Genomic DNA, 55,420 nt, shown 5'->3' with positions numbered 1-55,420 from the left:
CACAACCTGCACCGGCGTGTGGCAAAACCGGGCGATGTCCGCCAAAAGACGTGCCACGAGCGCCCCCTGTCCGTGGCTCACAATCGAGACGGCGATACGCGGCGCGCCCTCCCTCACGGAACACCCCTGCCCGCGCGCCCGGCGTCCGCCATATCCGCCACCGCCTGCGCCAGGGAGTGGCGCGGGGCCATGCCCAGCGCCCCCCACACGCCGTCATCGCTACTCACACACGACTCGAGCAGGGGCGCAAGCGCGTGTGTGTCCCAGGGGCACGAGCGCCCCGTCCAGCGCGTCACGGCATCCCCGAACCGCGCGAGCGCCGTCACGACGCCTGCGGGCAGCGCCAAGCGTGCCGGGGGCCGTCGGAGCCCGACCCGCATCGCATCGTAGATCTCGCGCGCGGTATAGGGCGTCCCATCGGTCACGGTGTAGGTGGCGGTGGACGCTTGTCGCGGCACGAGTGCGACCAACACGCGCACGAGATCGTCGCGGTGCACGAGACTGCGTCGCGCAAGCCCGCGGGGGATCGGCACGGGCCACGGGTGATCCGCAAGACGCAGCAGGCGGTCCAGGTTGCCGCGCATACCCGGGCCATACACGAGCGCTGGGCGCACGATCGCGCAGGACGGCAATCCCGCGGCGCGCACCAGCTCCTCGGCGGCGCGTCGGCTATCGCCATACTCATCCTGCGCACACTCGGCCTTGATGCTGCTCACGAACACAAACCGCGCGACACCCGCGGCGCGGGCCTCGGCCAACAAGGCACGGGTACCCTCGACGGTGACTGCCCAGTGGTCCGCACCCGATGCGCGGGTATGGGCGACGCCCGCTAGGTGGATGACGGCATCGCAATCGGCGCAGACGCCGGCCAGCGACGTAGGTCGCGTCAGATCGGCCTGCCGCCAGTCGGTCAAGGGCCCGGGGCCGCGCCCCAGGCCGCACACCCCGTATCCGGCGGCCTCAAGGGCCGGCACAAGAGCCGCCCCGATGAAGCCCAAGGCCCCGGTCACGAGGACGCGCACCAAGCCTCCCTCACGCGGACTTGGCGGCGAGCGGCCCCCGCGCCCGGAAAAAATCATAGCGACGCGACAGTTCCGTGAACGTCCCGCGCGCCGTGATACGTCCGGCCTCAAGCAGTACGACCTCGTCGCAGCAGGCTACGGTACTCAGTCGATGGGCAATGACGATCATGGTCTTGGCGCCGGCCAGCGCATGGATGGCATCCGTCAGATCCGCCTCGGTGGGACCGTCAAGGGCGGCCGTGGCCTCGTCGAGCACCAGGATCGCGGGATCGTGGTACAAGGCGCGCGCGATCCCGAGGCGCTGGCGCTGCCCACCGGAAAGACGCACACCGCGGTCGCCGACCTCGGTATCGATCCCTTCGGGGAGCTCGTCTATGAAGTCTGCCATCTGCGCGATCCTGAGTGCACGCATCACGGCCTTGCGATCGATCTCCTCGCACGCCACGCCGAAGGCGACGTTCGCGGCGATGGTATCGTCAGCGAGATAGATCTGCTGGGGGACATAGCCGATCTGCCGCCGCCACGCCTTCAAAGCCCCTGGGCTCAAAGGGCTGCCATCCACAAGCACATCGCCGCGCCCCTGCAAGAGACCGAGCAGGACGTCGGCGAGCGTGGTCTTGCCGGCCCCCGAGGGACCCACAAACGCCACCGATGACCCCTTCATGATCGTCAAGTCCACGGCATCCAAGGCCTGCTGCACGCAGCCTGGGTAGGCGTAACTGAAGCCGCGCAAAGTGATCTCGTGGTCGAATATCAAGGGCGTATGCGTCTCGTCGCCCACTGACGCCCCGATCTCCTCGAGCGCGCCTGCGACGATGTCGATGGTCGCCCGATTGAAGCGTATCGACATCGCCGCGTTCAGCATCTTCGTGAGCGAGGGCATGAGCCGGAACACAGCCATCGCATACATCGCCATGAGCGGGATCGCCGCCTGCGGCTCGCGCAGGATCCACTCCGCGTACAGAAGGATGCTGATCAAACCGCCAAAGGCCAGCCCTTCGATGGCAAGCCGCGGCATGTGGGCGGTCACCATCTGCGCCGCGCTCGCCTCGCTGTAGCGGCGCGTAGCGTCCTCGTGCTGTAAGAGGAGCGGCCCTTGTCGGTCCAGCACGGTAAGATCCTTGATGGCCGAAAGCCCGGTCGCAGCATGACGAAACATGGCGGTCAGCGCCTCCTGTCGCACCCGTCCGAGACGCTCGTTGCGGGCGCGCGTGGCCCGGAATATCACCAGGAACGCGACCCCGAGCGCCCCGCCCACGCCGAGCGTAAGCCCAGGGCTCACCACGAGCAGTAGGCTGAATACGGCAAGCGACACCACCGACTCGCTCACGATCTGCAGACCCGGAAGCAGCACCCCCTCGGTCAAGACCGGGATCTCGCCCCGCACGTTTTTCAAAAGGTCGGTGCTATTGCGCGTCAAGTGGAAGACATAGGGCGCCGCCACGTAGCCCGCCAACAGACGATCGGCAAGATCCTTTTGTAGTCCATAGAGAAAACCGAACTGGCGGCGATAGCCGCGAGACACGACCAAAGCCTTGGTGCCTACGATCAGCAAGAGAAAAAAGGCGAGCGCCACCGCAAAGCCGCGTCCCGACGATATCCCGAGGAATCGATCGACCGCTTGCGCGGTGGGCATGGCCATCACCCGCTCCGGATGCACAAGAAACATGGCCACCGGCAATACGACCCCAACACCCAGCATCTCGAAGCCTGACGTGATCACCATCCAACCGAAAATCCGGGCCGCCTCGCGCCGCTCGCGCGGACGCAACAGACGCCAAAGTCTCGTTATCATCGCCTCCCCTCCGCCGACGCGATCCCTGCCATGGCCTCTTTGCTGGGATAAGGGCTCCGCCCTATCCGCCCACCGACGGCTCTATGCGCCGATAGATGTCCTCAAAACGAGTGATGTTGTCCTCCCCGAGATAACTCTCGGACTGCACCTCGATCATCTCAAGCGGTATCAGGCCCGGGTTCTCCAATCGGTGACGCACGTCCACTGGGATAGAGGTCGATTGGTTCTCGGTGACCAAGAACTCCTCGAAATCCCGCACCACCCGCGCCGTACCCTTGACCACAACCCAGTGCTCAGCGCGGTGGTAATGCATCTGCAGCGACAGCGCGGCGCCCGGCCTCACCATGATGCGTTTGACCTGAAAGCGTGTGCCGCTTATCCAAGCTTTCATAAAAACCCCAGGGGCGCCATACGCGACTTGGCGTGATACATTCGCTGCGCGCCATCGCTCTCAAGCCCCGAAGCCGGCTCCTTCGCCTCTCGCGCATCTGTTCGGCGATCAAAAAGCGGTATTCGCTGTTGCTCACGACCACAGGCGCGCCGAGATTGGAAAGCCCCTCCAGGCGCAGCACCGTCTCTTGCAGGAGGCTGCGCGTTCCGAAAAGTGGCAGCAGTTGCTTGGGATGATGATCGCGCGAGAGGGGCCAGAGCCTGCTCCCGCTTCCGCCACAAAGAATGACCGGATGAAGCTTCATGGTGGCGGTCTCCCTCACGACGACGAGCTTGCGGCCAAAAGCCGCTCCACATAGCGTCCCACGCCCTGCTCGACGTCATACGCGGGCGTGGCGTAGCCTGCGCCGCGCAAAGCGCCGACATCCGCCTGCGTGAAACTCTGATACTTGCCGGCCAAGGCCTCCGGAAACGGGATATAGGTAATGATCTCCCTTTTCACGAGATCATCGGTCGCAAGCGGCTCTTCGCCGTCGTGGCGCCTCAATGCGTTCACGGTCGCTGCGGCCACCTCGTTGAAGGTCTGCGCGCGTCCCGTGCCGACATTATAGATGCCACTCACATCCTTGTTGTCGAAGAAATGGAGGTTGATCTTCACCACATCCTCCACCGACACAAAGTCGCGGCGCTGCTCGCCGGGCGCATAGCCACCACTGGCACCGAACAAGCGCACCTGGCCCGTCCGCCGGTACTGATGGAAGAAATGGTAAGCGACTGACGCCATGCGGCCTTTGTGTTGCTCGCGCGACCCATACACGTTGAAGTACCGGAACCCGACTACCTGACAGGCAAGGCGCGCCTGTTGTCTCACATACTGATCGAACAAAAACTTCGAGTAACCATAGACGTTCAATGGGGACTCGACATCGCGTACCTCGCGGAACACGCGACCCGCGCCATAGACAGAGGCCGACGAGGCGTACAGAAACTGTGCCCCCTCGCGCTCACAAAAGGTAAGCAAGGCCTTCGAATACTCAAAATTATTGCGCATCATGTAGAGCCCGTCGTGGTTCATAGTGTCTGAACACGCACCCTCATGAAATATCGCCTCGACGCGGCCAGCGTAGGCACCTTTCTCGATATCCGACAGGAAATCCCGCTTGTCTCGATAATCGGCAATCTCGCAATCGGTAAGATTCAGGAACTTGTCGCCGTGCTCCAGATTGTCGACGACGATGATGTCGTGCCGACCGCGCTCATTCAATCCCTTGACGATGTTGGAGCCTATGAAACCAGCCCCGCCCGTGACTACGATCATGCCCCATCCTCCAAAGCCAAGGCTCGCGAGAGTTCCTCGCGCGGCACAGCCACTGCCCCCAAATGCCCAACTACGATACCGGCCGCGGCGTTTGCGACGTGTATGGCCTGCAGCAGGCTTGCCTGCGCCGCCAGCGCCGCGCCTACCATCGCAATCACCGTGTCGCCCGCCCCGGTCACGTCGTAAACCTCATGGGCCTTTGCCGGCACATGAGTACGCGGCCCGTTGCGCTCGAATAATGTCATGCCCTCCTCGCTGCGCGTGACGAGCAAGGCCTCCAGCGCCAGTTCTTCGATCAGGCCACGCGCCTTGCGTTCGAGGCCATCCTCGTCCTGGAAGCGCCCCGCCACCTGCTCGAACTCCTTGCGGTTGGGTGTGATGAGGGTTGCGCCGCGATAGGGACTGTAGTCGTCGCCCTTGGGATCGACCACCACCGGCAGGCCCGCCTTGCGGCCGAAAGCGACGATATCGCGCACATGATTCAGTCCACCCTTTCCATAGTCGGACACGATCACAGCCCCGGCATCGCTCAAGCCTTCCTTGTAAGCGGCGACGAGATCGCGGCAACCGTCGGGGGTGGCCTGGGTCTCGAAATCGATGCGAATCAGCTGCTGGTTGCGCGACACGACGCGCAGCTTCACGGTGGTGTTGACCAGGGGGTCGCGGACCAGGCGGTGCGCGACCCCGCAGGCGCCGAGCAAAGTCGCAAGCGAATCCGCCGCGGCGTCGTCACCGCAGAGCCCAATGAGGGTGCAGTGAGCGCCCAGCCCCGCGATATTCTGTGCCACATTGGCGGCCCCGCCCGGGCGCTCCTCGGCGCGCCCCACCGCCACCACGGGCACCGGGGCCTCGGGCGAGATGCGCTCCACGCCCCCGTACCAATAGCGGTCCAGCATCACATCCCCGACCACCGTCACCCGCGCGCGGGTCATGCGGTCCAAGACCGCCGAAAGGGAATTCGTCACGACGGCTCCTGGTTTTTCGATGCCTTGCGGGCGCCGGCCGCACGCACCTCACCGAGATACGCAGCGAGGGCCGCCGCCGGGTCCGGCGCCTCCGTCACGGGCCGGCCGATGACCAGATAGTCGGCGCCCGAGGCCAGCGCCTCGCTGATCGTCTGCGTACGCCTCTGATCGTCGGCCGCAGCGCCCTGGGGGCGGATACCCGGGGTGACCAGCACGAAACCGCCCGTGCGCAGATCCTGCAGATCGGACGCCTCGCGGCCCGAACACACGACCCCGTCGAGCCCCGCCTCGCGACAGGAGCGCGCCAGACTTCGCACCCGTTCCGCACTTGCCCCCAACCCCAAGGCCGCCACCTCCTCCGGGCTGTGGCTTGTAAGGATCGTGACGCCCACGAGCCGCGGCCCGCCTGTGGGAATCGCCCGGCGCGCCGCCTCAAGCATGCGCGGGCCCCCGAGGGCATGCACATTCACCATCCACACCCCAAGCTCCGCGGCGCGGGCACAGGCGCGGGCGACGGTATGGGGGATATCATGGAACTTGAGGTCCAGGAACACCTCGAAACCGAGGCCCTGCAGGGCCTGGACCACAGGGGGTCCCTCGGCGCAGAAAAGCTCGAGGCCCACCTTGACGCGGCACTGCGCGGGATCGAGGCTGCGCGCCGCACCAAGCGCGCCGCGCGCATCCGCAAAATCCAAGGCCACGATGATGACCGGGTCTTCAAACGACATCGTCCTCTCCCGATGGCGTGACGGTGTTCCAGCGGTGACAGCCCGGACACTGCCAGTGCAAGGACTGGCCCGAGAAACCGCACTGGTGACACAAATAGCGCCTGCGGCCCTCCACAATCTTTTCGATGATCCCCTTCAAGATCGCGAGATCCTCGCGCGACTCACCCGCGGCCTGCTCGACATGCAGCCCGATGAGGCGGTTTAGGCCGCGCACCGAGGGCTGCCTGCGCAGCCACGAGACGATAAAGGCCTCTGCGGCACGCAAACCCTCGCGACGCTCGATTACGTCCGCCAAGGCGAGTATGAGCGCGATGTCGCGATGTCGCCCCAGGGCCTCCTGGAAAAACCGATACAGCCCCTCTTCGTCGCCCACCGCCTGGTAGCTCTTGGCCAGCGCCTGCGCGACCTCACCCAGATACAGGGGATTTTGGATCTCGACGCGCCGCCAAGCCTTGATAGCGTCTTTATGGCGACCGAGATCGGCCTCGATATTACCAAGAACCATACTCGCCCGCACACACGCCTTGTCGCTCTGGAGCGCCCGTCTGGCCTGTTCGCGCGCCACGTCATGCTCGTTGCGCTTATAGGCCTCCTCGGCCAATTCGCAATAATACTGGGCGATCACGTCATTCAATCCGGGGCCCCCGGCCCGCCCGAGCCTACGGCATACGCTGATGGCCTTTTCCCAGTCCCGCTCCTGCTGGTAGATATGCATGAGGAGCCGCAAGGCCTCCTCATTGTGCAATCGGATCTCAGCGAGTTCCAAAAACAGGTTCTCAGCGCGATCCAAAAGACCCGCCTTCAGGTAATCCTGTCCGAGCTCGAGCAGTGCGCGCGCCCGCTGGTCGCGGTCGAGCGCGGGGCGGGCGATGATGTTCTGGTGGACGCGTATCGCGCGCTCGACCTCTCCGCGCCGGCGGAACAGACTTCCGAGAGCGAGATGGGTCTCGACCGTCTCGGAGTTGACCTCCAGGACCTTAATGAAGATCTCGATGGCCTTGTCGGCCTGTTCGTTCAGGAGGAAGTTCAGGCCTTTGAAGTAGGCGGTCGGCAGATCCTTGCGCGCCCGGTGGCGCCTCTGATCATAGCGCGCCGCCACCCACCCGGAACCGGCCGCCACCGGCAGCAGCAGCCAGATCAGTACCGAGGCGTGCTCAAAGAACATCTTTTATGGGCAAAGCGCGCAGGTTCGCGACCTCCTGTTCCATCTGGCGCACCTGCTTGCGAGCCACGCCGAGCTGGCGGCGCAGACGCACCAAACGATTCAGGCTCGCCATGAAACCCACAATGATGCCCATCACAAGGACCACGACCAGGACGAGGGCCAGCGGCGCCTGCCACGCGAGCCCCCCGTAGTAACGCACCGTCACATCGGCGGCATTCTTATACGCGAATCCCAGGGCAATAAAAACCACCAGAATCGCGATCGAGCCATACAGGACCCGCTTCATGGTGAAGGCTACCCCCTTGCAAAAAAAACGGCACGGGCGCCCCGCCCATGCCGCTCTTCTTTCTTTATTCGCGCCACACGCGATGGGCTTACTGATCAACCCGCTCGCGCAACTCCTTGCCCGGCTTGAAGTGCGGGACGCGACGATCCGGAACGTGCACGCTCACCCCAGTCTTCGGGTTGCGCCCGAGCCGCGCCGGACGGTGGTGCAGGGAGAAACTCCCGAACCCCCGCACCTCGATGCGCTCACCGGCCTGCAGCGCACTCGACATGCGCTCCAAAAGGCCCTTTACCGCAAGCTCGACGTCCCGCTGATCCAACTGCGGCTGAGTCGCCGCCAGGCTCTGAATGAGTTCGGACTTCGTCATCGCGCTAAAGCCCCATCACTCCTTTTGCCCGAGCTTCTCTTTCAGTTTATCACCAAGAGACGAGGTTGCCACAGGCGCCTTGCGGGTGTATTCCTGAACGGCCTCATTCTCACGTTCCATGTCCTTGGCGCGCACAGACAGCGTAATCTTGCGGTTCTTGCGGTCTATGGTCATGACCTTGGCCTCGACCGTATCCCCGTCCTTCAGGACCGCACGCGCATCCTCGATACGCTCGCGCGAGGCCTCGGCGGCGCGCAGATAACCCTCGACGTCATCAGAAAGCTTGATGGTCGCACCCTTGGCATCCACCGCTGTCACGACCCCCGTCACCACGGCACCCTTGCCGTTTTCGGCGCAGTAATTATTGAAGGGGTCGCCCTCCATCTGCTTCACGCCGAGCGAGATCCGCTCGCGTTCGGGGTCGACCGCCAATACCACCGCCTCCAGCTCGTCGCCCTTCTTCAGGTCGCGCACCGCCTCTTCGCCGGCGCGGCTCCATGACAGATCGGTGAGGTGGATCAGGCCGTCGATGCCGCCTTCAAGGCCGACAAAAACGCCAAAGTCAGTGATCGACTTGATCTGACCCTTCACGAGATCGCCCTTGTTATGCGAAGTGGCGAACTCTTCCCAGGGATTCGGCTGGCACTGCTTGATGCCAAGCGATATGCGGCGGCGCTCCTCGTCGATATCGAGGATCATCGCCTCGACCTCATCGCCAAGCTGCACGATCTTGGTCGGATGCACATTCTTGTTGGTCCAATCCATCTCCGAGACATGGACCAAGCCCTCGACCCCTTCCTCGATTTCGACGAAAGCGCCGTAATCGGTGATGTTGGTGACCTTACCGAAGATGCGGGTACCGATCGGGTAACGGCGGGCGAGATCCACCCACGGATCGTCGCCGAGCTGCTTCAGGCCCAGAGAGACGCGGTTACGCTCGCGGTCGAAGCGCAAGACCTTGGCCTCCACCTCATCGCCGATATTGAGCATCTCCGAGGGGTGCTTGACGCGCTTCCAGGCGAGGTCGGTGATATGCAGGAGGCCGTCCACACCGCCCAGATCAACGAACGCGCCGTAATCGGTGAGGTTCTTGACGATACCCTTGACGACCTGGCCTTCCTCGAGATTGGCGAGCAGCTGATCGCGCTCGGCCGATATCTCGTTTTCCACGACCGCGCGCCGTGATACCACCACGTTATTACGCTTGCGGTCGAGCTTGATGACCTTGAACTCGAGTTCCTTGCCTTCGAGGTAGGACGGGTCGCGCACCGGACGCACATCGACCAGGGAGCCCGGCAGGAAGGCCCGGATGGTGTCGATAGCGATGGTGAAGCCGCCCTTGACCTTGCCGGTCATGATACCAGTCACGACGCTCTGCTTCTCGAAGGCCTCTTCCAACACATCCCAAGCCTTCACGCGACAGGCCTTCTCGCGCGACAGGCGGGTCTGGCCGAAGCCGTCCTCCATGTATTCGATGACCACCTCGATCCGGTCACCGACCTTGGCGCCGATCTCGCCCGTGGCGTTGCGGAACTGTTCTGTCGGGATCACGCCTTCCGACTTCAGGCCGGCGTTGACCACCACGACCTCGTCGTCGACATACACGACCTCGCCCACGACGAGGCTGCCGGGACGCATCTGACAGGACTGCATGCTCTCTTCAAACAATTCGGCAAAGCTTTGGCTCATGAATCTCTCTGGCGTCTAGGCCCCAAAAAGCAGGGCGGGTTGGCCGGCAACGATAACCGGACGATTGATCTTCGATTCGGCGGAGGGATAAAAGTCACTGCCGGCTTTTCGCCATGGCGAGCACCCGGTCAACCACTTCCTGCAGCCCGAGGGCCGACGAGTCGAGCACGACGGCATCCCCTGCGGGCTTGAGCGGTGCGACGGCGCGGCTGGCATCCCGCTCGTCCCGCTCCCGAATCTCCTGTATAAGCTGCGAGAGCGTAACACCGAAGCCCTTCGCCTTCAACTGATCATAGCGCCGCTGGGCTCGGACCTCGGCGCTCGCCGTGAGGAACACCTTCAAAAAGGCGTCCGGAAACACATGACTGCCCATGTCGCGACCGTCGGCCACGAGCCCCGGCGGCCTGCGCGCCACGCGCTGACGATCCAGCAGGGCTTCGCGCACGGACCCCAGGGCGGCGAGCCGGGATGCGGCATTGGCGGCCTCAGGGCTGCGCAGCAAGGCACCACATTCGCGTCCGTTGGCGAACACCGCGGGCTCGTCACCGGCGGCCGCGACAAAACGCAGGTCGAGCGTAGCCGCGAGATCGCGCAGGCGCGCCTCGTTATCGCACGCGATACCCCCCCACGCAGCGGCAAGCCCCAAGGCCCGGTAGACCGCCCCGCTATCGAGGTAGTGCCAGCCGAGCCGTGCGGCTACCGCCATGCCGACCGCGCCCTTGCCGGAGCCCGAGGGGCCGTCGATGGCCAGCACCGGTATCATGACGCGCTCGTCTCGAGATCGAATCCGACCGCCCGCGCGCAGGCCACGAAACCCGGAAACGAGGTCGCCACATTACGGCAGTCGCGCACACGAACCGGTGCTGTGGCACGCAGGCCCGCGACCGCGAAGGCCATGGCGACACGGTGGTCGCCCCCGGAGTCGATCACGCCACCGGAGAGCCCGCCGCCTCGGATTGTAAGGCCGTCCGGACGCTCCTCCACGGCGACGCCAAGCGCCTTCAGACCGCGCGCCATGACCGCCAGGCGGTCACTCTCCTTGACCCGCAACTCCTCGGCGCCGCGCAAAGTCGTGACGCCCTCGGCGCAGGCGGCGGCCACGAACAGGGCCGGGAATTCGTCTATGGCCAGAGGGACAAGTTCCGGCGGTATGGCGATACCATGTAGGGGCTGCGCGTGCACGACGAGATCGGCGACCGGCTCACCGCTGTCCACGACCTCGTTTTCCTGCTCGATGCGCGCCCCCATGGCCCGCAGGATGTCGATGACGCCGCGGCGCGTGGGATTGATCCCGACCCGCTTGAGTCGCACGCAGGACCCCGGGACTATGCTGGCTGCGACCAAGAAGAAGGCCGCCGACGACAGGTCCGCCGGCACATCGAGACGGACCGCATGCAGCGGGCCTCGCCCTCCCTCAAGCGACACTGTGGCGCCATCGCACGTCACGGGATAACCAAAGCCCGCGAGCATGCGTTCGCTATGGTCGCGGCTCGGCGCGGGCTCAATCACAGTCGTGCGCCCCTGGGCATAGAGGCCCGCCAAAAGGATGGCAGACTTCACTTGGGCGCTCGCCACCGGCAAACGGTATTCGATGCCCGACAGCGGGCGGCCGCCCACGATATGGAGGGGCGGGCGCCCGCCCTCCCCGGTCTCGATCACAGCCCCCATCATCCGCAGCGGGGCCGCCACCCGTTCCATGGGGCGGCGCATGAGTGATTCGTCGCCCACAAGACGCGTACCGAAAGGCTGCGCCGCCAAGAGGCCCGCCAAAAGTCGCATACTGGTGCCCGAATTGCCAAGATCCAAGGGTCCGAGCGGGGCCTGCAGGCCATACAGACCCACGCCCTCCACCACCAGACGGCCCTCATGCGGGCCTTCGATAGAGACCCCGAGCGCCCGAAAGGCGGCAACCGTCCCCAAGACGTCCTCACCCTCCAAGAGACCCGTGATCTCGCTGCGCCCCTGGGCCAGGGCACCCAGGATCACAGCACGGTGCGAGATCGACTTGTCGCCAGCCACGGTGATCGTCCCGGACAGCGGCCCCTTCGCCTTCACCGTGTAATCAATGCTCGCCATCGGCGACCTCCTTCATCAAACCGGCACGAAACGCGCGGGCGTTCGCGAAATGCGCCATGAGACCCTCGAAATCGCCGCTTGTAAGCGCGTCGCTCAAGCACGCCAGGCGCTCGGCGAAGGCCGCGAGCGCGGGCCCGAGGAACGTAGCATTGGCCGCGCAGACGTCCCGCCACATCAGGGGGTCGCTGCCTGCGATGCGCAAAAAGTCCTTGAGTCCGCTGCCTACGAAGGGCGCGAGCGCCACGGCCGATTCCTCAGCCGCAAGGAGTTCCCCGCAGGCGAAGGCGAGGAGGTGCGGGAGATGGCTCGTGTAGGCCACGAGCCTGTCATGGGTCGTGGGGTCGGCGAGGACCACGCGGGCGCGCGCCGCCTCCCACATGGCCCGCACAGAGTCCATGGCGTCCTCCGCCGTGATCTCGGTCGGGGTCAAGATGACACTGCGTCCGGCGAAGAGGTCAGCGCGCGCGGATGCGGGCCCCGAGCACTCGCTGCCGGCCATGGGATGGCCGGGCACATAGCGCGCCAGACCCCTGTCCCGTCCGATGGCCGCCAAGGAACCCTTGGCACTGCCCATATCCGTGATGATCACCTGCGGACCTGCATTGCGCGCCGCGCGCACCAAAAGATCCGGCAGAGTGCCAAGCGGCGTCGCGAGCACCACAATATCGGCGTCGCCCACTGCCGCCTCCAGACCCTGGGCGTCATCGATCAGGCCGCGCGAGCGCGCCTCTTCCAGCGCCGCGGGATCGGCATCCACCCCTACGATCCGCTCGGCGAAGTGCGCCTCCCGCAAGGCCGCCGCAAGCGACCCGCCCATGAGGCCCACGCCGACGATCACAAGCCGTCTCTGGACGCGCATGGGCGGCCGCGCATCCCGACTCACCGAGCCCCCACCACTTCGGCCAGGGCGCGTAAAAGGCGCGTGTTTTCCTCGGGACGGCCGACCGTGATCCGCAAATGCCGCGGCATGCCATAGGGCTTGAGCGGCCGCACAATGACCCCCTGGCGCAGCAAGGCATCATAAATGGGCGCGGCATCCCCCACCTCGGCACACACGAAGTTGCCGGCCGACGGCAGGACCGCAAGACCCATCCCTCCGAGCGCGCGCACAAGCGCTGCCCGCTCGGTGGTGTTCGCCACCCGCATCCGCTCCACATAGTCGTCATCATCGAGGGCCGCTACGGCCGCCGCCTGGGCGACAAGATTCACATTGAAGGGCTGGCGCAGCCGATTCATGAGCTCCGCGATCGCGGCATCCGACACGGCGTAACCGACTCGCAGACCCGCAAGCCCATGGATCTTGGAGAAGGTTCGCACGACAACTAGGTTCGGGTAGCGCGCAAGGAAGGCGCAGCCGTCGGGATGATCCAGGTCATCGACATATTCCCGATAGGCCTCGTCCAGCACTACGATGGTGGACTTCGGCACGACCGCAAGAAAGGCCGCGAGCGCCTCCCGGTCGAACCACGTCCCGGTCGGGTTATTGGGGTTGGCGAGGAATACCATGCGCACGCTCGGACTCAAGGCCGCGGCCATCGCCGCCAGGTCGTGGGCATAGTCGCGCGATGGCACCTGGATCATCTGCGCCCCGAGCCCCCGCACGCTGATCGGATAGGCGGCGAAAGCGTACTGATCGCAGATGGCGGTCTCTCCCGGGGACAGGAAGGTGCGCGCGATAAGCTCCAGGACGTCGTTGGATCCGTTGCCGAGGGTAATCTGCCGCTCCGAGACCCCAAGGCGCCCTGCCAAGGCCCGTTTCAGAGTGAAGCCGCCGCCGTCGGGGTAGCGCTCCATCTGCGCGAGCGCCGCGCTGGCGGCGGCGCGCGCCTTGGGGCCCGCGCCATAGGGATTCTCGTTCGAGGCAAGCTTGATGGCCCCCGTCACACCGAACTCGCGTTCGAGCTCTTCTATGGGTTTGCCCGGCTGATACGGCACAAGGCCACGGACGCCGGGGACCGCCAAGATCAGGGGATCACACGCCATTTACAATCGCTCTCTCATTATGATTGAGATCGGCTTGGTGCCGTCCTAGACGGCCTGAGGATAAGACCCGAGACGCCGCACGACGCTGCCGTCACGCTCGAGCTCGGCCAGCGCCTCTTGGATCGCCGGGTCCTTCTCGTGGCCCGCAACATCCACGAAAAACACATACTCCCAAAGAGCGCGGCGGGCCGGCCGCGACTCTATGCGTAGCAGGCTGATGCCGCGACGGGCGAACGGCTCAAGCAGCGCATGCAGAGAACCCGAGGTGTGCGGGGCTGTGAGCAAGAGGCTGGTCTTGTCCAGCCCGCTCGCGCCCACAGGACTGCGCCCGATCACGAAAAACCGTGTGGCATTGTCGGGGGTGTCTTCGATGTTCGACGCCAGGATAGGCACGCCCCAGTGGGCGGCCGCCTCGCGCGAAGCAATGGCCGCGAGCTTGGGCTCATCGACCGCGCGGCGCGCAGCCTCGGCGTTGTTGGACACCGCCACTTGCTCGCAATGGCGCAGATGGCGCTCTATCCATTCCCGGCATTGGGCAAGCGCCTGGGGATGGGCGGCCACCCGCTCGATCTCGTCGAGCGCGCCCGCGCGAGAGAGGAGCTGATGATGGACCCGCAGCACCACCTCGCCTACGATCACAAGCGGCGAACGCATGAGCAAGTCATGCGTGTGACTCACAATCCCTTCCGCCGAGTTCTCGACCGGCACGACCCCGAAATCCGCGGTCTTGGCCTCGATGGCGCGGAACACCTCAGCAATCGTAGCCAAAGGCACCGCCGCGACCGCGCCCCCGAAGTGCTTGCGCAGGGCCGCCTCCGTAAAGCTCCCCTCGGGCCCGAAATACGCCACGGTCAGGGTGTGCTCGAGGGCCAGACAGGCCCCCATGATCTCCCGGAAGATACGCAGGACATCAGCTTCCGGCAGCGGCCCCTGATGGCGCGCGCGGACCTTCGCCAACACCTGACGTTCGCGCTCCGGCCGATAGAACACAGGCTCGCCGTCGGCAGATTCTTTGATTTTCGCGATCGCCTGGGCGGCGTGTGCGCGCTCGGCGAGCAACTCCTGGAGCTTTTCATCGATGGCGTCTATCCGCGCACGATGCTCATCAAGTCGCCACTGCGGATCGTCGGCGCGCTCGGACACGGCTTCAGGCCGAAATCTTGCGGGCCGACATCACGCCCGGAATGGCTGCGATCTCGCCATACACCGCGTCGGGCAGCACGCTGTCGAGATCGACCAGCGTATAGGCCAGATCACCCCGCGACTTATTGACGAGATTATGGATATTGAGTCCGGCGCGCGCCATGGCCGTCGAGATCTGGCCCACCATGTTCGGCACATTGGCATTGGCCACCACGAGCCGGCATGCCCCTTCCCGCGCCACCACGACTTCGGGGAAGTTCACCGAATTCCGGACGTTCCCGTGCTCGAGAAAGTCCTGCAGCTCCTCGGCCACCATGATCGCGCAATTATCCTCGGCCTCCTGGGTCGAGGCGCCCAAGTGGGGCAAGACCACGACCTTGGGATGGTTCTTCAAGCGGTTCGTCGGAAAATCGCACAGGTAGGCGTGCAGGTGCCCGGCGTCGAGCGCGGCCACCACCGCGTCATCGTCCACGACCCCCTCGCGCGCGAAATTGAGGACGGTCGCGGTGGGCTTTAGTAGTCCTACGGTCTTCCCATCGATCATGTGGCGCGTGGCATCGACCAGCGGCACATGAAAGCTCACGAAATCCGCGCGGCGCAACAGATCCGCAACGCTCGCCGCCTTCTGGACCTCCGCTGAGAGCTGCCAGGCCCCCTCCACAGTGAGTTCTGGGTCGAAGCCTACGACCTTCATGCCGAGCAAGAGGCCCGCATGGGCGACCATACGCCCGATCGCGCCCAGTCCCACGACGCCCAAGACCTTGCCCGGCAGCTCGCTGCCTGCATAGGCCTTCTTGCCCGCCTCGACCGCGCGACTGATTTGCGCATCCGTGCCCTCAAGACCCGAGGCGAATTCCCAAGCCCCGCGCAGATTGCGCGCGGCGATGAGAAGTCCCGCCACCACCAGTTCCTTGACGGCGTTGGCATTGGCCCCCGGGGCATTGAACACCGGGATCCCGCGTTGGCTCAAGGCCGCGACCGGGATGTTGTTCACCCCCGCCCCCGCGCGCCCCACAGCCTTGAGCCGCGGCGGCACAGGCATGTCGTGCATATTGAACGAACGAAGCATAAGGGCATCGGGGTCATCCAGGTCGGCGCCCACCTGAAAGCGCTGCGCATCGAAACGCTCCAGGCCACGCGGCGAAATCTGGTTGAGCGTCCGGACCTTGAACATCAGCCGCGTCTCCGCGCGAAGTCCCGTATAAAATCGACAAGCGCCGTCACACCCTCCTCGGGCATGGCATTATAGATGCTTGCGCGCATACCCCCCACCGATCGATGCCCCTTCAGCTGCAAAAGACCCGCCTGCCGCGACTCCTTGAGAAAGGCCTCGTCGAGACCCGGGTCTTGCAGGGTGAAAGGGACGTTCATCCACGAGCGACAATCCTTGGCTACCGGGCAGACATAAAAGCCGCCCGAGCCGTCTATGGCGTCATACAAAAGCCGGGCCTTGCGCTCATTGATGCGCGCCATGCCGGCAAGCCCGCCTTGGTCTTGCAGCCAGTCGAAGACCAGCCCGGCCATATAGATCGGGAAGGTCGGCGGGGTGTTGTACATAGAATCGTTCTCGACATGGATCTGATAATCGAGCATGGTCGGCATCCCGGGAAGCGCCTGCCCCACGAGGTCCTCGCGCACGATCACGACCGTAAGACCCGACGGCCCGATATTCTTCTGCGCCCCGGCATAGATCAATCCGAAGCGACTTACATCGATGGGCCGCGACAGTATGGTCGAAGACATGTCGGCCACGAGCGGCACCGCACCCGCGTCGGGGATGAAGGGAAACTCCACCCCACCTATGGTCTCGTTGGGGGTGTAATGCAGATAGGCGGCCTTCGGATCCAGGCGCCAGTCGGCGACCGCAGGGACGTCCGTGAAACCGTGCGCCTCGCCGCTTGCCGCGACGTTCACTTCGCAAAAGCGCTGCGCCTGGGCGATCGCCTTCTTGGACCATTCGCCGGTATGGATATAGTCGGCGCGCTGTTTGCCGCGCAGCAGGTTTATGGGCACCATGGCAAATTGCAGCGAGGCACCGCCCTGCAGGAACAGGACCTTATAGGAATCCGGTATCCCCATGAGGGCGCGCAGCGTGGACTCCGCGCGCGCGGCGATATCCAGAAACTCCTTGCCCCTATGGCTCATCTCCATGACCGACATGCCACTGCCATGCCAGTCGACGAGCTCCTCTTGCGCCTTACGCAAAACCGCCTGCGGCATGACCGCCGGGCCCGCCCCGAAATTAAATATCCGCGCCATCGTCGTCACCTGAGTCCGTCGCCTGTGTTTCGGCCTCGGCGTCTCCGTTACCAAGCGCCGCGGCCTCCTCGATCTTCTCCACGCCCACCAGACGCTCGTTGGCGTCCAGCCCCATCAAACGCACGCCTTGCGTGTTACGGCTTTGCAGGGATATCTCGCGGGCGCGCATACGGATCAGGCTCCCCGCGTCGGTGATCATCATGGCCTCGTCCTCGTCCCCCGCAAGGACCGCGCCCACGATCGCGCCATTGCGCTCGGTCACCTGCATGGAGATGACCCCTTGGCCGCCGCGGTTGTGGCACGGAAACTCCGAAAAGAGCGTGCGCTTGCCATAGCCCTTCTCACTCGCGATCAACACCGCCTGATCCCCCGTCCCGGGATCCACGATCATCAAGGACACCACCCGCTGGCCTTCGCGCAGGCTCAAGCCGCGCACCCCGCGGGCGTTACGGCCCATGGATCGCACGTCCGTTTCCTGGAACCGCACCGCCTTGCCGCCATTGCTGAAAAGAAGGATATCATTATTGCCCTGGGCGATGCCCGCACCCACCAGGACATCGTCCCCCACCAGATCTATGGCCACGATCCCGCTCGTGCGCGGGCGCGAGAAATCGGCCAGGGGGGTCTTTTTCACGGTCCCGTCCGAGGTCGCCATGAACACCGACTTCCCTTCCTTGAAGTCCGCAAGCGGCAGGATCGCTGTGAGCTTCTCCCCCTCGCCAAGCGGCAGATAGTTCACGATCGGGCGCCCTTGAGCGCCGTGGCCGGTCTGCGGCAGGTCATAGACCTTGAGCCAATAGGCCTTGCCGCGGTTCGAGAAGCAAAGCACGGTGTCATGCGTGTTCGCGACCACCAGGCGATCCACGAAGTCTTCCTCGCGCATGCGCCCGAAACTGCGTCCCTTGCCGCCGCGCCGCTGGGCCCGGTAATCGGCGAGCGGCTGGCATTTCACGTAACCTGCGTGCGATAAGGTGACGACGACCACCTCCTGCGCGATCAGATCCTCGCGACTCAAATCCAGGCGCCCGGCGAGGATCTCGGTGCGACGCCCGTCCCCATATTGGGTCTTGATCGCCGCGAGTTCCTCAGCCACGACCTCCAAAAGCCGCGTGTCGCTGCGCAGGATCTCGGACAGACCCTCGATCTTGCGCAAGATCTCCTGATACTCCTCATGGATCTTTTCGCGCTCCAGCCCCGTTAGGCGATGGAGTCGCAGATCCAGAATGGCCTGCGCCTGCGTCTCGGTCAGTACATAGCGGTCATCGAGCAGGCCCACGTCCAAGGGCAATCCCTCGAGGCGCGAGTGCGGACCCGCGTGACGCAAGAGTTCCGCCACGAAGCGCGCGGACCAGGCGCGCGCAAGCAAGGCCTGTCGGGCGCCCGCCGGGTCCGGCGCGGCCTTGATCAGATCGATCATAGCGTCGATATTCTCGAGCGCGACGGCGAGGCCCTCGAGGATATGGGCCCGCTCCCGCGATTTGCGCAACTCATAGAGCGTACGCCTCGTGACCACCTCACGCCGGTGACTGAGAAAGGCCTTCAATATCTGCGGCAGGTTCAAAAGCCGCGGTTGTCCCTCCTCGAGGGCCACCATATTGATGCCGAACACGGTCTGTAGTGCGGTCTGCTGATAGAGGTTATTCAGAATGACTTCGGCGTTCTCGCCACGCTTCAACTCGATGACCATGCGCATGCCCGACTTATCAGACTCGTCACGCAGCTCGGCGATGCCATCGAGGCGGCCTTCCTTGACTAGCTCGGCGATCTTTTCGAGCAGTCTGGCCTTGTTAACCTGATAGGGAAGTTCGGTGACGATCAAGGCCTGACGGTGCCCGGGGCGCTCTTCCTCGATCTCCACGCGCGAGCGCACATAGATCTTGCCGCGCCCGGTGGCGTAGGCCTCGCGGATCCCGGCGCTGCCGTTGATGATGGCGGCGGTCGGAAAATCAGGGCCTGGGATATAAGCCATCAAGGCTTCGACCGAGAGATCCGGGTCGGCGATCAGTGCCAGCAGCGCATTCACCACCTCGGTGAGGTTGTGCGGCGGGATATTGGTCGCCATGCCCACCGCAATCCCCGAGGAGCCGTTCACGAGGAGATTCGGCAAGGCCGTTGGCAGCACCGACGGCTCGTGCTCCGATCCGTCGTAATTCGGCGTGAAGTCGACTGTCTCCTTGTCGAGGTCGGCCAGGAGATCGTGGGCGATACGCGCCATGCGGATCTCGGTGTAACGCATGGCGGCGGGCGCATCCCCGTCCACGGACCCGAAGTTTCCCTGGCCATCGACCAGGGGATAACGCATGGAGAAGGTCTGGGCCATGCGCACGATGGTGTCGTAGACCGCGGTGTCACCGTGCGGGTGATACTTACCGATGACATCGCCCACCACGCGCGCCGACTTCTTGTAAGGACGGTTCCAGTCGTTGCTCAGTTCGCGCATGGCGAATAGTACGCGTCGATGGACGGGCTTCAGGCCGTCCCGCACATCCGGGAGGGCGCGTCCTACGATCACGCTCATGGCGTAATCGAGATAGGACTGACGCATCTCCTCTTCGAGATTGACGGGGATAGTTTCTTTGGCGAATTGATCCATTGGATTTGGGCCGCGACGCGACCTTAAGGACCTCTTTATGGGGCGTTCGAAACAGTCGCGCAGGATACCATAAAGGGCCCCCACGCCAAAGGTGAGGTCCGCGCCGCCGGCAAATGCCACCCCCGACCCCAGCCCCGTCCGGCTCCCAAAAAGCCAACATCCCATCGGCCGCACCGCCCGCCGCACCCCTTGCCGCCCCCCATCACCGGGAAGACTACCGGCCCAAGCCCGCCACAACCGACTGCGGTCCCCGGGCCCTAACGCGAAACGGTCCGACGATGATCTTCGTGTTGCAGGCGGGGGACGTCATCTCGGCGATTTTGCGCGGTTCCGATGCGAGACCATCAGCCACTCGGGCCTACGGGGCCCGTCAGTCGCACCAGGCGGCCCGATAAAAGTCCGATCTCCAGGGCCGCGGGCCCCGCGGCCCTGGGGGCCCGAGATAGACGGGAAGAAAGGCCGCGCCTGCCCGGCACGCGCTTGCCTCCGGGCTTGCCGCAATGCGCTTATGCCCGTACCAGAGATCTGACACAGAAACACCGCCGCGTCTCGCATAGGCTTGGCCTGAGAGACCGCCCCAACTCAACTGCAACAGAAAAGCGCCCAAAAAAAAGGGGGGGCGCAACGCCCCCCCTTTTTTTCAATAGCTACAAGTCAAAAGACTCACATCACCTTTTATCTGCCCTTCGCAAAAGCTCCGTTCGAGCCAGAAATTACCACCTCGACTCGCCGATTTTCCTGCCGACCAGCCGCAGTTTTGTTAGATGCCACGGGATATTCAGAGCGGTATCCCTTTGTTATCATACGCTGTGGCGAGATTCCCTCGTGAACTAAAGCATCTCGAACCGCATCAGCCCTTCGTCTTGAAAGCTTCTCGTTAACAATCGATGCAACCGGAAATGTGGCAAGAATCGCGCCCACGCCAGAGCCTGCGGCCGCGGCCCGCTCTGCAAAACCCCACTGATCGGGAAACCGCGAAACCACCAGGCCTACGAGTCCGACATAGATGATGCCGCTACCCAGGCCTTCGAGGACGCCGTAGTTTGCGTAGAGGAGACCCAGACTATCGGCGCGCACCGCCAACGCCCAGCTTGCCATCATCAGGCTTGCATCCACCGACAGCAGCGGGCGAGAACCCACACGGTCAACCAAGAATCCTTGCAGCGGCGACAGAAACGTCTGGAGGGCCACAAACAACGAGAACGCGGCCTGGACTGCGGCCAGGCTCGCGCCCAGCACATGCTGGAGCGGGCTTACAAAGAATGTCCCGGTGTATTGCGCGCTCGATATGGACATCATGGCGAGTACGCCCGAAGAAGAGCTATCCGTAAGCTTCAGCGGTCTTGCTGGGCGTTTTTATAGGCGAAGTGGGGCGAGCCATGCGGCACCTCGGGGTTCAGCCGATGCGACGGTCTGTCGCCTTGCACAAAGCAAGCGACATGCCAAAACCTTCGAGGCTCGTAACCGCGCGAGGGTGCTTTTTTTGCGCCGTTCCGAGGGCGCGGACTGCACACGTTAGGGGAACCGTGCCCAGAGTCGGGCCACGGCGAACGCCGACACCATTGCCGATTGCATCAGCGTAGGCCGGGGGATTTCCGCCAGCGTCTCAGGGTGGCGAGTCGCCAGTGCATATAAAAACGCACCAAGGGCGAGGCCTTGCGTGTCTCGAGGAGTTGTCGGACGCGCGAGCGCATCTCGGCAAGCCCCATCTCCTTCACAAAGGACTCACCGTCATGGCAATAGCTGCAATAAGGGCTGCCCGGCCGATGCTTCTTGTCGTAGATGACCGGCATCCCGCAACTCTGGCAGCGTGTACGCTCCGCGATCCATTGCTTTCTCAATGCCGCCAACAAAACCTTGAATCTCATCCCCATTTCCCAATCAAACCGCACGCCGTTTTTTAAGAATAACAGCCCCCACCGCATGGGGCTAGCGTCGCGCGCTCGGGTTTCGCAAGGTCCGCAGGAGGCGTACGTCGTAACGGAGACCCCGACGGCTCCGCGCGGCCATCGGGCCCGCCCGGGCCCGCATACCGCCTCTACGAGTTTTGATAGACTGCCCGCGGACGCGCCTGCGCGCGGACACCACTAGGGGGAGTGAAGTGGCCGATCCTGGCAACAAAAACGAGACCACGAGCACGACGCAGCCCGTACAGATCAGGGAGGCCCCGAGCGCGCACGCGCGCCCCGACCGCCTCGCGCGGCAGGCGGTGCGGGCGGCGAGCCTTGGAATGTTTCTCGACGGTTTCGATCTGAGCATCATGGCGATCGCCTTACTGCCCCTGCGGGCCGACTGGCATCTCAACGCCGGGGCGATCGGGAACCTCATGGCCGCGGCCCTCATCGGATCGCTTGTGGGTGGCCTTGTGGGCGGCCGTATGGTCGACCGTTTTGGACGCCGCGCCTTGCTCCTCCCCAATGTGGCCTTGTACGCGCTCGGGGCGCTGGCAAGCGCCGCCAGTATGGGCCTCACCAGCCTCTGGTTCGGCCGCTTCGTAGTCGGGCTCGCCATCGGCATGGACTACCCGCTGGTGGCCACGGTCGTCGCCGAATATAGCGCCCAAGGCGCGCGCGGACGGGGGTTTGCAGGCATCAATGTCGCATGGTACCTCGGGGCCCTGGCCTCGACCGTCTTAGGGCTCGCACTGCTCGCTATTGGACCCGACTCCTGGCGATTCATGCTAGGCGCGGCCTTGCTGCCGGCGCTGGTATTACTGTGGTTGCGCCGCCGCATCCCGGAATCGCCACGCTGGCTCGTCCGTTATGGCCGACGCGCGCAAGCCGACGAGGCCCTGCGGCGGCTGCACCCCGACTGGAGTGACCTACAAATCGATCAGGCGCTCACGGGCTTCGAAGGGACGCGGCGGCCACTGCGTGACCTACTGCGCGCCCCTTGGCGCGCGCGGCTTGCCTTGAGTCTCATTCCCTGGGCCTGTCTCGATATCGTGGGCCTTGGTATCGGTCTCTACTTTCCGCTCGTTCTGCGCATGCAAGGGCTGGCCGGCAACAACACCGCCGCCTCCGCGATCAATGCCGCCTTCCTGTTGGTATCGACACTCGGCATCCTGTTCATCTACAAGCGCTTGGACCGCTGGGGTCGCATCCCTTTGCAGTTTGCCGGATTCACACTCATGAGTGCAGGGCTGATCTTGTTCGCGTTCGGTATCGCCTTCCATGAGGCGTTGAACGTCTACGCAGGCTCCGCTGTCTATTCCCTGGGAACAGGCATCGGTCCGGGGGTGACTGCCATGGCGCTGGCCGTAGAGATATTCCCGACCGAATTACGCGCAAGCGCAGGCGGCCTCGCTACGGCCGTCTCACGCCTGGGCGCAGCGATATCGGCCATCCTCTTCCCGCGGCTCGAGAACGCCTTGGGGCTCGCGAATGTCTTGATCCTCATGGCCGGGGTCGCTCTGGTAGGTGCCTGGGTGACGCGCCTTTACCCAGTGGAGCCCGCAGGCCGAACCCTGGAGGCCCTGGAGGGGCGCGGTGAGTGACGGCCCATCATGCGTTGATTTGAGCCCAGGAGGCACCCCGCACCGAGATGGTCAGAGGGTGCCTGGTGCCAAGAGGCAGGCGGCGCGCGCGGCACGGTATGGCGCGCGCCGCCACGCTCTGGCACCTGCCATCGCCGTGACCATCCTTTTGCTCGGCGCCTGCGCGCGCCCCTCAGTACGGGCCCTGCCTGCGCACGGGCTTGCCTCAGGTCCACCCCTGGGCGTGCTGCGCGAGGGCTGGCATACAGGTCTCGTGGTCCCCGAAACCCGGCTTTCGGGCGCGCTACGCCCCCTGCGTGTGGACCTCGCGGGGGATCCTTTCGCGGTCATCGGCTGGGGCGAGCGACGCTATTACATGGCCCGCCACCCGGGTCCGCTGACCGGCCTCGCCGCCCTTTTTCCGTCGCGGAGCGTGGTCTACGTCAAGGGCTGGCGGCCACGTCCTGCCGATACGCAACACGTGATATGGCTGCGTCTCACACCACGCGATTGGCGGGGTCTGCGGGGTTTCCTCGGCCGCACCCTGGCGCATACGGCGCATGGCGGACTCGAGGCCCTCGGGGCCCATGGCCATCGGGGGCTGTTCTTTGCCTCCACCGACACCTACGATGCCTTCCATACGTGCAATACCTGGACTATGCAGGCTATGCGCGCCGCCCATCTGCCGGCGACGAGCGCCGGCATCCTGTTCGCGGGCCAAGTGAGTGCTGCCTTGCATGCCCGCCCCTTACGCCGCTTCAGAGACAAAGCACCCCGAGTACGCGCCCGGCGATCATCCACGGCGCGCGAAAGGACATCTCCGGTCCCGGCTCCCGAAAGCCCTCGACTGGCGTCCACGCGCCCGATTTTCCCAAGATCCCCCCGGGGGTCTTTTCTTGACAAGCAAGGAAGCGTCACCTATTGAGAATCAGTCCATCCAACAATGATCGCGTCCGGAGGACATGGCAAGCGCCCCCGACAAGGCGCCTTGTAAAGCCACGGGGTGTGCGGACCGGGACTCCCGGCACCGGACAGAGAGACGGCGACGCGCAAGGATACGAACCGGGGCACACCCATGCATGACGCCGTCGACGCCTACGGGCCCCAGGCCTCCGATGTGCTCGGTCGTGTACCGGCCTCCTACACGGAGGCCCTCACGTGCGACTTGTGCGCAACCTTCCAAAGAGGACTCGTGGCGCGCGCGGGCGCAGACGACGTCATAAGCCAGCTGACCCCCGATGACTTTTGGGAGAGCCTCGGAGCGCACCCCTTGTCGCGGCTGCTAGATACCGATCTCAAGGAACATGCCTTACGCCAGTCGGCGCGGGAAATGGGGCGCATCCTGGCCTATATCGGCGTCGAAAACGCGTGGCTCGTCGAAACCTATGACGAACTCATCTCAGTCCTTCGCCGACATATCGAACACTGGACCCTTCCCGAACAAGAACGTCGTTTCCTGCAAGACACGCTCGTGTCGCGCCTTATGGTCTCGCTCGGCGGTATCGTCGCAGGCCAACGGCAGGTCATGAAGAGCCAACAACGCGTGATGGGTGCCATCACGCGTCTGATCGAGACCTGCACGACTTTGAGTGACCTCGCCCGCGCGCTGCTCGACACCTTGTTGACGCTGGACGGCATGGTCGCCGGGACGTTCGCCAAACCGGACAAGTATGGCACCTTACAATACGAGATCGTCATCGGCGCGACCGTCGAACGTCACGCCTCGACCTTCGCCAACTATCAGCGCCTCCCCAACATCCATGGCGATGACGCGCTGGGGCGTGGGCCCTCGGGCTGCGCCTGGCGGTCCGGACAGATCCAACGCAGCCTGACGATCCTCCGCGAGCCCTCGTTTGCGCCCTGGCGCGAGATCGCCCGCGAACTCGGCTACGTCTCCTACGTCGCCATGCCCATCTTGGACGCGAACCGCGAACCCCAAGCCATCCTCTCGCTCTACCACTCGGCCCCCGGCTATTTCTCGACAGCCGACCGCAACAATCTTCTCGATAGGCTCCGTTCGGTACTGTCGGCCACCATCGCGCGACTCGGCCGGTATGCCCCGACCATCCACTACACGGCGCGCGCCGATTACCGCGAGCGCCTAGCCCATGGCGCTCTGACCCTCCTCTACCAGCCGGTCATCGATCTGAAGTCCGGGCGCCTCGCCAAGGTCGAGGCCCTCGCGAGACTCAACAACCCCGATGGCACCCACATACCGCCCGCGGACTTCCTCCCCGCCTTCGGGGCGGGCGATCTGCGCCGCCTCTTCGCGCTCGGCCTGCGACAGGCCATTACTGACCTGCGTCAATGGGAGGCACGCGGCCTTTTGACCGCAGTGGCCATCAACCTCCCCGCACAGGCGCTCGCCGACCTGGAATATCTAGAGATCGCAAAGACCACGCTTGGCGAAATGCCCATCGACCCCAGTCGCCTTGCCTTCGAGATCCTCGAGACTGACGACATCCAACCGGGAGAACCGACCCGGGGAATCCTCGCCCAGTGGCGTGAACTGGGCGTGCGCCTAGCACAAGATGATCTCGGATCGGGCTATAGCTCGCTTTTGCGGATGGAGCGGTTGGCGGTAGATGAAGTGAAGATCGATCAGGGCTTTGTCAGCACCGTCGCTCGCTCGCCCCGCAAGGCCCTGCAGTTCATTCACCACCTAACACGCCTTGCGCACGACGTCGGGCTTTCGGTGGTGATCGAAGGTCTCGAGAGCCGCGGACTCATAGAGGCCGCCACCATTCTCGGCGCGGATGCGGGCCAAGGATATGCGATCAGCCGTCCCATAACGGCGAACGCCCTTTCCTCCTGGAGCCGCGCCTTTCGTCTGTCCGTGGCGCCCGAGCAACCGCTCACAGCACTCGGGGCCTACGCAGCGCTGCTATTGCGCGCAGCGCTCCTGGGCCTCGCGCAGACGCGCCCCACCCTGGCACGCCATGTGGTCGCCGAACCGTGCGCTATCGCCACCTACATCGAGACGACGACGCCGGAGAATGCGGCCCTGAAGGAGGCCTATCGAGCGTTGACCGACACCATACGAGACGGTCTCGACCCGAAACATCACGAGGAGGCCCACAGACAGGTCGAACACCTCCTCTGCACCGAGATTCAACGCGAGGAAAATGCCGACCGGCTCGCCCATCCCCTACCCGGTGAGACCAACGAAAACTCCTCGCCCTGATCACTGAAAGCTCGAACTCAATGATGACGACGCCGCAGCCCTTAGGGCATGGCCGGGGCTGACCTAAGCTCTTGACAAATACGACTTTATGGTCGATTTATTAAAGGAATGACCTTGCTCGTTACGGGCGAGGCTGGAGGGTTGCGCTATGCGCGGAATCTACCACCATACCGCACCTAGTCGTTACGGGAGTCTGTCATGATGAACGAGGACCTCGACCCCTTTGGGCCGCACGCGCAGCATCTTCTCGGCATAGCGCAGCGGCACGTCTCGGATATCAACGAAGAATTGATCAGCGCCTTCTATCGAGGACTCTTTCGACATGCGGGCCCCAAAGACGTGATCGCGCTTCTGACGCCGGAGCAATTCGCGCAGACGCAGGAGCGGCCCCTTGCGCAGTTGCACCGTATCCTCGATCCTGATCTTGATCGCGAGACGCACGATAAGGAGTCGGTCGACATCGGCCAGGTCTATGGCTTCCTTGACGTCAAGGCCAGCTGGCTCGTCGACTCCTACGCGCTTTACCTGGAACGACTGCATCAGAGCCTCGAGTCCCGGATCGGCGACCCGGAGCAGCGTATGCGCATACGTTCGGCCGTGACGATGCGGCTTATGTCCAATCTGAGCGCCCATGTGCGCGGGCGCGAGGCGCTCGTGCGCTCTGAACAGCGGGCCCTCTCGCAAATATCCGGCCTGCGACACGGGGCGTTCACTCTGAATGATCGGATCCGCTGGGCGCTCGACATCTTGACGGAACTTCCCGGCATGGTCACGGCCGCCTTTGCCCGACCCGATAGCCGCGGCGATATCCAGCACGAGATCGTAGTGGGCAATAATGCGGAAAGCCATGTCGCGTCCCTTATCAACGAAAACATCGCCCCGAGCATACACGCCGATGATCCGCGGGGGCGCGGACCGGCGGGCCGCGCCTGGCGCAGCAATGAGATTCAACAGATCATCTCCATAGACTCCGACCCCACGCTTGCGATCTGGCACGAATACGCGCGTCAGTTAGGCTACGCCTCTGTGGCCACCATTCCCCTTACCGACAGCACAGGGTGCTCATACGCGCTGCTAAGCCTCTTTCACGCCTGGCCCGGCTATTTTGCGGCACCCCAGCGCGCCAATCTCTTGAAGCAGGTACGCGCCGCCCTCGAGGCGGCCATAGCGCATAGTACGGGCCCAGGTCGCGTCCTCAGCTACTCGACGCGCTCAGCCTATCGCGAGGCCTTGGGGCGGGGCGACCTCGTAATGCTCTATCAGCCGGTGATCGACTTGCGGACCGACGCCCTCGTGAAGGTCGAGGCCCTGGCGCGCCTCGATGGGCATGACGGGACCTACATCTCCCCCGGCGACTTCCTGCCGGCCTTTGGTGAACATGAGTTGCGCCAACTCTTCGCACTCGGTCTGCGTCGCACGTTGCTCGACCTGCAGGACCTAAGCGCGGCGGGCCTTACCACCTCGGCGGCCATAAACCTGCCGACCCAGGCGTTCGCCGACATGGAATACCTAAACATCGCCCGGGAAACCCTTCGGGAGTTTCCGATTGAGCCCGAACGGATAACGTTCGAGCTGCTCGAGACCGGCGAAATCGATACCAAGCAAGCGCGCGCACAACTGCTCCCCCTCTGGAAAGCGCTCGGCGTGAAGCTCGCCCAAGACGACCTCGGATCGGGATACAGTTCGCTTGCGCGCATGGAACAACTGGGCGTGGATGATGTAAAGATCGATCATAGCCTCGTAACGACCGCCGCGCAGGCACCCCATAAAGCGCTGCACTTCATATACAATCTGACGCACTTGGCGCACGACGTGGGGATCCGCGCCACAGTTGAGGGGCTCGAAAGCGAAGGCCTCATAGAGGCCGCGAGCATCCTCGGGGCCGACTTCGGGCAAGGCTACGCCATTGCGCGCCCCATGACGGCGCGCGACCTCGCGCGCTGGCGGCGTACACCGCTTGCCATTGAGCCGCGCCACCCACGCACCGCGCTGGGCGCTTATGCCACCATGATCATGCGTGATGCGCTCGTAGGGCTTGCGGGACCACGGCCGGAGTTTCTAAAGACCATCCTCGCCGAACCCTGCGGCCTCGGATCCTACCTACATACGCAGGGCCTCGAAAACACGGTGCTCGGGGGCGCCCACGCGCACCTTCGAGAATGCGCGCAAAACTGTGCGGGCTCGCTTCGGTACCTTGAAGCCCGTCGAACGCTCGAGCGCCTGCTGCGCGACCACATCACACAGCAAGGACCGGGGTCGGAAGCGCAAGAGAAAGGGCCTGCATCCGACGCCGGTCGGCGGGCCCCGCAAACGATGACGCGCGAGGCGCGCGCGGTCGTGCCTCGCAGCGGAAGACGCGGTCACCGGACCATGCACTGATCGGGCCGCGCCTCGCGCGTCCTGGCCCCCATCGTCTCGCTCACCCGACATGCAAGGGCGCCTGTGCCGCGACCCAACGACCCCAGGCAGCGCTCGCCCCAACGCGGCGCCAGACCTCGCTCGACGGCCGCGCCCCTGGGAAAGATGGGGCCGCCCGAGAAGCGACACCTGTCTGTCACAGCGGGTTCACGTCTCCGCCATCAAACTCCGCCACAATAGGCAGGTCCTGGACAGAAAGGGACTTCGACATCATCACAAGAACTTGAAACCAGGACTAACCAAGGGGCCAGGACGGCAACGGGACGCAGGGACGCGTACACCCTCCCCACAAGCAGAATGTCTCCCCTTCAGTCCACCTAACGCGAAGCGCAAGTGAGCGCCTCGCCAGAAGGACCTATGGGGCGGGACACGAAAGACCCGGCCTCGCAGCGGAAAACCGCCCATGATGGGCGGCATCCCGAACTTTGAGCGAGACCCTCAAGGGATTATGAGATGGCGAGCTGCGAATTCGGGATCGAGGGGCGCGTGATAGGGAATGATGCCAAGACACGGCACCGACATATGATCGCGCAGGCCCTCGAGGGTGCCGGCCGCGAGATCCGGCGCAAGCCATGTGCCCACCCAGCCTACGAGCGGCAACTTGCGGGCCAGGATCGCCTCGCAGGTCAAAAGGGCATGATTGATGGCGCCCAGCCGCAAGCCCACGACCAGCACGATAGGTAAACCGAGCGCCGCCGCAAGGTCAGCGAAGCCCGCAGTGGCCGTGAGCGGCACCAGAAAGCCCCCCGCGCCCTCCACGACCACCCGCTCCACGTCCCGCGCCTGCTCCCGCACGAAGCGCTCGATGGCCTGAAGATCGATGCGACATCCTGCCTGCCCGGCGGCGAAATGTGGGGCGATGGCCGGCGGGAAGGTGTAGAGCGCGCAGTCGCCCACCGTGCGCGGCGGCACGCTCGCCCGCCTCAACGCCTCGACGTCCTCATAGAGCCCCCCTTCGACCATGCCGGAGACGACCGGCTTGAGCCCGGCCACGCGCAGACCTTGCGCCGCATAAGCGCGGACGAGCGCGGCACTGACGAGGGTTTTGCCAACCCCAGTGTCGGTGCCCGTAACGAAGACACCCTTCACGACTCGCTCATCCGCAGGCTGCGATCCCTGACGCGCATCCGACAGGCCGTAGGCCTCGGACGATATCATGCGTCCGCCCCTTCGATCCGAAAGGCCACGGTCTCACCCGCCCGGAATGGGACTAGGCTGTCAGCGATACCCACCGCGGCAAGATCGATGGCCGGTGGGACCGGCCAAGGGGCCTCGATGAGCGTGATGCGATCGCGATTGGGCGCCAGGCCGTAAAACGCCGGACCATGGAGGCTCGCAAAGGCCTCGAGCCTCCCCAAAGCGCCTACCGCCTGGAAGACCTCAGCATAAAGTTCGATCCCGGCGTGCGCGGTATAAAGACCCGCGCAGCCGCACGCCGCCTCCTTGGTGGCGCGCGCATGGGGCGCGCTATCCGTCCCGAGGAAGAACTTGGGGCTTCCCGAGATCGCCGCCTCGACCAAGGCCACGCGGTGGCGTTCGCGCTTTAGGACCGGCAGGCAATAGGCGTGCGGGCGCATCCCCCCGCGAAACATGGCATTACGATTCAAAAGCAGGTGGTGGGCGGTCAAGGTCGCAGCGACCGTCTCCGGGGCGGACCGCACGAAGGCTATCCCGTCTGCGGTCGTCACATGCTCGAGGACCACCTTCAGGCGCGGGAAGCGGGTGACGATCCGTGCAAGGACCCGCTCGATAAAAATCGCCTCACGATCGAAGACATCCACCGCAGAATCGGTGACCTCGCCGTGCACAAGCAGGGGCAGGCCCACGGCCTCCATGGTCGCGAGCGTGTCATAACAGCGCTCGATGTCAGTGACGCCCGAGTCGGAATGGGTGGTGGCGCCCGCCGGATAATACTTGACCGCATGGATATGGGCGCTCGCCCGCGCGCGCTCGATCTCAGCGGGCGTCGTATTGTCGGTCAGATAGAGCGTCATGAGCGGCTCGAAATCGGATCCCGCCGGCCGTGCCTTCAGGATCCGTTCGCGGTAGGCGTGGGCCTCGGCCACAGTGCGCACCGGCGTCTTCAGGTTGGGCATGACGATGGCGCGGGCGAAACGCCGCGCCGTATCGGGCAGGACCGCGCGCAGCATCGCGCCATCGCGTAAGTGAACATGCCAATCGTCGGGACGTATGAGCGTAAGCGACACAATTTCACCGATCAGTCGTTATCCAAGAGATGCGGCCCGCGCCGAACCCGCCGGCGGCATCATAATGCCGCCCCATAAAGGTGAGGACGGACCCCTCCATCATACGCGAGCAGGGGACTTGCGGCCTATCGAGGGGCGTCAAGCTACGGGGTCGCGGGACGCGAGACCTAAGTGCCGGGCATGAAAGGCTAAGTGATCGCCGATGAAGGTGGCGATGAAAAAGTAGCTGTGGTCGTAACCGAGATGCCAACGCAAGGTGAGTGCACCGCCGCCCAGGCCTTCGAGCCATTGGGTCTTCAGCTCCCGCTCGAGATAGGGGTCATCGCAGCCCTGATCCACCAATATGGGTAGACACACCTGCCCACCCTGCGCTTTCAGGAGCGCAATCGTGTCGTAATCCCGCCATTGCGCATCATCGTCCCCCAGGAAGGCCCGAAAGGCCTTCTGACCCCAGGGCGTGGCGCTCGGGGCGCACACCGGGGCAAAGGCCGACAGGGAGCGGTAACGATGGGGATGGCACAGGCCCGTGCTCAAGGCCCCATGCCCCCCCATGGAATGCCCGCAGAGGCTCTGACGCTCGCAGTCCACGGGAAACGACGCGGCGATCAGGGCCGGAAGTTCCTCACTGATATAGCGCCGCATCCGGTAATGACGACCCCAAGGCTCCTCGGTGGCGTCGACGTAAAAAGAGGCGCCGGCGCCGAGATCCCAATCGCGCGCCTCGTCCGGTATGCCCGTCTGCCGTGGACTCGTGTCGGGCGCCACGAGCGCGAGCCCCCACTCCGCGGCATAGCGCTGCGCCCCTGCCTTGATCATGAAGGTCTCCTCCGTGCAGGTCAGTCCCGCAAGGAAATACACCACAGGGACGCGCGCCGCGGCCGCCTGCCTCGGAAGATAGATCGAAAACCGCATGGGTCCGCGACAGCTTTCCGAGGCGTGCTCATAGCGACGTACGCGCCCGCCGAAGCTTGCGTGATCCTCTAAGAGCTTCAAGTCAGCTGGCATGGGCATCCTAAAAAGTCAGCACAGACCGGATCGACTCACCGCGATGCATGAGATCGAAAGCGGTGTTGATCTCGGCCAAGGGCAGCGTATGCGTGATCAGGTCGTCGATATTGATCTTGCCCTCCATGTACCAGTCCACGATCTTCGGCACATCGGTCCGGCCACGCGCGCCCCCGAAGGCCGAACCGCGCCAGTTTCGTCCGGTCACAAGCTGGAAGGGGCGCGTCCGGATCTCCTCACCACTTGCCGCTACGCCTATGATGATGCTCGTGCCCCAGCCCTTGTGGCAGCACTCCAGGGCCTGCCGCATCGTGGCCACACTCCCTATGCACTCGAAGCTGTAGTCAACACCACCTTGGGTCAGGCCCACTAGATAGGACACGAGATCGCCTTCGACCTCGCGCGGATTCACGAAATGGGTCATGCCGAAACGTTCAGCCATGGCGCGTTTATTGGGATTAATGTCGACGCCGATGATCATGTCCGCCCCCGACAAGCGGGCTCCCTGGATCACGTTCAACCCGATACCGCCGAGACCGAACACGGCCACCTTGTCGCCGGGACGCACCTTGGCCGTATAAATCACAGCACCGATGCCCGTCGTCACGCCGCAGCCGATATAACACACCTTATCGAAGGGCGCGTCTTCGCGGATCTTCGCCACCGCGATCTCGGGCAGGACCGTGTATTGGGCGAAGGTACTCGTACCCATGTAATGAAAGAGCGGCTTTCCACCGATAGAGAAGCGGCTGGTCCCGTCAGGCATCACGCCGCGACCCTGGGTCTCGCGAATCGCCTGGCAGAGGTTGGTCTTGCCGCTCAGACAGTATTCGCAGACCCGGCATTCCGGGGTGTAGAGGGGGATGACATGGTCACCCGGCCGTACCGATCGCACGCCGGGCCCCACCTCCACGACCACGCCCGCGCCCTCGTGACCCAGGATCGTGGGGAAGAGGCCCTCCGGATCTGTGCCGGACAGGGTATAGGCATCGGTATGGCAGACCCCAGTCGCGTGGATCTCGACCAACACCTCACCGGCCCGCGGCCCGTCGAGCTGCACGGTCTCCACTTGCAAGGGTTGATCAGCCGCGTAGGCGACCGCCGCGCGTACGTCCATACCACCTCCCATCTGGCGAGCGGTGCCGTCCTCTATGGAAAGCGATCGGCGCCACCCTAGTTAATTCATTAAGGACTTATGCAGCCCACCGTCCAGGCACCAGAGCGCTGGTATCGGCCGATGAGCACAACTGAAGCGGGGCCGGAGCTTGCAGGCCTAGGCGAGGCCCGAGAGGTGACAAGACCGCCCCATCACACCCAGGCGAGCCGCGAGCCCCGATGACGGCCATGCTACCTGAGGTTCCCAGCCCCTGAAAAGCGCCGAAGGGCCGAAGCTCACGCGCCCCATGACACGCAGATCGCAACGAGGACAGGCGGCGCGGCGGCCTTATCCCGCAAAAGGTGCGCCCTGTCGGTCGATAAACCGGAGAGGAAGACTCAGCACAATGAACGCCGAGCAAAACGCGTCTAAAATCCGTGTCTTATGCGCCGCTTCCGCATCGGGGCGGCGGGGCGTAGCATGGTCATCGACGGATCCAATCTGCCCTCAAATGCAGGACGACAAGGGAGCCTCGAACCTATGGAGTACACGTGGATATTGGTCGCTGATCGGACGCGTGCCCGAATTGTCGCAAAACCCAATGCCGTGCCAGCCAACGGTCACCCATGGCAAGAACTCGAACCGCTCGTTTACCCTGAGGCACGCGTCTCGGATCGGGCCCTGTCGGCCGACAAGCCAGGGCGCGCTTTTGACCGCAAAGGCTCAGGGCGACACGCGATGTCCGCTGAGGCGTCAGCCAAAGAAGAGGCCGCCGAACGCTTCGCCAAGACCGTCGCCCGGGTCTTGGATAAGGGGCGCACCAACCACCTCTACCAATCCCTCATTCTGGTCGCCGAACCCGGATTCCTGGGCACCTTGCAGGCCAATCTTTCTGCGCAGACTGCCAAAAAAGTGGTCGATAAGATTCCCAAGGATCTCACGACGCGCCCCTATAAGGAGCTGACCCAAAACCTGCGCGAACTCCTGCGACCGCGAGGCTGACGCGCACCAAAAGCTGAGACCTTGCGTCAAGACCAAGGCGCTAGGTCTGGTCTATCACCCATCCACGACAGTGCCACCCCAAAGACCGCCGCCGCTCCCGGAGCTGCCTGGCCTTTGGGTGCGGCGCCGCCTTGCGTATAATGCCCACGCTCGCCCCGGTAGCTCAGTGGATAGAGCAGCCGCCTCCTAAGCGGCAGGTCGCCGGTTCGATTCCGGCCCGGGGCACCAACAAATCAATGACTTAGCAGCGTCACAAGAACCCCGCACTCCCCGAGCTTGCTGTAATGGCGCTGTAACCGTGTAGCAAACAGAGGTGTCCTACCCTCACTAACACGCTATAGCTATAAAGGGGGGCAGGGCGCATGGCATCATTCATTCCGCGCAAGGGTCCAGGCGGCAAACGTGTCTGGCAGGCGCACGTTCGGCGTCGGGGGTACCCCGCGCAGGTCAAGACCTTCGATACCAAGGCCGCCGCGGAGGTATGGGCGCGGCGCATCAAGGAGGAGATCGACCGGGGCGTGTTCGTCTCACGCGCTGAGGCCGAGAACACGACCCTGGCCGAGGCCCTGGACCGCTATGCCCGCGAGGTGCTGCCAACCAAAAAGAGCACGCGCCCCGTCACCTACCATGCCCGGAATGTGCGGGAGGTGTAGGCGAGTCGTGATCGTTTGGACGAAAAACGTCCAAGCCTTGTGAATCAGCAAGATAGAGTGGCTTCCAATAAGCGTAGCGTACTTCCCCACTGCTTGCAGTTTCCGCTATCATTGCGACATGAGCAAGGCCCATCAAAAAACGTTGCAGGCCGTCTTTCGGCAACCCACACCAGGGACCGTCGTGTTTGCTGATATCGAGGCCCATTTTGTGGCGCTCGGCGGCGAAGTCCAGGAACGGGAGGGGTCGCGGGTCAAGATCACGCTCAAGGGCGAGCAATGGCGATGCCATCGCCCGCATCCTGGGAAAGAGGCCCGGAAGTACCAAGTCGAGGAAGCGAGAGGGTTACTGAAACACGCAGGAGTGACACCATGAACACCATGACGCACAAGGGTTATGCGGCCCGGATCGAATTTGACGAACGAGACAACATTTTCGTAGGAAGGGTGCTGGGAATCCGCACCATCATCAGCTTCCACGGGGAAACGGTCTCCGAGCTACGCACCGCGTTCATCATTGCGTTGGAGGATTATCTGGAAGATTGCGTAACCCAGGGCGTGGCGCCGGAAAAACCAGTCTCCGGAAATCTCATGCTGCGGGTGCCACCCGAAGTGCATAACGCGGCCATCGTGGCCGCGCAGGCCTCCGGGAAAAGCTTAAACCAATGGGCGGCCGAGGTCTTAAAAGAGGCGGCCGAGCTCTAGTCCCTGTGGGGCATCGAAACCGTAACGCCATTTGGACCAAATTTGGTCCACTCGGTCCATGTGCGCATTCCGGCCATTGCTGCCACCCAGTCCGGCCGTTGCTGCCACGCCATCGGAGCGATTTGAAGGCGGGATACTGTGACCGCTTAGCGAAGAAGTTACTAAAGGCCGCCTGGAGGTACCATCTCCACACCAACAGAGGTTTTACACGTAAGTCCGGGGCGCCTCTCCGTAGCATAACCCCTCGGCCGCGGGTTACGTCTTGAGCCGATAGCCCGTCTTGAAAATCCAGCCCACGATCGCCATGGAGACAAGCAAAAATCCCAAGGTCACGCCCAAACTAATGCCGACCCCCACATCCGCCAATCCGTAGAAGCTCCAGCGAAAACCACTTATGAGATAGACCACCGGGTTGAACAAAGCCACAGTGCGCCAGAACGGGGACAGCATGCCGATCGAGTAAAAACTGCCGCCAAGAAAGGTTAATGGCGTCACGATCAAAAGTGGTATCACTTGCAGCTTTTCAAACCCATCCGCCCAAATCCCAATAATAAAACCGATAAGACTAAAAGTCGTCGCTGTCAGAAGCAGAAACGCCACCATCCAGAGCGGGTGCTCCACATGCAGCGGCACAAAAAGCCCCGCAGTTGCAAGAATTATAATCCCCAAGACGATCGACTTCGTCGCGGCTGCACCGACGTAACTCAGCACTATCTCCATTGTGGATACTGGCGCCGACAAAAGCTCATAGATCGTGCCCGTAAATTTCGGAAAGTAGATAGCGAAAGATGCGTTCGAAATACTCTGCGTCAGAAGCGATAACATGATGAGTCCGGGCACGATGAAAGCACCGTAGCTTACCCCACCAACAATGGGCATACGCGAACCGATCGCGGAGCCGAATACTATGAAATAAAGCGATGTGGAAATTACAGGGGAGACGATGCTTTGCATCAGCGTTCGCGAGGTCCGGGCAATCTCAAATCTATAAATTGCGCGAACTGCATAAAAATTCATGACTCCTCCCTTACTAGGCTCACGAAAATCTCCTCCAGAGAGCTCTGGTTGGTCCGCAAATCTCGGAACTGGACTCCAACATCACAAAGGCGCTTAAGGAATTCTGCGATGCTGACGCGTTCATCCTGCGCGTCGTACGTGTATATTAACTCACTGCCATCTCTGGATAGCTCCAAATGATACATCAAAAGCTCGGCTGGAATCTGCCGCAGCGGAGTTTGCAACTCCAGAGACAGCTTTTTCTTGCCGAAATCGCGCATAAGTTCTACTTTGTCCTTCACAAGAATGATCTCGCCCTTTCTCATCACTCCGATTCGATCCGCCATTTCTTCAGCTTCGTTTATGTAGTGCGTGGTCAGTATAACTGTGACACCGGAATCTTTAAGGTTACGAACCAAATGCCACATATCACGCCTGAGATCGACATCTACGCCGGCTGATGGCTCATCGAGAAACAGCACGCTCGGTTCATGGGAAAGAGCCTTCGCAATAAGAAGCCGCCGCTTCATGCCCCCGGAGAGCGTTATAATTTTATTATGTCTTTTCTCCCATAATGAAAGATCTTTCAGAATTTTCTCGATGTGGGTCGGGTTGGGTGGCTTACCGAACAAGCCGCGACTGAAGGAGACGGTTCCCCAAACAGTTTCGAACGCATCCGTAGTTAATTCCTGCGGTACGAGACCAACCAAAGAACGAGATGCCCGGTAGTCGCGGACGATATCGTGCCCATCAATCATGATGGTTCCTGTGCTGGCGTTGGAAATGCCGCAGATAATGCTTATTAGCGTAGTCTTGCCGGCGCCGTTCGGCCCCAGCAAAGCAAATATTTCGCCTTTATGGATATCCAGATTGACGCACTTCAGTGCCTGGAAACCTGAAGAATATACCTTAGATATATTTGAGATCTGGAGGATTGGCTGCTTTTTATCCACTGTTATCACATCACTTCCTATTTATCTATTGGATTACGCATTTTCCGCCCATAACGGACCCGATCATTGGAACGTTCGCCACCATGTTGATGCGCATATCGTATGCACGACCACAAATACGGATGTGAGCCGGCTGACGCGGGGCAGCAAGCCATGTCCCGCGCGTCATTTCGGTCGGTGACTATAGAAAGACTCCCGAAAATTTCGGCTACGGTTCTCGCGCCGCCACGCGCACCAATGGACATGGCATACGCGACATACGGTGAGTATATGCGTAGCATGGTACTTCCCCAAGGTGCGTCCCGCCACGACGCCTAGGAGCCACCAAGTGCGCCTGCCTGCGTTTCATCTCACAATCGCCTACGAATGCATTTACGGGAAATAACGGCCATGTGGATTTGTGTTGCATGAGGCAATGGGTGGTCCTCTCAGAAAACCGTATATAGCGCTCTGCGCGCACTGAATGGAGGTTCTCTGAAAAACGGGCCCTCTTTAATACGAACCACCATAACGGAAGGGCCAGCTCCGGTTTTGTTTGTGCCGTCGGCATTATCAGTGTGGCGCGAAGGGCACTCAAGACCGTCTTGAAAAAATCACGATCTCATAGGGGGGCGGCACCGCCGGACAACCGTATGGGCCCGCCCCCATCTGTTCCGTTATCCGCGCCTCCAGTACCCCATCAACACTGTCTCCACAAGCTTCGCGAGTCCCTCCGGCCTATTCAGCAACCCTGGCAACGTAGCTCGACCTCCGTTAATCTCATGATCTGCCACGGCCTTGATCTCCTGGGTAAGTTCACGTCTTGATAGCGCCTATTTACTGGATTGAGACGGCGACACCAACCGACTAGGCTCGGCGACTATAGCAGTTTAGCGATGTAACCGCGGGCGGCCTGTTGTGGCTAAGACCAACGGAGCGTATGGGCACGCTCGCCTGAGCGGCCTGCCCCTATAAGCCATCGCTGAGCACCTGAACCGCTGCCCACAGGGAAGCGAGGCCACGCAAGCTGCAAGCTGTATATATGGAAGCTAGACGCTTCGCATGATCAGGGCGATATGGCGAAGCGCCCACGCGAGATTGGGCGCACGGGACAGCCACTCATCTATCCGCAACAGGGACGTACCGAAGCGCACCCGTCAGGCGGGATCCGTGCAGGTGGGCGTGGTAGCTCCTTACAAAACCGGGATGGCCGCGAGCTAGCCCATCTGCACGGCCAACATTGAAACCGACCCTCCCTCGATGCCCGCGACCGGGAAGCGTATGCCCTCGCCGGGCTGCCCGGCACCGAGGACATAGAGCAACGGCAAGTAGTGATCCGGCGTCGGGATCGATAGGATCGCATCCGGTCCGAGGGCCTCGTAATCGATGAGCGCTGCGTAGTCGCGGGCCAACATCAGTTCCTTGGCCCGGCTTTCGAATCGCGCAGCCCAATCGTAAGGCTCCCGCAATGGCTGGCCCCAGGCATACGCACGGAGATTGTGTATGAGATTGCCGCTTCCAAGAATCAGTATGCCTTCGTCCCGTAGGGGCGCAAGCTCGCGGCCGATATCGAAATGGAAGCGTGGCGCCCGGGTTGCGTCAATGCTTAACTGCACAATGGGGATGTCGGCATTGGGATAGACATGGCACAGGACGGACCATGCGCCGTGATCGAGCCCCCAGGTGTCATCCGCTTTCACAAGAAGTGGTGCTAGGCGCTCTTGAACCCTGCGGGCAAGCGCCGGATCGCCTGGCGCCTTGTACTGAACCTGGTAGAGTTCTTTGGGGAAACCGCCGAAATCGTGAATGGTGCGCGGCGCTACAGAGACAGTCACGGCCGTCTCGCGCCCATACCAGTGCGCCGAGATTGCCAGGATCGCCTTGGGCCTTGGTATTTCCTCGCCCAGCCGTCGCCATGCCTCAGTGTAATCGTTGCACCCCAGCGCATTGAGGGGGTTACCATGCCCGAAGAAAATTGCCGGGAGTCTGTCGGCCATCGTCTATTACCTCGCTCTTTCTGTCGACCACATAGATATGCGCAATCGCAGTAAGGCCAGACCTTCGCGAAACACCCAGGTGGCTTCTTAGAACCCCGAGCGTCGCGCCCTCTCTGGGGCGCCACACTCCGGCGAGCGCGAGCTTACGCAAATCCAAAGCCCACGGAACCATTTACCGGGCCACCTTACAATAATCCGCCTCCACGCGCAGCTGCGGCTATTCGGCCATGCACGACGGGAATGCGATAGGCTGTGCCATGCCCATACCGAAGAATGTTCTTGGGGGCTTGAATCTGACCCTAAGTGGCTTCCACACGGGAAATCGGCCTAACGGTGGTGGAGTAGCAAAGTAGAGGGGTAGATGGTGCGAGGCACAAAAAGCAAGCGCTGAGGCAATGGTGATTGGCCATGAGGTCGCAAACGCACCCGACACGGAGTATCAAATGGGCCCCACGGCCGCATCCCTGTCGATGCGCCTCGCGCGCGCCCTGCCCGCTATACCGAATAGAGAGTAGCGGCGTAGCACCCCTGCATGAGAAAGACCCCCTGAGCCCTGAGCCACGAGGCCTCGTAGGCTCCATCGACTCCCATCGCCGCGACATCGATATGGAGCTCGCGGGCCACGGAAAGGATCCCCTTCACGGTGGCTTGCTTGCCGCGGCTTTCGCCGATCCCGCGCACAAGAGAGGCGTCGATCTTGATAATGTCGGGATGAAAATCTGCAAGCAAGCCGAGCCCGGCATAACCGACCCCGAAATGATCCAAGGCGACATGAAATCCGGCGCCGCGATAGTCCACCAAGGCCTCGCGCGCCATAGCCGGGCCCGGGCCCCATTCCTCGCAGGGTATCTCGAAAATCCACTGCTCAGCCGAGAGGCCTGCAAGCCGCCCCGCGTCAAGAACCGCCTCCACCATCTGTGCTGCGCCATACGTCCCGACCCGCGGGAGATCGATGGCAAGCCGCGTGGCGGCCCCGAGGTATTGTGCAGCCTGGATGACGCCCTGAACCCAGCTATCGACGAGGCTCCGCGAAAGCGTGGCAGGATCCGCCACAACCCGCACCAGCGCCTCTTGCGCGTAAAGGCGCTTGCAAACAACATCCACGATAGGGTCGAGCCCCCATGAGCCGGGGGCGCGCACGGGAGACCCAAGATCGACACGCCCCTTGATCGTTTCCGCCTCGCTTTCCGTCACACCCTCTTCCGTCCTATGACGCTGACGGACTGGGGGGCTGGACTGCGCGCCTAGTACGAAAGCCTGTATTCCACTCATATCTGCCGACACGATGAATCACCTCAGGAACGAGATCCCGAACCCCTTATTTGGGACGGACGACAAGCGTCGACGTGAACCCTGGGAGGGACTTCAACAGAAGGAATCGACGCAGGCCCGCACTTTCCCGCACAAACTTGCGCCTCATTACGCCCGGTTTTCACATCCTTATGCCGGCTTATCACCCCGAATCCCGCGCATCCCTTTACAAAGCGGCTTGCGCACCGAAACCTTGGTTCATGGGACACACTATACAGCGGCTGGTATTGTCCACTATTGGCCCTGTTACACACGATATATCAAAGTGTTATCATAAGCGTATCGGAATGGGTCAGGCCGCGGTCATGGGGAGCATCAGTGGCTATCTGGCGCACTGAGCGCCCGCAGGGCCCAGGGCCACCCCGAAAAGCGGTCCCCCAGGCCCGGGGGCGAGGGCAACGCCAACATGCGGGGCGTTCCCAGGCAACCGATCGTATCGGCATCATTCATCATCGTTAGGGGTGGTCAGTATTAGGGAACGACGCAACCGCACCGGGGCCGTCGAGGTCGCCATCCTCGGTCCGCTCGCATTGCGCGTGGATGGGTATGATCGGCCCGCTCCACCGCCTGCGGCGCGCCGTCTGCTGATTTACCTAGCCTTCGAGAACGACGTGCACTCGCGCGACAGCCTTACGTCGCTGCTCTGGCCGGGCATGGCGAAAGATCGCGCGCGACCGCGCCTGAGCCAAGCGCTCCATCAGCTCAAATCTGCGCTCGGCCGTCACGGCAACCATATCCTGCGCGTAGAAGGCGACGCCGTCGGCCTCTGGTCCGAGGCCTATTCGTTCGATGCACGGACCTTTCGGGAGCTCGCAGTCTCGACCCGCGAGAATGATCATACGCAGGCCCTTACGCTCGTGCGCGGGGAACTGCGGGTGCACGCCGAACCGGACAACGCCCGCTGGCAGTCCTGGTTCGGGGCACGCGCCCGCACCCTCGAAGGCCTGGGCGCCGATCTCTTCCAAAAGACGGTGCGCGATGCCCGTAAACGTGGGGAACTGGCGCGGGCCGAAGAGACTGCCGCCCAATGGGTCGCGTTTTCCCCATTCGACGAGGCCGCGCATCTCGCCCTCATGGAGATACTCTCGGAATCGGGGCTCGAGAACGCGGCGGCGGCCCATGGAGAGATCTTCATCCGACGACTCATCGAGGAGCGCGGACAACGTCCGGGGGCGGCCCTCGTGAACCTGCGCCAAAGGCTTGCGGACAGATTAGGGCCACGCGCACACCACGAAACCGTGGACGAGGGAGGGGCGCCAGGCTTCCACAAGGGCACGGTGGCGGTACTTGCCTGCCATTTGCGCAAGACTCCCGAAAACGCGGAGACCTTGGTCGTGCGCCACCATCCCCTCTTGACCGATGTGGCGCGGATCTTTGGGGGGACTGCGGTCTTGAATCCCAACGGCTCCCTGGAGATCCGCTTTTGCGACCAGGAGGACGGCGCAAGGCGGGCGGCAGAATGCGCGATGCGTGTCCAGTCCAGACTCGGTCCGGATATCATCCGTGGCCTGGGCGTCCATTGTGGCATAGCGCTCATAATGGACGACCCGAGCCACCAGATCATGGGCGATGTCCCGTGGAATGCGCACGACCTCGCATTTCGAGGTGCGGGCCAGATCCTCGTCTCGGAGGCCATTCGCGCGGCCGCGCCGACGGCATTCCGCTATACCCCGGCCGAGCCGCAGGAGGCCACAGGCCTCGACGCCTTCCGAATCGCCGCAACCGGGAAAAGACCCGCGACAGAGGTCGTACACACCTTCGGTCGCGAGAGCGAGCAGCGCGCGCTGCGCGCGGCCTGGGCCAGGGCGCTCAGATCCGGCTGCGGCATACTCATCCACGTCTACGGCGAACCTGGTATCGGTAAGACCCACCTTTTACGCCAGTTCTGCCAGGATCTTCCTGCAGGCACCGTGATCCGCCACTACCATTGCACGCCCGAACATCAAAGGAGTGTCCTGGGGCCGATCGCCGAAGTCGTTCGGAATATCCTCAAGGGCCCGAACACGTCCACCTTCGGCTATCAAGATCTTCAGGCACGCCTTGGCGAACGAGGCATAGGGGATACATGGCTCGTGGAGGTATTGGCCGCTTGGCTCGGCATCCCCACGCCCACCCCTATGATTGAAACGCAGTCCGCGACCACAGATTACAAAGAGGTCTTGTATGAAAGCGTCCTGGATATCCTCGCAGGCGACCTCGGACGCGCGGCGCGCGTCGTCATCGTCGACGATGCCCAATGGGCGGATCCGAGCTCCCTGGAGCTGCTGTCGCTCTTCATAAAACGGATGGCAGCCCTGCCCTGCCTTTTGGTTCTTGCCTCCCGCGAACGCTCCATCATACCAAGCGCGACGGGCAGCGTACCGATCGAAATGCCGCTGAAACCCCTCTCCGAGGTCGCGGCCGCACAGCTCATCCTGGATATCGCGCCCGAGACACCGGTGGCGGTGCGACGGGAAATCGTCGAGCGAGGCGCGGGCACACCACTATTCTTGAAGACCATAGCCGATCTCGCCGATTCCGCGAACGGCGTCGAAACGTCCGTCCCGAGCAGTCTCCAAGAAATATTGCTCGGACGAATCTATGCGCTCGGCCCGGCGGCGCGCGTCGCTCAGGCGGCATCCGTACTTGGGCACTCCTTCCGCGCCGACCACCTCGTCCACATCCATGAATCCTCGCCTTTGGACCTTGCTCGATCCCTACGGGCACTAAAGGATGCCGGCATCGTGGTCTCGGGGGACGATCAGCACATGCGATTTGCGCACGCGCTCTATTTCGACGCAGCGAAAGCCACTGTGCCAGAAGAACAGGGGCGCGCGTGGCACCGCAAGGCGGCGCTCCTCTTCAGCCAAGATGCACGCTGGAGCGCTACCTATCCCGAGCGCTTGGCCGAACATTTCCATCGCGGCGGAGTGCTGGATGAGGCCCTTACCTACTGGCGTTTCGCCGCCCGGCGCGCGGCGACCCTGCTCGCGCCGCAAAGCGCCCTATTGCACCTCACCGCCGCCCTCCAAGCAATCGAAGAATCAGCCATACCTCAAGACCTCTGGCATCAGGAATTGGCGATCCGTTGTGATTTCGCGGCGACCAGTTGGGGCGTCGAGGGGTTTTCCAGCGACCGCGTGCGGGCCAACCTGACCCGTCTGCTCACCCTCTGCGAACGACACGACGTGAGTGGGCCAGCCCGTTATCTTGTCTTACGCAGCGTCTGGCTCGACGCCTTCGGGTTCGGAGATATGCGCGAGGCCGAACGCGCCGCCAACATACTCGCCGACGCCGCAGAGGAATGCGAGGACCCGGAATTCGGGATCGCCGCCGGACGTTTTGCGCAGGGCGTCTCCCTTCTATGGCAGGGGCGCATCGACGACACCACGAGAGTCCTCGAAGACGGGATCCGACACTGCCGACCTGAGTTCCACGCGCTGAGCCGCAAGCTCTTGGGCGAGGATGTTGCCGTAAGCCTGCGCGCCTATCTGGCCATAAGCCATTTCATTCAAGGTTACGCGGAACAAAGCCTCGCCAATATCGATGCCCTCGTCGCCGAGGCGGAAGCCTCCGGCGTCCATGCCACCATCGCCTATACGCTCACGATCAACGGCGCACTGGCCTTCTTCCAGCGCGATCTCGGCCGGGCTGCGCGGATCGTGGGGCGCCTCGAGCAAGTCTGCGCCGAGGCCTCGCTCACCTTATGGGCTACCGTGGCCTCCATCTACCGCGCATGGATGGAGGCCGAATCCGGTCGCTGGACACAAGACACAGCCGACCACCTCCGCACCGCTGTCGCGGGCATCGACGCCATATGGCGTAGCGGACTTTCGTTCTGCGCGACCATCCAATGCGCAGCCCTCCTCGCGGCGGGTGACCCGGCCTTCCCCGCCGCGGCGCGAGCGGCACGCGATCGCATCGAGGCCACAGGGGCGTTTTTCATGCTGCCCGACCTTTTACTACAAGACGCGCTCTGGCACCGGCGGGCGCGTGGTCCGCGGACAAGAGGAACAGCGTTGGTGCTTGCACGAGAGGCCGAGACCCTGGCCCGCAAGCAGGGCAACCAGTCGCTTGCTAACCGGGCACGCGACACCGCCGAGCAATGGCTGAACACTGGTAGGCGACGAGCGCGTCCGTAGTACAAATCCCTCTCTACGCATCACCGCGCTTGATCACGACATGGCGGTCGCGATCGCCACACTACCAGGTAATTTCCCAACAGACGCAGCCGACCGTCGCGGCGTCGCGCAAATTGGGGGCACGACTCATGCGCCCATAATTGACTCGACGCTTATCCTCATGCACACATTGTATGCTCGCTTCAAAGCGCCAATACATAGGCCACGGTCTCCGACCGTTGCGCCTCGCTCGCGGCGCCCGCCCAAACTATCGCCGTACAATCAATGATGCATCATCATAAAGCGCATGGGCGGCATGTGCTGGTACATCCCCACGATCTTGTGCCACTGATCGGGCGAAAGCGTCTTGTGCACGATACGCACCTGGGCGACCTCAAGCCCCAAAAGCCGCATGTGGTCATGCTCGAGACGCTCTACGAGTTCGTGCACCGTTCCCCGACCAGCCCCGCGCAGGAGCGCCGCATGGAGCGCCTTCTTGTCTTTCCGCACACGCTTCATAAGCGGCACGGCGATACGCATGTGACGATTGTGCCAGATTGCGAGCGTGCTTACCTGTTGATCGCTCAGATGCAGACCATAGGACCGCATCTCGGCCAAGGGCAAGAGCATCGGAATCATGGGATGGTGAAAGAAGCGATGAGGCATTGCTACATGGCAGCCCGGTGGCGGCGAGCCCATCGGTTTCATTGGCGGCATGGCACACGCCACCTGCGTGGAAAACACACCGAGCAGAACGACCCAGAACCACGATTTCAGCATGGAAACCTCCTTTATCGAGACGAACAAAAACCCAAAACACCTATTGCCATTATGCCTGCCCGCAGACCCACACGGGATAGGCACGATTCAGGCCCCGTAACGATGTTCGCGCTTGTACTATCACGTCTCAGTTACGCGCACAAAGACCATCGGGCTTAGCAGTATATTCCTGCAAGCAATCGCGGAACGCCCGCGCCACAACGGATAGCGCCTTGCCTTTACGGTGCACAATGTACCACGACCGCGCGATCGGCAAGCCCTCCACATCGAGTATGCCGAGGTGCCCCGAGGCGAGCTCCATGGATATCGTGTGGCGCGACAGGATCGAAACACCGAAATGCACCAAGATCGCCTGCTTGATCGCCTCATTGCTCTCGAGTTCCATGCGTGCGCGTGCCTTGAGGCCGTGCTCGGCAAAAAGGCGTTCCATTGCCGCGCGCGTGCCGGAACCAGGCTCCCGCAGAAGAAAGGGTTCCTCGGCCAAACGGCGCAATGGTATCCGCGCCCGGCCCATGAGCGGGTGATCCTTCGAGGCCACGGCCACGAGCGGATTGTCGAGAAAGGCCTCGGCTTCGACCTCGATCTCCTCCGGAGGCTGGCCCAGGATATAGAAATCGTCTTCATTCGCCGCAAGTCGCTCAATGATGTGCGCTCGATTGCAGACCTTGAGGGATGCCTCGACGGCGGGGTGGCGTTCACAGAAGCGGCCGAGGAGGCCTGGCGCGAAGTATTTGGCGGTGGTCACGACAGCGAGACTCAGGGAGCCGCTCTTTAATCCTTCGAGACTCGCGAGCGTCATATCGAAACGGGCCAGATCGCCGAATATCTCGCGCGCCGTCTTATGCAATTCGCGGCCGATATCGGTTGGAAAGACCCGCTTTCCAATATGCTCGAACAGCGGGTGCCCCACCGCGTCCGCAAGCTTCTTCATTTGCATGGAGACCGTCGGCTGGGTCAAAAACAGGTGGTCGGCGGCTTTACGAAAACTGCCGAACCGCATAATGGCGTCAAAGACTTCCAACTGCCGAATTGTGCCATGGCGCATGACGGCTCCTTCAGGCCCTGGAGGCCACACGGAACACGCTACATTCCCCGCATCCTTGGGAAACAGCTATCAGAGATAGCCTATCATCTATCCTTTCGATAGAAAACATCGACTATCGTCAATACACCGCCGGGAGCAGGATACGCACTCGAAGGCCCCTCAGTCGAGGGCCCCGAAGGACCGGAGCATTCCCTTCTCGACATCGGATGATCCACGATCATCCCGGGAGACGATATGGCCACACAAACGATGAAAGGCAAAGAGCGTTATAAATCCGGCGTAATTCCCTACAAACAGATGGGCTACTGGGAACCGGACTACAAACCCAAGGACACGGATGTCATCGCCCTCTTTCGCATTACGCCGCAGCCGGGCGTCGATGCCGATGAGGCCGCTGCCGCCGTCGCGGGAGAATCGTCTACGGCGACCTGGACCGTGGTATGGACCGATCGGTTGACCGCCTGCGAACTCTACCGTGCCAAGGCCTTTCATATCGACCCGGTTCCAAACACGGGTGAAGGCACCAAGGTTGAGGCACAATACTTCGCTTACATCGCCTACGACATTGATCTGTTCGAACCCGGCTCGATCGCCAATCTCACGGCCTCCATCATCGGCAACGTGTTCGGGTTCAAGGCAGTGAAGGCCTTGCGCCTCGAAGACATGCGCATCCCAGTCGCCTATCTGAAGACCTTCCAGGGACCGGCCACAGGCATCGTCGTCGAGCGCGAGCGCCTGGACAAATTCGGCCGCCCGCTCCTGGGTGCAACTACAAAGCCGAAACTCGGGCTTTCGGGGCGCAACTATGGGCGCGTGGTTTATGAGGCATTAAAGGGCGGCCTCGACTTTGTGAAGGACGACGAGAACATCAACTCGCAGCCTTTCATGCATTGGCGTGACCGCTTCCTCTATTGCATGGAGGCCGTGAACCGCGCCTCGGCGGCTAGCGGCGAAGTGAAGGGCCACTACCTGAATGTCACGGCGGGCACGATGGAGGATATGTACGAGCGCGCCGAGTTCGCAAAATCGTTAGGCTCGATTGTCGTCATGATCGACCTCGTGATCGGCTACACCGCCATCCAGTCCATGGCCAAATGGGCGCGCAAGAACGACATGATCCTGCACTTGCATCGCGCCGGGAACTCGACTTACTCGCGCCAGAAGAACCACGGCATGAACTTTCGCGTCATCTGCAAGTGGATGCGCATGGCGGGCGTCGATCACATTCATGCGGGCACAGTCGTGGGCAAGCTCGAGGGTGACCCACTCATGATCAAAGGCTTTTATGACACGCTGCGCGACTCCCATACGCCCAAGAGTCTCGAGCATGGCCTCTTCTTTGAGCAGGACTGGGCGTCCCTGAACCGCGTCATGCCGGTGGCCTCGGGCGGCATACACGCAGGCCAGATGCACCAGCTGATTCACTATCTCGGAGAAGACGTGATACTGCAGTTTGGAGGCGGAACCATAGGCCATCCGATGGGCATACAGGCGGGCGCGACGGCCAATCGGGTCGCCCTCGAGGCCATGATCATGGCGCGCAATGAAGGGCGCGACTACATGAAGGAGGGGCCGCAGATTCTTGAGGCGGCGGCTAAGGGCTGCTCGCCTTTGAGGGCCGCGCTCGACACCTGGAAGGACATCACCTTCAACTACGACTCGACCGACACGGCGGACTTTGTGCCGACCGCGACCACGAGCGTCTGACCGTAACCATAAGGAGACCGCACCTATGATGACCAATCCAGGAAACCGGCTCACGCAGGGGCAATTCTCATTCCTTCCGGACCTGACGGACGCCCAGATCACGGCTCAGATCAAATATGCTCTGAAGCACGGCTGGGCTATCGGTGTCGAATACACGGACGATCCGCACCCCCGCAACGTCTACTGGGAAATGTTCGGCATGCCCATGTTCGACCTAAAGGATCCGGCAGGCATCCTGATGGAGATCAACAACTGCCGCAAGACCTTCCCCAACCACTATGTGCGTGTCACGGCATTCGACTCGACGCAAGGGTGGGAGACGCCGCGTATGTCCTACATCGTCAATCGGCCAAAAACGGAGCCAGGCTTCGGGCTTGTGCGCCAGGAGGGCGACGGCCGCCGGATCCACTATACGGTCCATAGCTACGCTACGGATAAACCGGAGACCGAGCGGTACTGACCTGGGCCGGAGATACAGGCGATGGCCACGCCGGGACGGCTGGCCGTCGCCTACGCTCTATAGGGAGTAATCGCCGCCCAAGGAGGCACGATGAGCGTTCGCGATGGATCGGAAAACTCGGGGGCCGCGGGCCTAGGGGACGACGTCGCAGTCGACCTCGAGGCGGAGTTCCAGGATTCCCACGTCCAAGAGGTCCTCGACAAGCTCGATCGCGAGCTGATCGGCCTTTTGCCCGTGAAGACGCGCATTCGCGAAATCGCAGCCCTCCTGCTCGTCGACCGGCTGCGCAAACGCTTTGCGCTGACTGCGGGCACCCCGACCCTGCACATGTCCTTTACCGGCAACCCCGGAACCGGTAAGACAACGGTGGCCCTGCGGATGGCCGAGATCCTGCATCGCTTAGGCTATGTCCGCGAAGGCCACCTGATCGCGGTCACGCGCGACGACCTGGTAGGGCAATATATAGGGCACACCGCCCCCAAGACCCGCGAGGTCATCAAAAAGGCCATGGGCGGGGTGCTGTTCATTGACGAAGCCTATTATCTCTACAAGCCCGAGAATGAACGTGACTACGGACAGGAGTCCATCGAGATCCTGCTGCAGGTCATGGAAAACAATCGCGACGATCTCGTGGTGATACTGGCCGGCTACAGGGACAAGATGGAGCGATTTTTCCTGAGCAACCCCGGCATGCGGTCACGCGTCGCCCACCATGTGGACTTTCCGGACTACTCGCCCGCGGAACTCATGGCGATCGGCAAACTCATGCTGGCGGAACAGAGCTACCGATTCAGCCCCGAGGCCGAAAAGGCGTTTGCCGAATACATCCCGCTGCGCATGAAGCTTGGACAATTCGCCAATGCCCGCTCGATCCGCAACGCCCTCGACCGCGCGCGACTACGACAAGCCAACAGGCTCTTCGCCATAAAGCCTAAGCGCCTCACCAAGCGCGATCTCATGACCTTGGAGGCCACGGACATCACCGTAAGCCGCGTGTTCCAGGAAGGCCTTGCCGACGCTGACGAAATCCCCAGACGCTAATCAGGGCTTGATACCCACACTCGCCGCCAAGCGCTCGATATCCGCGAGCCAGCGGGCCTTGTCAGCGGGCGCGGCGAAGCTTGCCTCGATGCTGTTGCGCCCGATCGCAGCCCATGTTGCACCGTCGAAGCCAAAGGCAGCATCCACGGCGCGAATGTTGTCGTTCATGTAGCCGCCAAAATAGGCTGGATCGTCACTATTGATGGTCACCCGGACGCCGGCGGCCATCAGGGCTGGCAAGACGTGATCCTTCATGGTGGGAAAGACGCACAGTCGTACGTTCGACAAGGGGCATACGGTGAGCGCAATGCCCTCCGCGGCCAGGCGCCGAACGACCGCCGGATCCTCGAGGGCGCGCACGCCATGATCAATGCGCACCGCCTCCAGGAGATCAAGCGCCTCCGTGATATACGAAGCTGGCCCCTCCTCTCCGGCATGGGCCACAACGGGCTTCCCGAGCGCACGTACGCGCGCGAACACACGCGCGAACTTCGAGGGCGGGTGACCGCGCTCAGAGGAGTCGAGCCCGAACCCGTCGATGTCATCCAAAAACTGCTGAGCCTGAGCGAGCGTCGCAAACGCCTCATCCTCGCTCAAGTGGCGCAGGAAGCAGAGGATCAAGCGGCTACCGATACCGAAGCGCCGTACACCCTCGACGCGTCCGGCGTTCAATCCCTCCATGACGACATCGAAAGGAATGCCGCGCGCGGTATGGGTCTGGGGATCAAAGAATATCTCGGCGTGAACGACCCCGTCGCGGTGCGCCCGCTCGAGATAGGCAAGCATGAGATCGGCGAAGTCCCGGCTCGTGCGCAGCACATCGGCACACGCGTAATAGAGATCGAGAAACGACTGGAGATCTGTGAACGCCTTGGCGGCATGCAGGGCCTCCTCACTCGGATAGGGCAAGACAAGCCCGTTGCGGCGCGCGGCCGCGAAGGCGAGATCAGGCTCGAGCGTCCCTTCAATGTGGACATGCAATTCGGCCTTGGGCATCCGACACGCGAATTCGACGGCGGACAAGACGGGGGTGGCCATGATTCCTCCGGATAGTTTCCAAAACGCACATTATAGAGCGGCGCGGGACCATCCACTCCCTTCCCACGGATGATGGGGTGTCACGCGCGATCCGCTTAAAGGGGCGGCCTCTCAGGCCCGCGCGCTCAAGAGTAACAGTTTTTTCCCAGGCTATCCCCCGATCGCTTCCCAATGGGCGGCACCCGGGGGCACAATCGGTAAGGCCTGCTCGCGGGCGTCTATGGGGACCCGCACGAGGCAGGGCCCTGGCGTCGTCAAGATCTCTTGCCAGAACCCCGACCCTTCGCGATCGCGCCCGAGATCGAAGGCTGGTAGGCCGAAACCCCGGGCAATCATGACGTAATCGGCCGCCTGCTCGAAACGGGAACAGAACCCGGGTGATTGATAGAACAGGGCCTGCTGCTGGGCCACGAGTCCGAGCGACTGATTGTCGAGAACAATGATCTTCACGCTCGCATCCAACTCGGCGACCGTGGCCAACTCCTGGATATTCATCAAAAGCCCGCCATCCCCCGTAAAACATATCACGGGCACCTGGGGCCGCGCCTGCGATGCACCGATCGCCGCCGGCAGCCCGAAGCCCATGGTACCGAGCCCTCCGGAGGTCAACCAGCGCCGCGCCCCCGGCAACGGGTAATGCTGCGCCACCCACATCTGGTGCTGACCGACGTCGCTCACGATGAGCGCATCGGCGGGCGCTGCGGAGGCGATGCGCGCCAGGAGCTTGCGGGGTTCCGCTGTGTCGTCGCTCTCCGGGTGGCTTGCCCGTAGGGCCGCGATCTGCGCGCGCCAGACCGGACGTTGGCGTGGCGTGAGCATCGGCACAAGCGCCGTCAAGACATCGCCCAGATCACCTTTAAGCGCGATGTCGGGCGCGCGCAGTTTGCCCAACTCACGAGCATCGACATCCACGTGAATCACTTTGGCGTGAGGGCAAAAGGCGTCGAGCCTCCCGGTCGCGCGATCATCGAACCGCGCACCCAACGCGATCAGGAGGTCGGTCTCGCGCAGCGCGGCGTGGCAGGCATGCGAACCATGCATACCCAACATCCCCAAGGACAAAGGATGGCCTTTGGGGAGTGTGCCGAGCGCCATCAAGGTCATGACCGAGGGCGCGTCCTGGCTTTCGGCCAGGGCGCGGGCCTGCGCCGCGGCCTCGGCATGGATAAGCCCGCCACCGAGATAGAGGACCGGGCGCTTTGCGCCAGAGATGGCATCCGCCGCCTGCCTCAAAGCCGCGTCCGCCGGCGCGGCGCGCGCCGCCACGCGCAGAGGCTGGGGGCGTTCGCGCCCGCAGGACACGATCTCCGTCTGCACATCCTTTGGGATGTCGATCCACACAGGCCCTGGGCGGCCTGACAAAGCCATGTGAAACGCGGTCGTGACGATGTCAGCGAGGTCGTCCGCGCTTTCCACCATGGCGCTGAACTTGGTGACAACCCGCGCAAGCGCGCAGGTGTCGACCTCTTGGAAGGCATCAGTGCCGAGCAGAGCGCGGGGGACCTGCCCCGTGATTGCCACCAGCGGAATGGAATCCCGCATGGCATCAGCGACTGCGGTGAGAAGATTTGTCGCACCCGGGCCCGATGAGGCAAGACACACGCCGACGCGACCGGTCGCGCGCGCATAGCCCTGGGCCAGGAAACCTGCCGCCTGCTCGTGGCGGACCAACACATGGCGGATACGCGTCGAGCGGGCCAGAGCATCGTAGAGAGGAAGGACGGTCCCGCCCGGGATGCCGGCCACGAGACGCACGCCGTGAGACTCGAGCAAGGTCACGAGCAGTTCGGCACCAGTGGTAGACATATTTCGACTCCTTAAGATGAAGCCGGAGTCCGCCGAACGGGTAAAGAGAGATATCCGCCGGCGGATGAGCCGGCGGATTGAGAAGACGTTTTACAAAAGGTCGATCTGGCCACCGGCGTTCGCTACGCGTACGACCAGTACCACCCCGATCAAACGGCGGGCGGGCACGAGACGAAGGCTAGGCGACCGGCAGGTCATGACTCTTCCTTTCTGTATTTAACGGTATTCTGCACCCGCGCAAGCCCCGGCACAAGCGGCCGTGGCCGGCCTACGCCAAAGCGTTCGGACAAGACAACCGCCCTTGACCGCGGTCAAGGATCCCCTGACTCCCGCGGTCGAGTATTAGGCTACGGACCGCACGCGCCCCAAGGGGGCACCGGTTTTCATCATGACCGACTGGAGACCCGCGCTTATGACTATCGCCCACAACCACGTCCGCGATGATCGAACCTACCCCTTCGATGCCCGCGGGATCGCGAAACGCTTCCGCCACGCCGCTATTTTTGGCGCCCTGGACGCGTTGAATCCCGGTGAGGCCATGGCGTTTCGCAACGATCACGATCCCGTTCCGCTCCTGCAACAGATGGAACAGCGTTACGGCCACACCCTTACCATCGAGTATGTCGAACGCAACGCCGCGGGCGTTCTTATGCGCTTCACCCGACTTCACGGCGCTGAGGCGGCACGCTGATCACGTCACTTTTTGGCAAGTGCAGGGACCCTGCCTAAACGATGCGCCGTACGCCTCCCACGATCAAGGGAATCGCAAACCTCTGCAAAGGCCCCGGCAGGTCGAGCGGCTTCAGTAGCATCTTGACCGCCGACTGAAAGGGGTAATAGACCCGCATCCAGGCGCGTATGCGATCGCGGAAGGCGCGAAAATCTTCACGTGTGAACGCGGCCCCTGGCTTGTGCACGACACTCACGTTCTTCACGGCCAGAAAGGCGTCCTCGCTGTCGACCTCGACGACCCGCCGCCAAATCTCGCGCGTGACCCGCCACCGGGAATGAGGATCGCGCCTTTGATAGTCCCGGTAGAAGCGATAAAAACCCTTGTAATGGCCGATCTCGTCGTCGCGGATGTGGCCTGCCACGGTCGCGAGCACGGGCTCCGGGCTCGCGTCCCGCAGCATGGCATAAAAACTCGCGGTCCCGGTTTCCACCACGCAACGGGCCGCCATCTCTAAGGTGCGCGTCGGCCCAAGGAGCGCGGTCTGGCAATATGGCGTGTAATCCGCCTGAAAACCGTCGAATCCCCGTTGCCAGTCGAAGTCCGGCCACACGGTCTGCACATAACGCTTCAAGGCCTCGCCATGCTGTATCTCCTCGGGCCCCCATTTATGCGCAAGCCACGCACAGGCATCTTCGTCCCCGGCATAATAATCCCCGAGGTTCCGTGCATAGAGATCCGAAAGAATCTCGACGAAGGACGAGGCTGTCACGAGATAAAACCAATCGAGTTGATCTACGATCGCGGCCCGGTCGACTTGGTCGTAGGCGACATCGTCCACTGACCATCGGGGCCCACTGGACCCTGGAATAGCCTGCATACTCAAAGAACTCCACTAAAGCCTGCGCCACCCCGGTCACGGAGGGGGCAGCAAAATGACACCCGCGGGCTCCCGGTCCCAGTGACCGATAAGCCTCGCGGTTCGAGGGCGTTAATACGACACTCCCACCATCTGCAAAGGGATGGGTCTCTCGCCACATATCACCAGTCGTGGGCCGTTCCCGGAGCACGCCCGCGCCGTTACCAATGTGGCGTTTGGCACTTGCGACGGAGCGAGACGAGCATGCCCGTGCCCAGGGCTACTCCTACGCCGCAGACGGCCCGGACGTAGATAGGCGCCATAGGCCATTCCGATGTTTGTCAACACAGGTGTCGTATGGAACACCTTCACCCCCGGCGGCTCCATGAGACTCGTTCTTGCCAGGCCCACGGCGGTTTTTCCGCCCGACCGCAAGTTGTCTATCCCAATACGCGGTCCAGACATACGCGGGCTCCACTTGCCCCTCTCGGATCATGGCTTGCAAAGGCCCGAAAATCCCTTCCAGAAGCAGGATGTAGACTCGTTCCATGTCTGTTATTCTAGCCCTGCGCGCAATACCTTGCAAAGCGGGAGACCCTCGTGGACGCGCAATCCGAAGGCGTGGCGCTACACACGAATGCCGATGCGAGCCGACTCAGACGCAGGCGTACTCGGGGGGCTGGGGCCGGACGTGTGTCCGCAGGGCCGATCCGCCGATGGACACTGAAGCGCCAGGGCCAAGGGACACCATCATCCGCGACCTCCGGACGGGCAGGATATTCCCGGGGCACTCTATCAAGGAGAAAAGGGACATGACCGAACCTCACAAGGCCACCCCCGACAACGCCCTTGAGGCTCCAGCGCAGATTGAGACTGCCATCCTGGCCGGCGGCTGTTTTTGGTGCGTGGAGGCCGTCTTTCGGGAACTGGATGGCGTCGTGAAAGTCGAATCAGGGTACTGTGGCGGAACGCGCGAGACCGCGGACTATCAGCAGGTCTGCACGGGACGCACCGATCACGCGGAGGCCGTGCGTATCTCCTATGACGCGCGACGCATAAGCTACGAAGATCTACTCAAGGTGTTCTTCTCGGTGGCGCACGATCCGACCCAAAAGGATAGACAAGGCAATGATCGCGGGCGGCAATATCGCTCCGCC

At 62.8% G+C, this 55,420-nt stretch carries 44 protein-coding genes, 1 tRNA gene and 3 pseudogenes; 15 read left to right on the top strand and 33 right to left on the bottom strand.

Features of this window, described 5'->3' with window-relative positions:
* Positions 1–113: 113 nt before the first annotated feature.
* The 20 genes and pseudogenes from ACYCTF_RS02810 to ACYCTF_RS02715 all read right to left on the bottom strand — a co-directional run bounded on the left by ACYCTF_RS02810 (position 114) and on the right by ACYCTF_RS02715 (position 21,647).
* Positions 114–1,022: an NAD-dependent epimerase/dehydratase family protein gene (locus ACYCTF_RS02810; protein ID WP_461284518.1), complete on the bottom strand. Its 909-nt coding sequence runs from the start codon at positions 1,020–1,022 to the stop codon at positions 114–116.
* A gap of 10 nt (positions 1,023–1,032) precedes the next feature.
* A complete protein-coding gene (locus ACYCTF_RS02805; RefSeq protein ID WP_461283777.1) occupies positions 1,033–2,817 on the bottom strand; it encodes an ABC transporter ATP-binding protein in 1,785 nt (594 codons plus the stop codon).
* 61 nt (positions 2,818–2,878) lie between these two features.
* Positions 2,879–3,230: pseudogene (locus ACYCTF_RS02800) on the bottom strand (cupin domain-containing protein); the annotation flags it as partial.
* Positions 3,231–3,299: 69 nt separating this feature from the next.
* Positions 3,300–3,512 (bottom strand): annotated as a pseudogene (locus ACYCTF_RS02795) (sugar phosphate nucleotidyltransferase); the annotation flags it as partial.
* Positions 3,513–3,526: 14 nt separating this feature from the next.
* Complete coding sequence (rfaD, locus tag ACYCTF_RS02790) at positions 3,527–4,525, bottom strand: ADP-glyceromanno-heptose 6-epimerase (RefSeq protein WP_461283776.1); 999 nt, start codon at positions 4,523–4,525, stop codon at positions 3,527–3,529.
* Positions 4,522–5,457 carry a D-glycero-beta-D-manno-heptose-7-phosphate kinase gene (rfaE1, locus tag ACYCTF_RS02785; RefSeq protein ID WP_461283787.1) on the bottom strand — a complete coding sequence of 312 codons (936 nt, stop codon included), beginning with the start codon at positions 5,455–5,457 and terminating at the stop codon, positions 4,522–4,524. The genes rfaD and rfaE1 overlap by 4 nt, the downstream gene beginning before the upstream one ends.
* A 29-nt stretch (positions 5,458–5,486) precedes the next feature.
* Positions 5,487–6,218, bottom strand: coding sequence for an orotidine-5'-phosphate decarboxylase (pyrF, locus tag ACYCTF_RS02780; RefSeq protein ID WP_461283775.1), 732 nt, complete (start codon positions 6,216–6,218; stop codon positions 5,487–5,489).
* On the bottom strand, positions 6,208–7,383 hold the full coding sequence (lapB, locus tag ACYCTF_RS02775) for a lipopolysaccharide assembly protein LapB (protein WP_461284517.1): 1,176 nt from the start codon (positions 7,381–7,383) through the stop codon (positions 6,208–6,210). Before lapB ends, pyrF begins: the two co-directional genes overlap by 11 nt.
* Complete coding sequence (locus ACYCTF_RS02770) at positions 7,373–7,669, bottom strand: LapA family protein (protein ID WP_461283773.1); 297 nt, start codon at positions 7,667–7,669, stop codon at positions 7,373–7,375. Before ACYCTF_RS02770 ends, lapB begins: the two co-directional genes overlap by 11 nt.
* Before the next feature lie 88 nt (positions 7,670–7,757).
* Positions 7,758–8,036: an integration host factor subunit beta gene (locus ACYCTF_RS02765; RefSeq protein ID WP_461283772.1), complete on the bottom strand. Its 279-nt coding sequence runs from the start codon at positions 8,034–8,036 to the stop codon at positions 7,758–7,760.
* A 15-nt stretch (positions 8,037–8,051) separates the two neighbouring features.
* A complete protein-coding gene (gene rpsA, locus ACYCTF_RS02760) occupies positions 8,052–9,725 on the bottom strand; it encodes a 30S ribosomal protein S1 (protein ID WP_461283771.1) in 1,674 nt (557 codons plus the stop codon).
* A 94-nt stretch (positions 9,726–9,819) separates the two neighbouring features.
* On the bottom strand, positions 9,820–10,488 hold the full coding sequence (cmk, locus tag ACYCTF_RS02755) for a (d)CMP kinase (protein WP_461283770.1): 669 nt from the start codon (positions 10,486–10,488) through the stop codon (positions 9,820–9,822).
* Positions 10,485–12,660: pseudogene (gene aroA / locus ACYCTF_RS02750) on the bottom strand (3-phosphoshikimate 1-carboxyvinyltransferase). The gene cmk and the pseudogene aroA overlap by 4 nt, the downstream one beginning before the upstream one ends.
* Before the next feature lie 20 nt (positions 12,661–12,680).
* Positions 12,681–13,784, bottom strand: coding sequence for a histidinol-phosphate transaminase (hisC, locus tag ACYCTF_RS02745; protein WP_461283769.1), 1,104 nt, complete (start codon positions 13,782–13,784; stop codon positions 12,681–12,683).
* A 45-nt stretch (positions 13,785–13,829) separates the two neighbouring features.
* The gene (gene pheA, locus ACYCTF_RS02740; protein WP_461283768.1) at positions 13,830–14,927 is read right to left on the bottom strand and encodes a prephenate dehydratase; all 1,098 of its coding nucleotides are present in this window, start codon (positions 14,925–14,927) and stop codon (positions 13,830–13,832) included.
* A gap of 4 nt (positions 14,928–14,931) precedes the next feature.
* Positions 14,932–16,101, bottom strand: coding sequence for a phosphoglycerate dehydrogenase (locus ACYCTF_RS02735; protein ID WP_461283767.1), 1,170 nt, complete (start codon positions 16,099–16,101; stop codon positions 14,932–14,934).
* Positions 16,101–17,186 (bottom strand): 3-phosphoserine/phosphohydroxythreonine transaminase, encoded by a 1,086-nt coding sequence (gene serC / locus ACYCTF_RS02730; RefSeq protein WP_461283766.1) that lies wholly within the window; start codon positions 17,184–17,186, stop codon positions 16,101–16,103. Before serC ends, ACYCTF_RS02735 begins: the two co-directional genes overlap by 1 nt.
* Positions 17,170–19,779 (bottom strand): DNA gyrase subunit A, encoded by a 2,610-nt coding sequence (gene gyrA / locus ACYCTF_RS02725; RefSeq protein WP_461283765.1) that lies wholly within the window; start codon positions 19,777–19,779, stop codon positions 17,170–17,172. The genes serC and gyrA overlap by 17 nt, the downstream gene beginning before the upstream one ends.
* A gap of 675 nt (positions 19,780–20,454) precedes the next feature.
* Positions 20,455–21,078 carry an OmpA family protein gene (locus ACYCTF_RS02720; RefSeq protein ID WP_461283764.1) on the bottom strand — a complete coding sequence of 208 codons (624 nt, stop codon included), beginning with the start codon at positions 21,076–21,078 and terminating at the stop codon, positions 20,455–20,457.
* A 275-nt stretch (positions 21,079–21,353) separates the two neighbouring features.
* Positions 21,354–21,647: a zinc ribbon domain-containing protein gene (locus ACYCTF_RS02715; RefSeq protein ID WP_461283763.1), complete on the bottom strand. Its 294-nt coding sequence runs from the start codon at positions 21,645–21,647 to the stop codon at positions 21,354–21,356.
* Between the two features lie 233 nt (positions 21,648–21,880).
* On the opposite strand from ACYCTF_RS02715, the gene ACYCTF_RS02710 reads away from it, so the two are divergent.
* The 4 genes from ACYCTF_RS02710 (at position 21,881) to ACYCTF_RS02695 (ending at position 28,817) form a co-directional block, all read left to right on the top strand.
* The gene (locus ACYCTF_RS02710; RefSeq protein WP_461283762.1) at positions 21,881–23,275 is read left to right on the top strand and encodes an MFS transporter; all 1,395 of its coding nucleotides are present in this window, start codon (positions 21,881–21,883) and stop codon (positions 23,273–23,275) included.
* Between the two features lie 58 nt (positions 23,276–23,333).
* Positions 23,334–24,179, top strand: a complete 846-nt coding sequence (locus ACYCTF_RS02705; protein WP_461283761.1) for a DUF2459 domain-containing protein — start codon at positions 23,334–23,336, stop codon at positions 24,177–24,179.
* A 150-nt stretch (positions 24,180–24,329) separates the two neighbouring features.
* Positions 24,330–26,438, top strand: coding sequence for an EAL domain-containing protein (locus tag ACYCTF_RS02700; RefSeq protein WP_461283760.1), 2,109 nt, complete (start codon positions 24,330–24,332; stop codon positions 26,436–26,438).
* A 198-nt stretch (positions 26,439–26,636) separates the two neighbouring features.
* The gene (locus tag ACYCTF_RS02695; protein WP_461284516.1) at positions 26,637–28,817 is read left to right on the top strand and encodes an EAL domain-containing protein; all 2,181 of its coding nucleotides are present in this window, start codon (positions 26,637–26,639) and stop codon (positions 28,815–28,817) included.
* 477 nt (positions 28,818–29,294) lie between these two features.
* On the opposite strand, the gene bioD is transcribed toward ACYCTF_RS02695, so the two are convergent.
* The 4 genes from bioD to ACYCTF_RS02675 form a co-directional block, all read right to left on the bottom strand.
* Positions 29,295–30,014, bottom strand: a complete 720-nt coding sequence (bioD, locus tag ACYCTF_RS02690) for a dethiobiotin synthase (protein ID WP_461284515.1) — start codon at positions 30,012–30,014, stop codon at positions 29,295–29,297.
* Entirely contained in the window at positions 30,011–31,066 is a 1,056-nt protein-coding gene (gene pyrC, locus ACYCTF_RS02685) for a dihydroorotase (RefSeq protein ID WP_461283368.1), read from the bottom strand. The genes bioD and pyrC overlap by 4 nt, the downstream gene beginning before the upstream one ends.
* Before the next feature lie 135 nt (positions 31,067–31,201).
* Positions 31,202–32,068 carry an S-formylglutathione hydrolase gene (gene fghA / locus ACYCTF_RS02680; RefSeq protein ID WP_461283363.1) on the bottom strand — a complete coding sequence of 289 codons (867 nt, stop codon included), beginning with the start codon at positions 32,066–32,068 and terminating at the stop codon, positions 31,202–31,204.
* Between the two features lie 7 nt (positions 32,069–32,075).
* On the bottom strand, positions 32,076–33,185 hold the full coding sequence (locus ACYCTF_RS02675) for an S-(hydroxymethyl)glutathione dehydrogenase/class III alcohol dehydrogenase (protein ID WP_461283362.1): 1,110 nt from the start codon (positions 33,183–33,185) through the stop codon (positions 32,076–32,078).
* 519 nt (positions 33,186–33,704) lie between these two features.
* Between ACYCTF_RS02675 and ACYCTF_RS02670 the strand changes: the two genes are divergently transcribed.
* The 5 genes from ACYCTF_RS02670 (at position 33,705) to ACYCTF_RS02650 (ending at position 35,521) form a co-directional block, all read left to right on the top strand.
* Complete coding sequence (locus ACYCTF_RS02670; protein ID WP_461283361.1) at positions 33,705–34,166, top strand: host attachment protein; 462 nt, start codon at positions 33,705–33,707, stop codon at positions 34,164–34,166.
* A 152-nt stretch (positions 34,167–34,318) separates the two neighbouring features.
* Positions 34,319–34,394, top strand: a tRNA-Arg gene (locus tag ACYCTF_RS02665).
* 134 nt (positions 34,395–34,528) lie between these two features.
* Positions 34,529–34,819, top strand: coding sequence for a hypothetical protein (locus ACYCTF_RS02660; RefSeq protein ID WP_461283360.1), 291 nt, complete (start codon positions 34,529–34,531; stop codon positions 34,817–34,819).
* Between the two features lie 118 nt (positions 34,820–34,937).
* Positions 34,938–35,192, top strand: coding sequence for a type II toxin-antitoxin system HicA family toxin (locus tag ACYCTF_RS02655; protein WP_461283359.1), 255 nt, complete (start codon positions 34,938–34,940; stop codon positions 35,190–35,192).
* Positions 35,189–35,521 (top strand): type II toxin-antitoxin system HicB family antitoxin, encoded by a 333-nt coding sequence (locus ACYCTF_RS02650; RefSeq protein ID WP_461283358.1) that lies wholly within the window; start codon positions 35,189–35,191, stop codon positions 35,519–35,521. The genes ACYCTF_RS02655 and ACYCTF_RS02650 overlap by 4 nt, the downstream gene beginning before the upstream one ends.
* Positions 35,522–35,776: 255 nt before the next feature.
* On the opposite strand, the gene ACYCTF_RS02645 is transcribed toward ACYCTF_RS02650, so the two are convergent.
* The 4 genes from ACYCTF_RS02645 to ACYCTF_RS02630 form a co-directional block, all read right to left on the bottom strand.
* Positions 35,777–36,538, bottom strand: coding sequence for an ABC transporter permease (locus tag ACYCTF_RS02645; protein WP_461283357.1), 762 nt, complete (start codon positions 36,536–36,538; stop codon positions 35,777–35,779).
* A complete protein-coding gene (locus tag ACYCTF_RS02640) occupies positions 36,535–37,479 on the bottom strand; it encodes an ABC transporter ATP-binding protein (RefSeq protein ID WP_461283356.1) in 945 nt (314 codons plus the stop codon). The genes ACYCTF_RS02645 and ACYCTF_RS02640 overlap by 4 nt, the downstream gene beginning before the upstream one ends.
* 1,187 nt (positions 37,480–38,666) lie before the next feature.
* Positions 38,667–39,446: a 4,5-DOPA-extradiol-dioxygenase gene (gene ygiD, locus ACYCTF_RS02635; RefSeq protein ID WP_461283355.1), complete on the bottom strand. Its 780-nt coding sequence runs from the start codon at positions 39,444–39,446 to the stop codon at positions 38,667–38,669.
* A 495-nt stretch (positions 39,447–39,941) separates the two neighbouring features.
* Positions 39,942–40,640, bottom strand: coding sequence for an EAL domain-containing protein (locus ACYCTF_RS02630; RefSeq protein ID WP_461283354.1), 699 nt, complete (start codon positions 40,638–40,640; stop codon positions 39,942–39,944).
* Between the two features lie 578 nt (positions 40,641–41,218).
* Between ACYCTF_RS02630 and ACYCTF_RS02625 the strand changes: the two genes are divergently transcribed.
* Complete coding sequence (locus ACYCTF_RS02625; RefSeq protein WP_461283353.1) at positions 41,219–44,878, top strand: AAA family ATPase; 3,660 nt, start codon at positions 41,219–41,221, stop codon at positions 44,876–44,878.
* A gap of 261 nt (positions 44,879–45,139) precedes the next feature.
* Here the strand turns inward: ACYCTF_RS02625 and ACYCTF_RS02620 are convergent, their stop codons facing one another.
* Together ACYCTF_RS02620 and ACYCTF_RS02615 are read right to left on the bottom strand one after the other, a co-directional pair.
* A complete protein-coding gene (locus ACYCTF_RS02620) occupies positions 45,140–45,637 on the bottom strand; it encodes a hypothetical protein (protein WP_461283352.1) in 498 nt (165 codons plus the stop codon).
* Positions 45,638–45,764: 127 nt separating this feature from the next.
* Complete coding sequence (locus ACYCTF_RS02615; protein ID WP_461283351.1) at positions 45,765–46,682, bottom strand: LysR family transcriptional regulator; 918 nt, start codon at positions 46,680–46,682, stop codon at positions 45,765–45,767.
* Between the two features lie 234 nt (positions 46,683–46,916).
* On the opposite strand from ACYCTF_RS02615, the gene ACYCTF_RS02610 reads away from it, so the two are divergent.
* The 3 genes from ACYCTF_RS02610 to cbbX all read left to right on the top strand — a co-directional run bounded on the left by ACYCTF_RS02610 (position 46,917) and on the right by cbbX (position 49,890).
* A complete protein-coding gene (locus tag ACYCTF_RS02610) occupies positions 46,917–48,389 on the top strand; it encodes a ribulose-bisphosphate carboxylase large subunit (protein ID WP_461283350.1) in 1,473 nt (490 codons plus the stop codon).
* Positions 48,390–48,414: 25 nt separating this feature from the next.
* On the top strand, positions 48,415–48,849 hold the full coding sequence (locus ACYCTF_RS02605; RefSeq protein WP_461283349.1) for a ribulose bisphosphate carboxylase small subunit: 435 nt from the start codon (positions 48,415–48,417) through the stop codon (positions 48,847–48,849).
* A 90-nt stretch (positions 48,850–48,939) separates the two neighbouring features.
* Positions 48,940–49,890 (top strand): CbbX protein, encoded by a 951-nt coding sequence (cbbX, locus tag ACYCTF_RS02600; RefSeq protein ID WP_461283348.1) that lies wholly within the window; start codon positions 48,940–48,942, stop codon positions 49,888–49,890.
* On the opposite strand, the gene ACYCTF_RS02595 is transcribed toward cbbX, so the two are convergent.
* Together ACYCTF_RS02595 and ilvB are read right to left on the bottom strand one after the other, a co-directional pair.
* Positions 49,891–50,928, bottom strand: coding sequence for an adenosine deaminase (locus ACYCTF_RS02595; RefSeq protein WP_461283347.1), 1,038 nt, complete (start codon positions 50,926–50,928; stop codon positions 49,891–49,893). It abuts the gene before it with no gap.
* 150 nt (positions 50,929–51,078) lie between these two features.
* On the bottom strand, positions 51,079–52,734 hold the full coding sequence (gene ilvB, locus ACYCTF_RS02590) for a biosynthetic-type acetolactate synthase large subunit (RefSeq protein WP_461283346.1): 1,656 nt from the start codon (positions 52,732–52,734) through the stop codon (positions 51,079–51,081).
* Positions 52,735–53,122: 388 nt separating this feature from the next.
* On the opposite strand from ilvB, the gene ACYCTF_RS02585 reads away from it, so the two are divergent.
* Positions 53,123–53,425 (top strand): DUF2249 domain-containing protein, encoded by a 303-nt coding sequence (locus ACYCTF_RS02585; RefSeq protein ID WP_461283345.1) that lies wholly within the window; start codon positions 53,123–53,125, stop codon positions 53,423–53,425.
* 34 nt (positions 53,426–53,459) lie between these two features.
* Here the strand turns inward: ACYCTF_RS02585 and ACYCTF_RS02580 are convergent, their stop codons facing one another.
* Positions 53,460–54,284 (bottom strand): ferritin-like domain-containing protein, encoded by an 825-nt coding sequence (locus ACYCTF_RS02580; RefSeq protein ID WP_461283344.1) that lies wholly within the window; start codon positions 54,282–54,284, stop codon positions 53,460–53,462.
* Positions 54,285–55,075: 791 nt separating this feature from the next.
* Here ACYCTF_RS02580 and msrA point away from each other — a divergent pair.
* A partial coding sequence (gene msrA / locus ACYCTF_RS02575; RefSeq protein WP_461284514.1) for a peptide-methionine (S)-S-oxide reductase MsrA occupies positions 55,076–55,420 on the top strand: 345 nt, incomplete at its 3' end.

This window comes from Acidiferrobacter sp., assembly GCF_054609335.1.
The sequence above is the reverse complement of the archived record's forward strand: the minus strand, read 5'-3'. Positions and strand labels throughout refer to the sequence as shown.

What these genes read in the sequence shown, in the direction of transcription:
- ACYCTF_RS02805 (WP_461283777.1), bottom strand. Translation starts at nt 2,817, where the DNA reads ATGATAACGAGACTTTGGCGTCTGTTGCGTCCGCGCGAGCGGCGCGAG.
- rfaD (WP_461283776.1), bottom strand. Translation starts at nt 4,525, where the DNA reads ATGATCGTAGTCACGGGCGGGGCTGGTTTCATAGGCTCCAACATCGTC.
- rfaE1 (WP_461283787.1), bottom strand. Translation starts at nt 5,457, where the DNA reads ATGACCCGCGCGCGGGTGACGGTGGTCGGGGATGTGATGCTGGACCGC.
- pyrF (WP_461283775.1), bottom strand. Translation starts at nt 6,218, where the DNA reads ATGTCGTTTGAAGACCCGGTCATCATCGTGGCCTTGGATTTTGCGGAT.
- lapB (WP_461284517.1), bottom strand. Translation starts at nt 7,383, where the DNA reads ATGTTCTTTGAGCACGCCTCGGTACTGATCTGGCTGCTGCTGCCGGTG.
- ACYCTF_RS02770 (WP_461283773.1), bottom strand. Translation starts at nt 7,669, where the DNA reads ATGAAGCGGGTCCTGTATGGCTCGATCGCGATTCTGGTGGTTTTTATT.
- ACYCTF_RS02765 (WP_461283772.1), bottom strand. Translation starts at nt 8,036, where the DNA reads ATGACGAAGTCCGAACTCATTCAGAGCCTGGCGGCGACTCAGCCGCAG.
- rpsA (WP_461283771.1), bottom strand. Translation starts at nt 9,725, where the DNA reads ATGAGCCAAAGCTTTGCCGAATTGTTTGAAGAGAGCATGCAGTCCTGT.
- cmk (WP_461283770.1), bottom strand. Translation starts at nt 10,488, where the DNA reads ATGATACCGGTGCTGGCCATCGACGGCCCCTCGGGCTCCGGCAAGGGC.
- hisC (WP_461283769.1), bottom strand. Translation starts at nt 13,784, where the DNA reads ATGGCGTGTGATCCCCTGATCTTGGCGGTCCCCGGCGTCCGTGGCCTT.
- ACYCTF_RS02735 (WP_461283767.1), bottom strand. Translation starts at nt 16,101, where the DNA reads ATGTTCAAGGTCCGGACGCTCAACCAGATTTCGCCGCGTGGCCTGGAG.
- serC (WP_461283766.1), bottom strand. Translation starts at nt 17,186, where the DNA reads ATGGCGCGGATATTTAATTTCGGGGCGGGCCCGGCGGTCATGCCGCAG.
- gyrA (WP_461283765.1), bottom strand. Translation starts at nt 19,779, where the DNA reads ATGGATCAATTCGCCAAAGAAACTATCCCCGTCAATCTCGAAGAGGAG.
- ACYCTF_RS02720 (WP_461283764.1), bottom strand. Translation starts at nt 21,078, where the DNA reads ATGATGTCCATATCGAGCGCGCAATACACCGGGACATTCTTTGTAAGC.
- ACYCTF_RS02715 (WP_461283763.1), bottom strand. Translation starts at nt 21,647, where the DNA reads ATGAGATTCAAGGTTTTGTTGGCGGCATTGAGAAAGCAATGGATCGCG.
- ACYCTF_RS02700 (WP_461283760.1), top strand. Translation starts at nt 24,330, where the DNA reads ATGCATGACGCCGTCGACGCCTACGGGCCCCAGGCCTCCGATGTGCTC.
- ACYCTF_RS02695 (WP_461284516.1), top strand. Translation starts at nt 26,637, where the DNA reads ATGATGAACGAGGACCTCGACCCCTTTGGGCCGCACGCGCAGCATCTT.
- bioD (WP_461284515.1), bottom strand. Translation starts at nt 30,014, where the DNA reads ATGATATCGTCCGAGGCCTACGGCCTGTCGGATGCGCGTCAGGGATCG.
- fghA (WP_461283363.1), bottom strand. Translation starts at nt 32,068, where the DNA reads ATGCCAGCTGACTTGAAGCTCTTAGAGGATCACGCAAGCTTCGGCGGG.
- ACYCTF_RS02675 (WP_461283362.1), bottom strand. Translation starts at nt 33,185, where the DNA reads ATGGACGTACGCGCGGCGGTCGCCTACGCGGCTGATCAACCCTTGCAA.
- ACYCTF_RS02670 (WP_461283361.1), top strand. Translation starts at nt 33,705, where the DNA reads ATGGAGTACACGTGGATATTGGTCGCTGATCGGACGCGTGCCCGAATT.
- ACYCTF_RS02660 (WP_461283360.1), top strand. Translation starts at nt 34,529, where the DNA reads ATGGCATCATTCATTCCGCGCAAGGGTCCAGGCGGCAAACGTGTCTGG.
- ACYCTF_RS02655 (WP_461283359.1), top strand. Translation starts at nt 34,938, where the DNA reads ATGAGCAAGGCCCATCAAAAAACGTTGCAGGCCGTCTTTCGGCAACCC.
- ACYCTF_RS02650 (WP_461283358.1), top strand. Translation starts at nt 35,189, where the DNA reads ATGAACACCATGACGCACAAGGGTTATGCGGCCCGGATCGAATTTGAC.
- ACYCTF_RS02645 (WP_461283357.1), bottom strand. Translation starts at nt 36,538, where the DNA reads ATGAATTTTTATGCAGTTCGCGCAATTTATAGATTTGAGATTGCCCGG.
- ygiD (WP_461283355.1), bottom strand. Translation starts at nt 39,446, where the DNA reads ATGGCCGACAGACTCCCGGCAATTTTCTTCGGGCATGGTAACCCCCTC.
- ACYCTF_RS02620 (WP_461283352.1), bottom strand. Translation starts at nt 45,637, where the DNA reads ATGCTGAAATCGTGGTTCTGGGTCGTTCTGCTCGGTGTGTTTTCCACG.
- ACYCTF_RS02615 (WP_461283351.1), bottom strand. Translation starts at nt 46,682, where the DNA reads ATGCGCCATGGCACAATTCGGCAGTTGGAAGTCTTTGACGCCATTATG.
- ACYCTF_RS02610 (WP_461283350.1), top strand. Translation starts at nt 46,917, where the DNA reads ATGGCCACACAAACGATGAAAGGCAAAGAGCGTTATAAATCCGGCGTA.
- ACYCTF_RS02605 (WP_461283349.1), top strand. Translation starts at nt 48,415, where the DNA reads ATGATGACCAATCCAGGAAACCGGCTCACGCAGGGGCAATTCTCATTC.
- cbbX (WP_461283348.1), top strand. Translation starts at nt 48,940, where the DNA reads ATGAGCGTTCGCGATGGATCGGAAAACTCGGGGGCCGCGGGCCTAGGG.
- ACYCTF_RS02595 (WP_461283347.1), bottom strand. Translation starts at nt 50,928, where the DNA reads ATGGCCACCCCCGTCTTGTCCGCCGTCGAATTCGCGTGTCGGATGCCC.
- ilvB (WP_461283346.1), bottom strand. Translation starts at nt 52,734, where the DNA reads ATGTCTACCACTGGTGCCGAACTGCTCGTGACCTTGCTCGAGTCTCAC.
- ACYCTF_RS02585 (WP_461283345.1), top strand. Translation starts at nt 53,123, where the DNA reads ATGACCGACTGGAGACCCGCGCTTATGACTATCGCCCACAACCACGTC.
- ACYCTF_RS02580 (WP_461283344.1), bottom strand. Translation starts at nt 54,284, where the DNA reads ATGCAGGCTATTCCAGGGTCCAGTGGGCCCCGATGGTCAGTGGACGAT.